At 51.8% G+C, this 57671-nt stretch carries 57 protein-coding genes (1 of these 57 running past the window's edge); 36 read left to right on the top strand and 21 right to left on the bottom strand.

Annotation, left to right across the window (positions count from 1 at the left end; genetic code table 11):
• Nucleotides 1-424, bottom strand: the beginning of a protein-coding gene (locus tag L4174_RS22215) for a LysR family transcriptional regulator (RefSeq protein WP_248143117.1). Its footprint begins 455 nt before the window's first position; 424 of the gene's 879 nt are visible here — the first part of the coding sequence; it begins with the start codon at nt 422-424; its stop codon lies off the left edge, out of view.
• 116 nt (nt 425-540) lie between these two features.
• Between L4174_RS22215 and L4174_RS22210 the strand changes: the two genes are divergently transcribed.
• The 7 genes from L4174_RS22210 (at nt 541) to L4174_RS22180 (ending at nt 8071) form a co-directional block, all read left to right on the top strand.
• Complete coding sequence (locus tag L4174_RS22210; protein ID WP_248143118.1) at nt 541-1614, top strand: alkene reductase; 1074 nt, start codon at nt 541-543, stop codon at nt 1612-1614.
• A gap of 442 nt (nt 1615-2056) precedes the next feature.
• Nucleotides 2057-2476 (top strand): D-ribose pyranase, encoded by a 420-nt coding sequence (rbsD, locus tag L4174_RS22205; RefSeq protein ID WP_248143119.1) that lies wholly within the window; start codon nt 2057-2059, stop codon nt 2474-2476.
• 25 nt (nt 2477-2501) lie between these two features.
• On the top strand, nt 2502-4007 hold the full coding sequence (rbsA, locus tag L4174_RS22200) for a ribose ABC transporter ATP-binding protein RbsA (protein ID WP_248143120.1): 1506 nt from the start codon (nt 2502-2504) through the stop codon (nt 4005-4007).
• Nucleotides 4004-4987: a ribose ABC transporter permease gene (gene rbsC / locus L4174_RS22195; RefSeq protein WP_248143121.1), complete on the top strand. Its 984-nt coding sequence runs from the start codon at nt 4004-4006 to the stop codon at nt 4985-4987. Before rbsA ends, rbsC begins: the two co-directional genes overlap by 4 nt.
• A 73-nt stretch (nt 4988-5060) precedes the next feature.
• On the top strand, nt 5061-5942 hold the full coding sequence (gene rbsB, locus L4174_RS22190; protein ID WP_248143122.1) for a ribose ABC transporter substrate-binding protein RbsB: 882 nt from the start codon (nt 5061-5063) through the stop codon (nt 5940-5942).
• 165 nt (nt 5943-6107) lie between these two features.
• Nucleotides 6108-7040 carry a ribokinase gene (gene rbsK / locus L4174_RS22185; RefSeq protein WP_248143123.1) on the top strand — a complete coding sequence of 311 codons (933 nt, stop codon included), beginning with the start codon at nt 6108-6110 and terminating at the stop codon, nt 7038-7040.
• A gap of 23 nt (nt 7041-7063) precedes the next feature.
• The gene (locus tag L4174_RS22180) at nt 7064-8071 is read left to right on the top strand and encodes a substrate-binding domain-containing protein (RefSeq protein WP_248143124.1); all 1008 of its coding nucleotides are present in this window, start codon (nt 7064-7066) and stop codon (nt 8069-8071) included.
• Between the two features lie 5 nt (nt 8072-8076).
• On the opposite strand, the gene L4174_RS22175 is transcribed toward L4174_RS22180, so the two are convergent.
• Entirely contained in the window at nt 8077-8319 is a 243-nt protein-coding gene (locus L4174_RS22175) for a PnuC protein (RefSeq protein WP_248143125.1), read from the bottom strand.
• Nucleotides 8320-8345: 26 nt separating this feature from the next.
• Here L4174_RS22175 and L4174_RS22170 point away from each other — a divergent pair, with 26 nt between their 5' ends.
• Complete coding sequence (locus tag L4174_RS22170) at nt 8346-8495, top strand: hypothetical protein (RefSeq protein WP_248143127.1); 150 nt, start codon at nt 8346-8348, stop codon at nt 8493-8495.
• An 11-nt stretch (nt 8496-8506) separates the two neighbouring features.
• Here L4174_RS22170 and L4174_RS22165 read toward each other — a convergent pair whose 3' ends face one another.
• Nucleotides 8507-8764: a hypothetical protein gene (locus tag L4174_RS22165; protein WP_248143129.1), complete on the bottom strand. Its 258-nt coding sequence runs from the start codon at nt 8762-8764 to the stop codon at nt 8507-8509.
• 738 nt (nt 8765-9502) lie between these two features.
• Between L4174_RS22165 and L4174_RS22160 the strand changes: the two genes are divergently transcribed.
• From L4174_RS22160 to L4174_RS22145, 4 genes are all read left to right on the top strand, one after another.
• Nucleotides 9503-10240, top strand: coding sequence for a response regulator transcription factor (locus L4174_RS22160; RefSeq protein ID WP_248143131.1), 738 nt, complete (start codon nt 9503-9505; stop codon nt 10238-10240).
• 15 nt (nt 10241-10255) lie between these two features.
• Nucleotides 10256-11893 (top strand): ATP-binding protein, encoded by a 1638-nt coding sequence (locus L4174_RS22155; RefSeq protein ID WP_248143132.1) that lies wholly within the window; start codon nt 10256-10258, stop codon nt 11891-11893.
• A gap of 105 nt (nt 11894-11998) precedes the next feature.
• On the top strand, nt 11999-12994 hold the full coding sequence (locus L4174_RS22150; RefSeq protein ID WP_248143134.1) for a DUF2860 family protein: 996 nt from the start codon (nt 11999-12001) through the stop codon (nt 12992-12994).
• 166 nt (nt 12995-13160) lie between these two features.
• Nucleotides 13161-14579: a S41 family peptidase gene (locus L4174_RS22145; RefSeq protein ID WP_248143135.1), complete on the top strand. Its 1419-nt coding sequence runs from the start codon at nt 13161-13163 to the stop codon at nt 14577-14579.
• Between the two features lie 72 nt (nt 14580-14651).
• Here the strand turns inward: L4174_RS22145 and bcsG are convergent, their stop codons facing one another.
• Genes bcsG through bcsE form a run of 3 tightly spaced genes read right to left on the bottom strand, consistent with a single transcriptional unit; the run spans nt 14652 to nt 17837 of the window.
• Entirely contained in the window at nt 14652-16316 is a 1665-nt protein-coding gene (bcsG, locus tag L4174_RS22140; RefSeq protein WP_248143136.1) for a cellulose biosynthesis protein BcsG, read from the bottom strand.
• A 25-nt stretch (nt 16317-16341) separates the two neighbouring features.
• On the bottom strand, nt 16342-16488 hold the full coding sequence (locus L4174_RS22135; protein WP_248143137.1) for a hypothetical protein: 147 nt from the start codon (nt 16486-16488) through the stop codon (nt 16342-16344).
• A complete protein-coding gene (bcsE, locus tag L4174_RS22130) occupies nt 16485-17837 on the bottom strand; it encodes a cellulose biosynthesis protein BcsE (protein WP_248143138.1) in 1353 nt (450 codons plus the stop codon). The genes L4174_RS22135 and bcsE overlap by 4 nt, the downstream gene beginning before the upstream one ends.
• A gap of 730 nt (nt 17838-18567) precedes the next feature.
• Between bcsE and L4174_RS22125 the strand changes: the two genes are divergently transcribed.
• From L4174_RS22125 to lepB, 8 genes are all read left to right on the top strand, one after another.
• Nucleotides 18568-18783, top strand: a complete 216-nt coding sequence (locus L4174_RS22125; protein ID WP_248143139.1) for a hypothetical protein — start codon at nt 18568-18570, stop codon at nt 18781-18783.
• Nucleotides 18780-19553: a cellulose biosynthesis protein BcsQ gene (gene bcsQ, locus L4174_RS22120; RefSeq protein ID WP_248143140.1), complete on the top strand. Its 774-nt coding sequence runs from the start codon at nt 18780-18782 to the stop codon at nt 19551-19553. Before L4174_RS22125 ends, bcsQ begins: the two co-directional genes overlap by 4 nt.
• A 15-nt stretch (nt 19554-19568) precedes the next feature.
• Nucleotides 19569-22190 carry a UDP-forming cellulose synthase catalytic subunit gene (gene bcsA / locus L4174_RS22115; RefSeq protein WP_371929420.1) on the top strand — a complete coding sequence of 874 codons (2622 nt, stop codon included), beginning with the start codon at nt 19569-19571 and terminating at the stop codon, nt 22188-22190.
• Nucleotides 22191-22194: 4 nt separating this feature from the next.
• Nucleotides 22195-24474, top strand: a complete 2280-nt coding sequence (bcsB, locus tag L4174_RS22110) for a cellulose biosynthesis cyclic di-GMP-binding regulatory protein BcsB (RefSeq protein WP_248143142.1) — start codon at nt 22195-22197, stop codon at nt 24472-24474.
• Nucleotides 24471-25580, top strand: a complete 1110-nt coding sequence (gene bcsZ / locus L4174_RS22105) for a cellulose synthase complex periplasmic endoglucanase BcsZ (protein WP_248143144.1) — start codon at nt 24471-24473, stop codon at nt 25578-25580. The genes bcsB and bcsZ overlap by 4 nt, the downstream gene beginning before the upstream one ends.
• Complete coding sequence (locus L4174_RS22100) at nt 25571-29353, top strand: cellulose synthase subunit BcsC-related outer membrane protein (RefSeq protein ID WP_248143145.1); 3783 nt, start codon at nt 25571-25573, stop codon at nt 29351-29353. The genes bcsZ and L4174_RS22100 overlap by 10 nt, the downstream gene beginning before the upstream one ends.
• A gap of 222 nt (nt 29354-29575) precedes the next feature.
• Nucleotides 29576-30544 carry a polysaccharide deacetylase family protein gene (locus L4174_RS22095; protein WP_248143146.1) on the top strand — a complete coding sequence of 323 codons (969 nt, stop codon included), beginning with the start codon at nt 29576-29578 and terminating at the stop codon, nt 30542-30544.
• Nucleotides 30545-30639: 95 nt separating this feature from the next.
• Nucleotides 30640-31467 (top strand): signal peptidase I, encoded by an 828-nt coding sequence (gene lepB, locus L4174_RS22090; RefSeq protein WP_248143147.1) that lies wholly within the window; start codon nt 30640-30642, stop codon nt 31465-31467.
• A gap of 121 nt (nt 31468-31588) precedes the next feature.
• On the opposite strand, the gene L4174_RS22085 is transcribed toward lepB, so the two are convergent.
• Nucleotides 31589-31957 carry a VOC family protein gene (locus tag L4174_RS22085; protein ID WP_248143148.1) on the bottom strand — a complete coding sequence of 123 codons (369 nt, stop codon included), beginning with the start codon at nt 31955-31957 and terminating at the stop codon, nt 31589-31591.
• 145 nt (nt 31958-32102) lie between these two features.
• Here L4174_RS22085 and L4174_RS22080 point away from each other — a divergent pair, with 145 nt between their 5' ends.
• From L4174_RS22080 to L4174_RS22055, 6 genes are all read left to right on the top strand, one after another.
• Complete coding sequence (locus tag L4174_RS22080; RefSeq protein WP_248143149.1) at nt 32103-32387, top strand: MazG nucleotide pyrophosphohydrolase domain-containing protein; 285 nt, start codon at nt 32103-32105, stop codon at nt 32385-32387.
• A gap of 48 nt (nt 32388-32435) precedes the next feature.
• Nucleotides 32436-33440 carry a S66 peptidase family protein gene (locus L4174_RS22075; protein WP_248143370.1) on the top strand — a complete coding sequence of 335 codons (1005 nt, stop codon included), beginning with the start codon at nt 32436-32438 and terminating at the stop codon, nt 33438-33440.
• 16 nt (nt 33441-33456) lie between these two features.
• Nucleotides 33457-33933, top strand: coding sequence for a GNAT family N-acetyltransferase (locus L4174_RS22070; RefSeq protein ID WP_248143150.1), 477 nt, complete (start codon nt 33457-33459; stop codon nt 33931-33933).
• A gap of 73 nt (nt 33934-34006) precedes the next feature.
• A complete protein-coding gene (gene def / locus L4174_RS22065) occupies nt 34007-34519 on the top strand; it encodes a peptide deformylase (protein ID WP_248143151.1) in 513 nt (170 codons plus the stop codon).
• A gap of 57 nt (nt 34520-34576) precedes the next feature.
• The gene (locus L4174_RS22060; RefSeq protein WP_248143152.1) at nt 34577-34990 is read left to right on the top strand and encodes a hypothetical protein; all 414 of its coding nucleotides are present in this window, start codon (nt 34577-34579) and stop codon (nt 34988-34990) included.
• A 127-nt stretch (nt 34991-35117) separates the two neighbouring features.
• Entirely contained in the window at nt 35118-35618 is a 501-nt protein-coding gene (locus L4174_RS22055; protein WP_248143153.1) for a GNAT family N-acetyltransferase, read from the top strand.
• An 89-nt stretch (nt 35619-35707) separates the two neighbouring features.
• Here L4174_RS22055 and L4174_RS22050 read toward each other — a convergent pair whose 3' ends face one another.
• Nucleotides 35708-37333 carry an FAD-dependent oxidoreductase gene (locus L4174_RS22050; RefSeq protein WP_248143155.1) on the bottom strand — a complete coding sequence of 542 codons (1626 nt, stop codon included), beginning with the start codon at nt 37331-37333 and terminating at the stop codon, nt 35708-35710.
• 32 nt (nt 37334-37365) lie between these two features.
• Entirely contained in the window at nt 37366-39315 is a 1950-nt protein-coding gene (locus tag L4174_RS22045) for a thiamine pyrophosphate-binding protein (protein WP_248143156.1), read from the bottom strand.
• Between the two features lie 440 nt (nt 39316-39755).
• Here L4174_RS22045 and L4174_RS22040 point away from each other — a divergent pair, with 440 nt between their 5' ends.
• Nucleotides 39756-40325, top strand: coding sequence for an AAA family ATPase (locus L4174_RS22040; protein ID WP_248143157.1), 570 nt, complete (start codon nt 39756-39758; stop codon nt 40323-40325).
• Nucleotides 40326-40339: 14 nt separating this feature from the next.
• Nucleotides 40340-40768 (top strand): N-acetyltransferase, encoded by a 429-nt coding sequence (locus tag L4174_RS22035; RefSeq protein ID WP_248143158.1) that lies wholly within the window; start codon nt 40340-40342, stop codon nt 40766-40768.
• A 133-nt stretch (nt 40769-40901) separates the two neighbouring features.
• Here L4174_RS22035 and L4174_RS22030 read toward each other — a convergent pair whose 3' ends face one another.
• From L4174_RS22030 to L4174_RS22005, 6 genes are all read right to left on the bottom strand, one after another.
• Complete coding sequence (locus tag L4174_RS22030) at nt 40902-41225, bottom strand: putative quinol monooxygenase (RefSeq protein ID WP_248143159.1); 324 nt, start codon at nt 41223-41225, stop codon at nt 40902-40904.
• 46 nt (nt 41226-41271) lie between these two features.
• A complete protein-coding gene (locus tag L4174_RS22025) occupies nt 41272-41634 on the bottom strand; it encodes a MerR family transcriptional regulator (protein ID WP_248143160.1) in 363 nt (120 codons plus the stop codon).
• Between the two features lie 76 nt (nt 41635-41710).
• Entirely contained in the window at nt 41711-42172 is a 462-nt protein-coding gene (locus L4174_RS22020; protein ID WP_248143161.1) for a GNAT family N-acetyltransferase, read from the bottom strand.
• Nucleotides 42173-42225: 53 nt separating this feature from the next.
• Complete coding sequence (locus tag L4174_RS22015) at nt 42226-42702, bottom strand: GNAT family N-acetyltransferase (RefSeq protein WP_248143162.1); 477 nt, start codon at nt 42700-42702, stop codon at nt 42226-42228.
• 18 nt (nt 42703-42720) lie between these two features.
• Nucleotides 42721-43164: an SgcJ/EcaC family oxidoreductase gene (locus L4174_RS22010; protein ID WP_248143163.1), complete on the bottom strand. Its 444-nt coding sequence runs from the start codon at nt 43162-43164 to the stop codon at nt 42721-42723.
• A gap of 85 nt (nt 43165-43249) precedes the next feature.
• Complete coding sequence (locus tag L4174_RS22005) at nt 43250-43660, bottom strand: GFA family protein (RefSeq protein ID WP_248143165.1); 411 nt, start codon at nt 43658-43660, stop codon at nt 43250-43252.
• A 490-nt stretch (nt 43661-44150) separates the two neighbouring features.
• Between L4174_RS22005 and L4174_RS22000 the strand changes: the two genes are divergently transcribed.
• Entirely contained in the window at nt 44151-45350 is a 1200-nt protein-coding gene (locus tag L4174_RS22000) for a type III PLP-dependent enzyme (RefSeq protein WP_371929448.1), read from the top strand.
• A gap of 37 nt (nt 45351-45387) precedes the next feature.
• Here the strand turns inward: L4174_RS22000 and L4174_RS21995 are convergent, their stop codons facing one another.
• Both L4174_RS21995 and L4174_RS21990 read right to left on the bottom strand, forming a co-directional pair.
• Complete coding sequence (locus tag L4174_RS21995) at nt 45388-46053, bottom strand: hypothetical protein (protein WP_248143168.1); 666 nt, start codon at nt 46051-46053, stop codon at nt 45388-45390.
• Between the two features lie 276 nt (nt 46054-46329).
• The gene (locus tag L4174_RS21990) at nt 46330-46761 is read right to left on the bottom strand and encodes a hypothetical protein (RefSeq protein WP_248143170.1); all 432 of its coding nucleotides are present in this window, start codon (nt 46759-46761) and stop codon (nt 46330-46332) included.
• Between the two features lie 407 nt (nt 46762-47168).
• Here L4174_RS21990 and L4174_RS21985 point away from each other — a divergent pair, with 407 nt between their 5' ends.
• From L4174_RS21985 to L4174_RS21975, 3 genes are read left to right on the top strand one after another with little or no spacing between them, the layout of a single operon-like run.
• A complete protein-coding gene (locus tag L4174_RS21985; RefSeq protein WP_248143171.1) occupies nt 47169-47867 on the top strand; it encodes an ABC transporter ATP-binding protein in 699 nt (232 codons plus the stop codon).
• Nucleotides 47861-50233, top strand: a complete 2373-nt coding sequence (locus L4174_RS21980; protein WP_254589145.1) for an ABC transporter permease — start codon at nt 47861-47863, stop codon at nt 50231-50233. The genes L4174_RS21985 and L4174_RS21980 overlap by 7 nt, the downstream gene beginning before the upstream one ends.
• Before the next feature lie 3 nt (nt 50234-50236).
• Nucleotides 50237-51439: an efflux RND transporter periplasmic adaptor subunit gene (locus tag L4174_RS21975; protein ID WP_248143173.1), complete on the top strand. Its 1203-nt coding sequence runs from the start codon at nt 50237-50239 to the stop codon at nt 51437-51439.
• A gap of 56 nt (nt 51440-51495) precedes the next feature.
• Here L4174_RS21975 and L4174_RS21970 read toward each other — a convergent pair whose 3' ends face one another.
• Entirely contained in the window at nt 51496-52011 is a 516-nt protein-coding gene (locus L4174_RS21970) for a GNAT family N-acetyltransferase (RefSeq protein ID WP_248143174.1), read from the bottom strand.
• A gap of 390 nt (nt 52012-52401) precedes the next feature.
• Here L4174_RS21970 and L4174_RS21965 point away from each other — a divergent pair, with 390 nt between their 5' ends.
• Nucleotides 52402-53478, top strand: a complete 1077-nt coding sequence (locus L4174_RS21965) for a hypothetical protein (protein WP_248143175.1) — start codon at nt 52402-52404, stop codon at nt 53476-53478.
• A gap of 192 nt (nt 53479-53670) precedes the next feature.
• On the opposite strand, the gene L4174_RS21960 is transcribed toward L4174_RS21965, so the two are convergent.
• Together L4174_RS21960 and L4174_RS21955 are read right to left on the bottom strand one after the other, a co-directional pair.
• Complete coding sequence (locus L4174_RS21960) at nt 53671-54030, bottom strand: hypothetical protein (protein ID WP_248143176.1); 360 nt, start codon at nt 54028-54030, stop codon at nt 53671-53673.
• 503 nt (nt 54031-54533) lie between these two features.
• Nucleotides 54534-55457, bottom strand: coding sequence for a LysR substrate-binding domain-containing protein (locus L4174_RS21955; RefSeq protein WP_248143178.1), 924 nt, complete (start codon nt 55455-55457; stop codon nt 54534-54536).
• A 148-nt stretch (nt 55458-55605) separates the two neighbouring features.
• Here L4174_RS21955 and L4174_RS21950 point away from each other — a divergent pair, with 148 nt between their 5' ends.
• The 3 genes from L4174_RS21950 to L4174_RS21940 are packed head-to-tail and all read left to right on the top strand — an operon-like array spanning nt 55606 to nt 56833.
• On the top strand, nt 55606-56220 hold the full coding sequence (locus tag L4174_RS21950; RefSeq protein ID WP_248143180.1) for a glutathione S-transferase family protein: 615 nt from the start codon (nt 55606-55608) through the stop codon (nt 56218-56220).
• Between the two features lie 17 nt (nt 56221-56237).
• On the top strand, nt 56238-56615 hold the full coding sequence (locus L4174_RS21945; RefSeq protein WP_248143182.1) for a nuclear transport factor 2 family protein: 378 nt from the start codon (nt 56238-56240) through the stop codon (nt 56613-56615).
• A gap of 11 nt (nt 56616-56626) precedes the next feature.
• Nucleotides 56627-56833, top strand: a complete 207-nt coding sequence (locus L4174_RS21940; RefSeq protein WP_248143183.1) for a 4-oxalocrotonate tautomerase family protein — start codon at nt 56627-56629, stop codon at nt 56831-56833.
• Between the two features lie 328 nt (nt 56834-57161).
• On the opposite strand, the gene L4174_RS21935 is transcribed toward L4174_RS21940, so the two are convergent.
• Complete coding sequence (locus tag L4174_RS21935; RefSeq protein ID WP_248143185.1) at nt 57162-57548, bottom strand: hypothetical protein; 387 nt, start codon at nt 57546-57548, stop codon at nt 57162-57164.
• Nucleotides 57549-57671 lie beyond the last annotated feature (123 nt).

Below are 57671 nucleotides of genomic sequence, written 5' to 3'. Positions count from 1 at the left end.
CATCGAAGTGCTCTGTGACCATATCCACTTTGCGGGAAGTGAGGTCAAACTCAAAGGTGATGTCCGGGTAGCGGCGCATGAATTCGGGCATCAACGGCGCCAGAAAAGTCACGGCAAAATCGACCGGGAGCGATGCCCGGATCAAACCGCTGGGGTGTTCCAGCATGTCCCCTAACTGTTCATGGGCCAGCTTGGCCTCCGCGACAATCCGTTTGCAGCGTTCGTAATAGAGTTTGCCGGCTTCTGTCAGTTCCAGCTTGCGTGTCGTCCGGTGCAGCAGACGTAAGCCGATTTCTTGTTCCAGAGTGCTGATACGTCTGGACAGCGTCGAATTCGGCACGCCTATGATCTCAGCAGCTTTGCGGAAGCTCATGACATTTGCCACTTCTACAAACAGCGCCATATCGTTCAGTAATCCCGTCATGATTGCTCCATTAATGGGTCAATGATTTCCATTTAATCATATTTATTCCATATGTGAATTGGTTAATGATGACTGGGTCGAAAATGAGTGAGCAGCATCTGCTGCGGGAGTGAACCATGAGCCAGTTATTTGCACCGATCCGTTTAGGCCGAATCACCTTATCTAACCGCCTTGTGATGGCACCGATGACCCGTTCCCGGGCGAACCTGGACGGAACGCCCGGAGCACTGACCGCCGAGTACTATACCCAGCGTGCCAGTATCGGCCTGATTGTGACTGAAGGCGTGCAGCCTTCCGATGACGGGCAGGGCTACCTCGCCACCCCCGGGATTTATACCGATGCGCAGGTGGCGGGCTGGAAACAGGTCACCGCTGGCATTCATGCGCAGGGCGGCCATGTGTTCTTTCAGCTGATGCATGCGGGCCGGATGTCGCATCCGGACAATACGTTGCATCATCGTCCGGGTGTCGCGCCATCGGCGATTTCGCCGCAGACAAAAATGTTTACGGTCTCCGGCATGCAGGACATTCCGGTTCCCCGTGCCCTGACGACAGAAGAGATTCGTCAGACCGTTGCCGACTTCCGCTTCGCTGCGCGTCGTGCCATTGAAGCCGGTGCAGACGGTGTTGAGATCCACGGGGCCAATGCGTATCTGATTCAGCAGTTTTTCGCACCCAGTGCCAACACCCGGACCGACGAATACGGGGGTTCGATAGAAAACCGTGCCCGGTTCGCGATTGAGGTCGCTGCGGCTATTGCAGAGGAAATCGGGGCCGACAGAACGGCGATCCGTCTGTCACCGGGCACCACCATCTGGGGAATTGATGAAGGCAGCGAAGGCCCGGCGCTTTACCGTTATCTGGTCGCAGAACTGAACAAACTGGGGCTGGCTTACTTGCATATCATGCATCAGGGCAATGAGCCGCTGATCCGTGACATCCGGGATATCTGGCAGCACACGCTGATCCTGAACCGTCCGGGCCGGCCGCGGGATGAGATTGGCAGTGATCTCAAAGCGGGTCTGGCTGATCTGGAATCTTACGGCATGATGATTCTGGCCAATCCGGATTTCGTTGAGCGCCTTGAAACCGGTGCCGCGCTGAATGATGCAGATCCGGCTTCTTTCTATGGCGGCAGTGCGGCAGGTTACACCGACTATCCGACGCTGACTGCCGAGGCTTCTGCGTAAGCTTAGATGTCCGGCGCTGGCCCAGATGGAGGGCTTACAGGTGAATGACCAAATTCATGATGCATAACATCCACATCAGCAGGGGCGAAAACGCCTCTGCTGCTTTTTCTTTGCAAACGTCCGTTTTCTTATCCGGCTCACCGCGATTCAGATCACCTTTTTACTTCTGCTACTGATAGATCTGACGATCCCAATCACAGTTCAACTTTTCACCTGCTGCAAAGAAATCTCAGTGGATTAGAATTCATCGAAACGTTTCGATGAGTTTTCCCAATCATAAAAAAGACAGGATACAGAAAACACATCACTGCCCGTTTGGGGCAGATAAACCGATATTTTGACGACGTTAGAAGTTTTTCCCGACGATTTCATTACGGGAAGCCTGGATTGTCTAATCAAGGTTTGAGCAAGGCCCAAACCGGGCCAAGAAAGGTGTTGAAGCATGAAAAAAAGTACCCTCCTGCATGCCGAGTTGTCCTATCTGGTGGCGACGCTGGGGCATACCGATGAAGTGACGATTTGTGATGCCGGGTTGCCGGTGCCGGATCAGGTGCAGCGGATCGATCTGGCGCTGACCCATGGTGTGCCCGGTTTCCTCGAGACCGTCCGAACGCTGTTGTCTGAGTCACAGATTGAAGGTGTGGTGATGGCTGAGGAGTTTCAGCAGGTGAGTCCGGCGCTTCATCAGTCGCTGATGGGGTTGCTTCAGGAAGAGCAGGCACGTATTGGCCGCGACATAGCTGTCACCTACCTGTCTCACGAAGCCTTCAAGCAACGGACGCACCAGAGCCGGGCTGTGGTCCGGACCGGGGAATGCACCCCGTATGCGAACGTGATTTTTCAAGCCGGTGTGGTGTTCTGACCACAGCAACCATTGAGGACGGCGTATGACGCAAGCCATTTTACAACTCAGTGAGATTGAAAAAGCCTTCCCGGGCGTGAAGGCACTGGATAAAACCAGCCTGAACGTCTATCCGGGACGGGTGATGGCGCTGATGGGGGAAAACGGCGCCGGGAAATCAACCCTGATGAAGGTGCTGACCGGCATTTACAGCAAAGACGCGGGAAGCATTCACTATCAGGGGCAAGCCGCAGCTTTCAAAGGGCCACGTGATTCTCAGCAGGCGGGCATCAGTATTATTCATCAGGAACTGAACCTGATCCCTGAACTGACGATTGCCGAGAATATCTTTCTCGGTCGTGAATTCACCGGTCCGCTGGGCCGGATTCAGTGGGGGCGGATGTACGATGAAGCCGACCGGTTGCTGACCCGGCTGAATGTGAAACACAGCTCGAAAACCTTACTGGGCGACCTGAGTCTGGGTGAACAGCAGATGGTGGAGATAGCCAAGGCGCTGTCGTTCGAGTCGAAAGTCATCATTATGGATGAGCCGACTGACGCGCTGACGGATACCGAAACCGCCTCTCTGTTCGCGGTAATCAATGAGTTGCGCGCACAAGGCTGCGGCATTGTGTATATCTCGCACCGCCTGAAAGAAATCTTCGAAATCTGTGACGACATCACCGTGCTGCGGGACGGCAAATTCATCGGGGAATGCCGGGTGGCAGACACCAATGAAGACGGTCTGATTGAAATGATGGTCGGCCGCAAACTGGAAGAGCAGTATCCGCGCATTGCGGTCAAACATGGTGAGACCTGCCTTGAAGTGATTGGCCTGACTGGTTCCGGCGTACATGAGGTGAGTTTTACCCTCAAACGCGGTGAGATTCTGGGGATTTCCGGTTTGATGGGGGCTGGCCGGACGGAGCTGATGAAGGTGATTTACGGTGCGTTGCCAAGCGAGCGGGGCGTGATCAACCTGAATGGCAAAACCATCAATCCGATCAGCCCGCAGGACGGACTGGCCAATGGCATCGCTTATATCTCGGAAGACCGCAAAGGCGATGGTCTGGTCCTGGGGTTGTCGGTGAAAGAAAACATGTCTCTGTGTGCACTGGCGCAACTGAGCAAAGGGATTCAGATTCAGCATGGCGACGAAGTGATGGCTGTGGATGACTTTATTCGTCTGTTCAACATCAAAACACCGGGCCGGGATCAGATCATCGGCAATCTGTCGGGCGGGAATCAGCAGAAAGTGGCGATAGCCAAAGGCCTGATGACCCGGCCCAAAGTTCTGATTCTGGATGAGCCGACACGGGGCGTCGATGTCGGTGCCAAGAAAGAAATTTATCAGCTGATCAATCAGTTCAAAGACGAAGGTATGAGCATCATTCTGGTGTCTTCCGAAATGCCGGAAGTCCTCGGGATGAGTGACAGGATTCTGGTGATGCATGAAGGCCGGATCAGCGGCGAATTTGATGCCAAAAATGCCGATCAGGAAAAACTGCTGGCCTGTGCTGTCGGCAAATTGATTAACGGGGAAGCAGCATGAGTACCAAAACCTTGAGTCAACCCACCGAAGCCCGCGAGAAAAAACGGTTTAGCAAAGCCTGGCTGATTGAGCAGAAATCGCTGATTGCCCTGCTGTTTCTGATTGTTGTGGTGTCCTTTCTGAATCCGAACTTTTTCACCGCGGATAACATTCTCAATATTCTGCGCCAGACCTCGGTCAACGCCATCATTGCCGTGGGCATGACACTGGTCATTCTGACCGCGGGGATCGACCTCAGTGTCGGCTCGGTGCTGGCATTGTGCGGCGCGTTTGCCGCCAGTCTGATTGCGATGGAAGTGCCGGTCCTGATTGCGGTGCCGACGGCTTTGCTTGCCGGAGCTGCGCTGGGCGCGGTCAGCGGGATCATCATTGCCAAGGGCAAGGTGCAGGCCTTTATTGCCACCTTAGTGACCATGACGCTGCTGCGCGGCGTCACTATGGTTTACACCGACGGGCGTCCGATTTCGACGGGTTTTACCGATACGGCTGATGTTTTTGCCTGGTTTGGTACCGGCTATGCGCTGGGGATTCCTGTGCCGGTCTGGCTGATGGTGGTGGTGTTCGCGGCGGCCTGGTATCTGCTCAATCACACCCGCTTTGGCCGCTATGTGTATGCGCTCGGCGGGAATGAATCGGCGACTCGTTTGTCCGGTATCAATGTGGACCGGGTGAAAATCGGTGTCTACGCCATCTGTGGTCTGCTGGCTGCGCTGGCGGGCATCATTGTGACCTCGCGTCTGTCTTCGGCACAGCCGACGGCAGGCATGGGATACGAACTGGATGCCATTGCGGCTGTGGTGCTGGGCGGCACCAGCCTGATGGGCGGTAAGGGCCGGATTATGGGCACTTTGATTGGCGCGCTGATCATCGGCTTCCTGAATAACGCCCTGAACCTGCTCGATGTGTCTTCTTACTACCAGATGATTGCCAAAGCAGTTGTGATTTTGCTGGCTGTGCTGGTGGACAATAAAAACAAGTAAATCCTCGGGATTTACCCATGAAAAGAGAGCCGGGTGACGTGTACCGGCTCCCCCTACACAAAGGATCATAACAATGAAAAAACTGGCAACCCTGATTTCTGCTGCACTGCTCACTTCGACCGTTTCTGTGTCTGCTCAGGCGCAGGACACGCTGGCGATTGTGGTCTCCACGCTGAACAACCCGTTCTTTGTGACCATGAAAGACGGTGCGGAAGCGAAGGCAAAAACGCTGGGTTACGACCTGATTGTGCTGGATTCGCAAAATGACCCGAGTAAAGAGCTGTCGAATGTGGAAGACCTGACCATTCGCGGTGTGAAGGCCATTCTGATCAACCCGACGGATTCTGATGCAGTGTCGAATGCGATTCGCATGGCGAACCGCTCCAATATCCCGGTCCTGACACTGGACCGTGGTGCCAGCCGGGGTGAGGTGGTCAGCCATATTGCTTCGGATAACGTGGCCGGTGGCGAAATGGCGGGTAAGTTCATCATGGAAAAAGTCGGTGAGCAGGCCAAAGTCATTCAGCTCGAAGGCATTGCCGGAACCTCTGCGGCCCGTGAACGCGGTGAGGGTTTCATGAAAGCGGTGAAAGGCAGTCAGATGGATCTGCTGGCGAGCCAGCCTGCGGACTTCGACCGGACCAAAGGTCTGAATGTCATGGAGAACCTGCTGGCGGCGAATCCGGATGTGCAGGCTGTGTTTGCGCAGAATGATGAAATGGCACTGGGCGCGCTGCGTGCGGTTCAGGCATCAGGCAAGCAAGTGATGATTGTCGGCTTTGACGGTACAGACGACGGCATCGCGGCGGTGAACCGTGGCAAACTGGCAGCGACCATTGCACAGCAGCCGGATCAAATCGGTGCGCTGGGCGTGGAAACGGCAGTGAAAGTCCTGAAAGGCGAGAAAGTTGAAAAGTACATTCCGGTACCACTGAAAGTCGTTGCGAAGCAGTAATCTTGCATGTGATCCCCGTGTGAGCGGGGATCCAATCCACAAAGCGCCGCTGAAGTGGCGGAGACTGCACGCGGGCAGCACGTGCGTTGAATATAACGCTTTGTCTTTTCCACAAATGGCAAAGCCTTGTGTTTGGGTCGGTACAGTATGTTCCAGGATAACTCTATGAATAAATTAGTGGTTTTAGGCAGTGTGAATGCGGACCATGTCCTTCGGGTGCCCGATTTTCCCCGTCCGGGCGAAACGTTACAGGGACGTGATTATCAGGTGATTCCTGGCGGAAAAGGTGCGAATCAGGCTGTGGCGGCTGCGCGGTTAAAGGCTGATACCGGCTTTATTGCCTGCATCGGGGACGATGCGTTCGGCATTCATATCCGGGAACGTTTTAAGTGTGACGGCATCAATACCGCCGGTGTGAAAATGCAGCCGAACTGTCCGACGGGTATCGCGATGATCCAGGTGTCTGACAGTGGTGAAAATACAATTTGTCTGTCTCCTGAAGCCAATGATTGTCTGACGGCTGAACGGATTGAACCGGATCTGGCGCGGATTCGTGAAGCCCGGTTTCTGCTGATGCAGCTGGAAACGCCACTGGACGGGATCGAAAAAGCAGCGCAGGAAGCCAAAGCGCACCAGACCAATGTGATTCTCAATCCGGCCCCGGCACGTGCGTTGCCCGACAGTCTGTTGTCGTGCGTCGATGTGATCACACCGAATGAAACAGAAGCGGAAGTGCTGACCGGGATTACGGTGACTGACCATGCCTCAGCTCAGCGTGCTGCGGACGTGTTACACCGGAAGGGCATTGAAATCGTCCTGATCACGCTGGGAGCGAAAGGGGTCTGGCTGAGCCAGAACGGTCGGGGCCAGCTGATTCCCGGATACAAAGTGGATGCGGTGGATACCACGGCGGCGGGCGACACCTTCAATGGTGCGTTCGTGACTGGTTTATTGGAAGAGATGTCTTTAGAATCAGCCATTCAGTTTGGCCATGCCGCAGCTGCACTTTCCGTGACGCGTTTTGGCGCACAAACCTCGATTCCGAACCGGGAAGAGGTCGATGTGTTTCTGTCAGAGCGTTTCGCAATCGTTGATTAATAGAAACAGGGAAGGAGATAGCCATGGCGACGATGAAAGACATCGCAAAACTTGCTGGCGTGTCGACATCGACGGTCAGCCATGTGATCAACAAATCCCGTTTTGTCAGCGATGAAATCGCAGAGCGGGTCAACAATGCTGCAAAAGCGCTGAATTATGCCCCCTCTGCGTTAGCCCGCAGTCTCAAGATTAACCGCACGCAGACCATCGGGATGCTGGTCACCACCTCGACGAATCCTTTTTTCGGCGAAGTGGTGAAAGGGGTTGAGCGCAGCTGTTACCAGAAGGGCTACAACCTGATTCTGTGTAATACCGAAGGCGACAACGAGCGTATGAAAGCCTCCATCGACACCCTGTTGCAAAAGCGGGTCGACGGACTGCTGCTGATGTGCTCGACGCTGGAAGGGGAGCGGATTGAAGTCTTCGACCGCTACCCGGATATTCCGGTCGTGGTCATGGACTGGGGACCGATGTCTTTTGCCAGCGACAAGATTCAGGATAATTCCTATCAGGGCGGCTACCTGGCCGCCAGATATCTGATTGATTGCGGGCACCGGGACATTGGCTGTATTACCGGCCCCTTAATCAAACATCAGGCACAAATTCGTTACGAAGGCTTTAAGCGGGCCATGAATGAAGCGGGTCTGGCATTTCGCAGTGACTGGGTGATTGAGTCCGACTTCGAATGCGAAGGCGGCTACGATGCTTTTCACACCATGTACGCCAGCGGGACTTTGCCCAGTGCGATTTTCGTCTGTAACGACATGATGGCGATGGGCGTGATCAACGCCGCCAATGAAAAAGGCGTCCGTATTCCGGACGATCTCTCCATTATCGGCTACGATGATATCCATATCGCGAAATTTATGACACCTTCGCTGACCACCATTCACCAACCGAAATACCGTCTCGGTCAGGCCGCCGTCGAAACGCTGCTGAAACGCATCAATAAAGAGATCACTGAACCGCAGATCGTGCAGCTCGAGCCGACACTGGTGGTCCGGCAGAGTGTGCGGGTGCTGGAAGGCTAAGCGGTTTAATCCTGCTGATGCGTTGCCCTGGACCATTTGAAGATGGCGCGCACATTCAGCAGACAGAAGATGAAGTTGGCAATGATCATCGCCATGCTGTCGGTTAAATAACCAACCGCTATCCAGCTGGCATTCCCGAAGATCATCAGAATGAAGCCGGTTTTGTTCTGATTTCCAATCTGCCAGATCGCCAGAAAAGTCAGGATCATTGCGATCCAGTCGATGCCATAGTACTGAAAATAAGGCATGCGCTCACCATTGCCAATCATCGTGGATGAGATTACAGAGTATAGACAGCTACCGCTGTTTCGCAGAAAAAGCCGAAGTCGCTGTCAGCGAGCACCACATTGCACCAAAACTGGCGGAGATGAGACGGGCAGGACAGGGCCGGGTGTCCGGGAACCTGTCCTGCTTTATTTTCTGAAGGGCGATGGTTCAGGCCATTTTTTGTTTTTGTGCTTTGTAGTAGCGAGGCAATGCCAGAATTTCTTCTATAAAGACCAAATAAAATGCAGGCATCATCAGAAACATGACGAAAACATAACTGCACTTAAACCGGAGTGGCATGATTTTCTTTATACCCTGATCAAAGATGGTTAACCCCGTCAGGAAAAAGAAAAAGACGGCATAAAGTGTCGCGACAGTTCCCAGCACCAGATATGCCCCAATGAAAAGAGAGATAAAGCTTCCCATATATCACTCCCATGATATTGACTGATTCATTATTTAAAAAAGTATATTGAAGGTTTCTTATGGATATGAATTAGATGAAAACACTAGATTCAATCCATTATGGTGGTGTATTTGTTGGCGTATATCCATATATTGCAGATACATTTGCGACACACTTTGTGGTTTTAAACTGGAATGGGTTGCTGAAGTGGCACTCTGATTCGTGATGCTGAAAACAGGGGGGGCACCTATTTTCAACCGGGATGAATCATGTTGTTGGCTTGAATGGATTGTATTTTATCTCAATTGTTTTGTTTGTAATTTGCTTTTATATCAGGTGGTTAGGTTGTAGTTGGGTGTATGGTTTTATGTTGGTCGGATATTTTGGGGTGATTGATAAATCTGATTTTAGTGAAGTTCGCTGAATTTAATTTTCTGGCTTTGTTGATTCGTATTTCATGACTTGTATTTATTCTTTTGTTTTTTATTCAGGACTTCTATTTTTTGTTTTCTATTTCTGGTCTTCTATTCCTTGCCTTCCATTTCAATGTTGTACTGATTATTGATGCTGAGTTTTATGAATGTTTGATTTCGATCCGGATGAAAACGCGTGAATTCATCACATTGGTGAATGTTTTTCATTGATGGCTGTTCGTAGCATCAATAACATCTGCAGAAGTGAGATTCACTGCAGTCATTCCGGTCACAAACTGTCACAGGGTGCGCGACAGGTCTGCGATAACATCAGGAAAGAAGAGAATGGCAAAGGGAAGAAAAATGCAGCACGTCCGCGGGGATGACAGAAAATACACCATCATGCTGGTTGAAGATGATCAGGAGTTAGCCTGTCTGATCGGTGATTTTCTTGAGACCCATGAATTCAGGGTACTGACGGTAGGAAATGGTGTGGAAGCCGTCAGCCAGATTCTGGAGAAACACCCGGATTTGGTGATCCTCGATATTATGCTGCCGGGGATGTCGGGCATGGATGTTTGCCGTCAGGTCAGAGAAGACTACAAAGGCATGATTCTGATGCAGACTGCGCTGGATGATGACATTGATCAGGTGATGGGACTGGAGCTCGGTGCCGATGATTATGTGATCAAGCAGGTTCAGCCGCGTTTACTGTTATCCAGAGTGCGGGCGCTGTTACGTCGCATGCATCGGGATACAGGTGAAGGGCGGGCGGAATCGCTGGTCGTCGGTGAGCTGAACATTGATCTCCACCGTCGTACGGTTGTGTTCAGAAATCAGCTGGTGGATCTGACGACAGCTGAATTTGAACTCCTTTACCTGCTGGCGCAGCAGTCCGGAGAAGTGGTTTCCCGGGAGGAGATCATGCAGCAGATTCGCGGTTATGAATATGACGGGCTGGATCGTTCGATCGACCGGAGAATTTCCCGGTTGCGCCGGTCACTGGATGATGATCCGGCGAACCCGCAACTGATCAAAACCATTCGCGGAATTGGCTATCAGCTCTGTATGCCCGTTTATTGAAGATGGACGATTCTGATGATTAAAGCGTTTTCGTTTCTCTGGCTGGCGATTATCCTTCCTTTACTTTTTCTCATGGTTCCGACCGGTTTTGGCCCGATCAGTTACATGAGTGAGCGAATGATGTATGAGTTTTATTCCAAGGTTTATGATGACACCTTGCTGGTGATTCATGATGACTTAGTGAACCAGCCTCAGGCGCAGTGGCAGTCCTATATTGATGATCTCAGCGAACAGTTCGGCTCTCAGTTAAAGCTGGTGCCACTGGCACAGTATGAGGGTGATGAAAAAGTGTTGAACCGGTTTCATCTGGGGGAACTGGCGATGGACTTCAGCGATCCCACGGCATTGCTGAAGCAGGTTGCGGACAGTCAGTGGGTGCTGTTTTATGCCATGAATCTGTCTGAAAATGAGTTGATTGCGATTCAGTCACAAGGTGCACTCTACATTCTGAAACGGACGGTGCTGACACTACCTCAGTCACAGTGGCAGGACTATCTGACGAAGGTTTCTGTAGAACGGCCATTTGAAGCCAGACTTGTGCCAACCGGCAGCGCTCAATTCAGTGAATCTGAGAGGCGGCGGTTACTGAGGGGGCAGGTTGTTGGCCGTACGCAGGATGACGGCAGTACGCTGTTGTATACCCAGCTCAATCACGACTATTTCATCAGTATTCACGATATGCAGAGTCAGAATGCGCAGCAATTACTCCAGCTGAGTGTCATGTCTCTGTTCGTGGTGACGATTTCCGGAGCGTTGTTGCTCTGGCTTTTTCCGCTCTGGCGTGATTTAAAACGGCTGGCAAAAACCGCAGATGATTTCGGGGAAGGCCGGTTGAGCCAGCGGGGTAAAATTTCCCGTCTGTCTGTGATTGCCCAACTGGGGAATGCTTTCAATAAAATGGCCGACAACATTGAAAAGCTGATCAACGGCCACCGGGAGCTGACTAACGCGATTGCTCATGATTTGCGTACGCCGCTGTATCGGCTGCGCTTTGCCTTTGAAATGCTCTCCGGCAGCGATATCCGAAAAGATCAGGAAGAGAATTACCGGAAAATCATTCATAAAAGCATTGATGACCTCGATCACCTGATCAATCAGACATTATTGCTGTCCCGCTACAGCGTGAACAGCCAGATGGTACAAATTGTACCGTGCCATCTGGTCCAGATGTATCAGAATGAAGTCCGCTTGCTTCAGGGTGAGTTTGCCGGTCTGGCAGTCCGTTTTTGGTTTCCGCCAGCGCTTCAGACGCAGCCCTTCTGGGTTGATCAAAGGGCCATGGTCCGCGTTCTCAATAACCTGTTAAATAATGCCGGCCGGTTTGCCGTCAGTCAGATCCGTATCGAACTGAGGCAGGATGATGATGACTGGGTCCTGACCGTGGAAGACGACGGGCCCGGTATCCCGGAATCAATGCGGGAGTCCATTTTCGATCCCTTCACCCAGGTGGATAACCAGCAGCGTGATACCCGGCAGGGGCACGGTCTGGGGCTGGCTATTGTCAGGCAAATTATGCTGCTGCACCGGGGTAGTGTGTCGCTGGGTGAGGCATCAATGGGCGGGGCCAGATTTACGCTGCGCTGGCCGATGGCTCTGAAACCAACCGCGGAGCATCCGCCCATGAAAGAATCTGAGCCGGAAAGCGTTTCCTGAGCGTTTGTCTTACTTGGTCACAATCGGTCCCAGAGTTGGTCTGTTTGTTTTTTCTCAGTCACTTAGCATGGAAATCCGACATGCTTATCAGACAAGGAAAAAACAATGAAACGCCAAACAATCGGGTTATTCGTTGCGATGCTGCTTTCCGGGAGTGTATTGGCCAACGGGCAAGCGCCGATGCGACCGGGATGGAGCGGCGAGATCAGCCTCAATGGTTTCGCCATTCACCGTCAGTCTCAATTCAACACCCATGATGACAATGCCATCACGGATGATCTGAATCATTCCGGCAAGCGAACCGAAGAAACACGAGTCGCGCCATTAGGCAGACTGCAATACACCCTTTCATCCGGCATGACCCAGGTTTTCATCGGACAAAGCAAGGAGCAGATCGTTGAAGGTCAGCTTCAGGCTGAACTGGGAGTTACTCAGGTGATTCCCGGTCTGGGGGAAATCACTCTGGCTTATTTCCCGAAACTGCCGGGCATCAATGAGACCTGGACAGACCCTTTCCTGACCCGGGTGGCACGCCAGAAAACGGATGTGACCACACAGGGGGGGCGGCTGGCCTTCACTGCTTCAGTTATCCCCCTGACGCTTCGCTACGGCTTTGTGGATTATCAGTTGGATGATGACGATCTTTCCGGTCAGAACCTGTTGCTCAGTGAGGCGCAGCATCAGCAACTGCTCCGGGAGAGTCAGTTCTATCAAAGTTCAGCCGAACTGCTGTTGCCTGTGAATCGTTTGATGGCTCTGGTGCCCCGTTTGATCTATACCGAGCGCAATGCTGACGGGGCTGCGAATGACTTCACGGCTGTAGGGTATCAGCTGGGGATCAATCTGAATGATCATCGTCAGGGGTTTTATACGACGCTCCGGTACAGCGATGAAGAATACGACACGGTGCACCCTGTTTTCGGCAAGAAAAGAGATGCAACGCTTCTGAATGCCAGCGTGTTGTATGTCTATCGCGGTTTGCTGGGGCAAGAGAATCTGGCACTGAACCTGCTGGGTTCGATTGAACACACGCAAAGCGATATCCAGTTCTATGACTCTGAATCTTATTTTGTTTCGGCCGGGGTCAGCTACCGGTTTTAGCGATGTGTTCAATGCCGGAGGGTTTGCGGGGTCACTGCGGCTGAAATGGTCACAAAGTGTCACACACGGTCTAACGATTACCACAGCCTCTTGTGATTTCAGGCATTAAGCTGCTCTCAGTCAATGAACGATCTGTATTTTCAGCGGAACGAAGAGAGATTCAGTCATGCAAAAATTCCAGATGCGCCCCTTTTTTCTGAGCAGTATGCTGCTGGTAACCACGATGCTTTTGGGCTGCGGCTCTGATGGTATCGCGAAAGATGCGGAGAAGCTGACCAAACCGACCGTGGATGCGGGCCGGGATCAGGTGCTGACTTTGCCGGTGAACAGCCTCACGCTTCAGGGCAAAGTGAAAAGCTATCTCAGTGTATACGATATCCGGAAGGTCAGCTGGAGTCTGGCGTCGGGCCCTCAGCCGGTCAATATCATCGATGGGGACCGGGAACAGGCTACCGTGATTGATATCGCCATGGCCGGCACTTACACCTTCAGATTATGGGCAGAAGATACCGGTGGCCGGGACAATTCAGATCTGGTGAAGATTGTTGTGACCTCCGGTGCTGCGGCAGACCGGGAAATGACGGTTGGCCTTCATGAGACCCAACGGGTCTGGTCTGTTCTTGAAAATAATCCGGTGCTGGCAGAGCGTATGTCGCAGTTGATTCCGGACGGTGACAGAGCTTCCCGCGCGACATCTCAGGAACCGGGACCAAATGAAGTCATTGCGATGCTGGGCGAGCTGTCGATGTTTCAGGTGCTGGTCCATCAGGATGGTGTAACCTCGCAGCCTTATCGCCGACCCTCTGCGCTGAGCCAGCATCTCGGTTTTCAGCGACAAGCCGGCAAGGACACTTTACCCGGTGAAGAGGCTTTCCCCGAGAAGGCCTGGCTGAACCCCTATTCGGCTCAGACTGGCAGCAAAAATGCGTATTTGCAGGCCGTGGAACATTACCTGCTGACGCAGTCGCTGAAATCTTCTGGCGGTGACCATCCGATGTTTTACTGGGGAGAAACACAGGACAATATCGGTGTGATGCTGGTCAGCCATCTGAGTCAGCAAAATGAAGCGGACATCAGGCAACAACTGGATCTGATTCTGGCGGAGCTGCAGCACACCCGTGCATTGATCCTGGATCTGACCGGAAATCCCGGCGGCTCTTACCTCACGGCGCAATTAGTTGCCGAACGTTTTTTTACGACTGAGATGCCCGTCTTTGGCTTTGAACGTCCGGGGGCTTCCGTGAACTTTGTGACGTTCAGGCCAGAAGGGCCGGTGCAATACAGTCAGCCGGTCTATCTGGTCACGAATCGGGATACTGCCGGGGCTGCTGAGATTCTGGCCCTGGCCGTCAAAACACAGCCCCAGGTGAAACATTTTGGCAGTGTGACGCAGGGCGCTTATGCCGAGCCATCGTATGTTGCATTGTCTGATTCACTTGGGCTTTCTGTGCCTGAATTCTGGCTGGTGGATATAAACGGAAATCGTCTGGACAGCGAGGGCATTCAACCTACGGAGAGTTCCGCAGAATTCACGCCTGCCCATGCATTCATTCCTGCTTATGAGCTGGTGTTCTACGGGTTCTGAGAGCTTAATGTCCAGTCTAAAGTGACACGCCACCTGACCGGTGGCGTGTTGTGCTGTCTGAGGAGACGGGCGTCAATGGGCCGGGTACGCCGACCAGGTGTTGCCGTCCAGCGAGATGTATGGCTTGCCATTGACATCAATGACGGTCGAGCCTTCATTTTGCGAGACCCTTGGGGTTTCCGGCAGGTTTTTGATCAGGCTGGCCGGGTCAAAATGTCCGGTTTCATACGGATTTTGTGCCAGAACGTTACTGATCAGCTGCGACAGGGCCAGATGGCTGGAGGGCGCAGTGACGTGAACCGGAGCGCCCGACCGGACCATGCCTTTGCCGAAGATTTTCAGACCGACCGGAATATGCGTGATCGATTCAGACGGTATTTCACGCATGCCGGAAATCTGCATCCGGTCTCCTTTCATTCCGGCACCATGTTCCGGGATCATGACCACCACAATGTTGCGCTCTGACTGTTTCAGGGTCTGGAAGAACGCATACAGGTCATCAAGCAGGTTCTTCAGCCGGGTTTTGTAGCTGGCCATGCTGGTCGATGTATCACCGCGGATGATCCGGTTGCCGTCATGCAGGGAAATGGTGTTGTAGAGTGTCACCACCTTTTCGCTGTGATCGGATTGCCGGTGCGTGAACCAATCTTCCAGCACCTGTCGGTCCCGGTAAACGGGCTTGCCGTCAAATGCTTTCTGATAGGGGGGAAAGCCCTGTTGTGGCATCAAATCGGCACTGACCTGCCCTTCGGTTTTGATCAACTGCAGGAAGTTATCGAAGACCCCGTCATGGTTCATGATCAGGTTCTCTTCAAAACCGAGTCTTTTCAGATTATCAAACAGGTAACACTGCTGTGAGGGTGCGCCTGAGAACAGCTGACGATGGGTTTCCTGACCACAGCTTGCGCGCAGCAGACGGATCACGGCCGGACCGCTGTAAGAGGTTGCGGCATTGTACCGATCAAAGAGGACATCGAATTCTTTGAACAATGGGTGATCGGACAGTCCGGCGATTTCGATATCATCCCAGGCAACAGAGCAGAGACTCAGGAACAGCAGATCAAAGGGTGCAGCGGTTTGGGCGCGGTTGTCAAACAACACCTGACGTTCGGATTCGGTGTCAAAAAATCCGGACAGATAAGTATTCAGTGATGCGTCATCGGTCCCGGTCGGGGACGTCACAGATGTCGCAGTTGTAACCGTCTGGCTGTCAGGCACAGTGTGGTTGTCAGGAATAGTCTTCTCGCTGAGAGTCTGCTGTTCTGGCTGGGCAACAGCAGCCGGTATTTGCGCTGCGGGCAGGCTGATGACAATCAGGGTCGCCACTACAATAACCGAGACTCGCAGCACACGGTTGAGCAGAGAATAACCGGCTGCGACAGCAAACAGTGCCGTCAGGGTCTGAAAAGAGATAACCCGGCCCGTCAGTTCCAGCAGGTAATGCCACTCAAACTGCATCAACTGGCCCATCTGAGCCCATAGCCGTTCCAGCGGCGGCAAATAAGAATCGTAATGCATCAGCCAGGCGGCTGCCGGGATCGCAATCATCAGTCTCAGGATCTGCAGCAATCTGCCTTTCAGCGGCAAGAGCAGGAAGATAACCAGCGCGAAGTTTTCGAGCGGGTGAAAGCTGAGAATGCCTTGCAGGAAGAGAGCAATTTTAATGATGAAATAGACATTCCACCAACCCAACCCTTGCAGGGGCTGAGCAGTTCGGGAAGTAAATTGGGTCGTCATGTGCGCTTACTGTTTGTCGGTTTTGTTAGTCTTGTTCAAAGTAGTGTGAACGCCTGAAATGGCTCCGGTACACCCGGATACCCTTGGCGGTGAGCTCACGTCCGAAATAGCCCAGAACCAGGCCAATCAGCAGGCTGATACCGGCTGTCAGGAGAAAGTCGTCAACGTTCATGAATCACCTTGTAACTGGATAGGTTTCGGGACAGCAAACAGTGGCACGCCCTCATGTCTGCCTGATGCGTGGCCTGATGAATGTCCGGATGATCGCCTGTAAAAGTGGTCCGGTTCCGTGGTGCCGGATGCGCTCAACCCGGAGACAGAGACCGCATCTTCGGTCACGGCTTTCAATTCACACTCTGTATCGTGATGGGTGTGAATGATCCGGATCTGGTGAAACAGATCCCGGACCGGGAAATCAAAAATATTGTTCAGCGCGGTGTGAATATCAGTCTGTCGAATCGCACTGAACAGAACATAGAGCGCGCCATGACAGGCCGTGACGACATCGCCGTTGCGCCGGATATGACACAGGCGCAGGCACTCTTCTGCTTTCATCCCGGGTAACAGGCTGAGTTGCACAAGAGCGAATCTCAGCTGAGATGGCGTCGAGCGCTGCATGATCTGATGGCAGTACTGAGCAAACACCGGGTTCTCCAGGTAACCTCTGTGTTCATAGCACAAGTCGAAAGACAGCAGTTCTTCTGTGTCTTCCGGCAGGGGACGCGTCAGCACCTGGTACTGGATGGCTTCAGCCTGACTCATCAGCCGGGTGAAAGGCAGTTGATACGGCACGATTAAATTCACGCCCGCTTTGAGAAGAAAGGCTTCATCGCTGTATCGCAGGCACTGGCGTGTTTCCCGGATGATAATTTTCAGTTTCGGGCCGGCTTGTTGCCTGATGCGGAAGCAATCAACAGCCAGCTGGCGGATCATTTCGGGCGATCCGCAGCCCAGAATAAGGGTCGCATTCCCCGGCCGCTCAGCATCGCTCAGAACAGCCTGGTTGGAAGGTATGATTTGTAACGAGTCGTTTGGCTGCTCTCTCTCATTCAGCGCTTCTCGGCTCAGAATGACGGGCGACTGATCCGTATTCGTTGCCGTTTGCGCCGGAAGGGCAGATTCAGACGGAGGGAGCACGACCAGCTCTCCGGCGGATTCCCGGCTGATCAGCCAGGTTTCGTCGGCCCGGATACCCTGACGACTGGCCCAGAAAGCAATCTGATACTGGTATTTACCGGGGCTGACGGCCGTCATGGTTGCCAGTCCGGCCAGCAGAGGGTTGAGCGCCAGTAATGCGGGCCTGACTGAGACAGCCTGCGAGCCATACAGCAAAACCTCAATGGTTAAATGCCGCTGAGTTGCATATTGTTTGAGCAATTCAAATAATTGCCCGAGGTTCTGCTGCGATAAATTGGCCAGCAGAATATCAGGAATGAGCAACGTCAAGTTTGATTGCTTCGAAATGCGAATACGAAAAATATCCTGAATGATTTTTTCAACATGAAGGGAACGTTCTGACATATTTTTTGTCAGGAAATAAATTCGATTCCCTTGACGCTTCAGAGATGATTTTAATTCAGGTAATATTTCTTCATTCAGTCCGCTGTAAAAGCTGTCTTTATCATTCAGACATGTGAACGTTATGTTTTGATTCTGTTTATTTGTCGAAATCAGGTAATCGGTTGCAACAGATTTATGTCCAAATAAATTAACATATACCGAGCGAGATTCTTTTTTTTCAACAGGCAGCCTGCCTTGATATATAGACATAAATTGTACCAAAAAATAGTCACCCAATCAGAATGTGCGTCATGAACGCACTGTGGTCGGGAATCGCAGGTGCAGGCATCAAGAAAGGTTGTGCCAAAAATACACGCAGATCATATAGAATCTGGTTAAAAAGTGAAACATATTGGCGCTATTTCTTTTATCATCGCCGTGAACGGGTTGCAGTAAACATCTATTTATATGTTTTTACAAGCATTCAAATGTTTTGGTATGTGTTTGGTTGCGAGTTGGATAAATTCTATAGATAATTATTTGGCAAATGAAGATGGCCATCCGGTCTTATTTTCATTTCTCTAATTATACAAGCTTGAAAAACAGGATTATTTTGTGGGATTTTTTTGAGCATTATGTATTACAAAAGTTAATAAAAAAACAATCTATTTTCTTATTGAATCAACGAATCATTCTCATTGGTTCCTTTGTGGTTCAAATATTTATATTTTTTAACAAGTGGTGATAATACGTGTCCGTGCCAGCCAAAGATATTGACGCTATCTATGCGTCTTACAAAATGCCGCACCATGATTATATTGAGATGACTGAAAATGAGACTTATACCAATGCAAAACGCAAATGGCTCATTTTTCGGGGAGACTCGCTAATGCCGGTTTCGTCTCAGTCCGGCGCTGAGCCGCAGCGTCGGCACAGCCGTCAGCCGGGTGTTGCGAAAGCTTTATGAAACGCGTCGCGATCGTCAGTCTTCGCGGTGGGGCGGGATCAAATACGGTGACAGCCCATCTGGCACAGTCGCTGGTTCAGGTGCAGAAAGATGTGCTGGTGGTGGATACCGATCCCGTCAATGTCCTCCGGCTGAACCTTGGCATGCCTTTTAGTCATACCGATGGCTGGGCCAGCGGTATCTGCGATTCCGGAGATTGGTTTGCGTCCGGCTTTGAAAGTCCGCACGGGGTGGCATTTTTGCCTTTCGGGCAACTGAGTCAGTCTTTCCTCAGCCGTTTTACCGCGCAACGGGCTTTGTATCTTTCTGAACTGGTGAACTCGCTGTCCCGGGTGAAACGCGACGATGAGCGGGAACACTGGCAGCTTTATCATCTGGTGGCCAGCGATCTGCAATGGCTGAATACCCTGAATGCCTCTGTACAATTTGATTTGGTGCTGGTCGTGCTGACGCCGGATGCAGCCAGCTATGCTGTGCTTCAGCACAACATGCCTCTGTTTGACGGATCCGCAGGCCCAGAGAATCAGACGACGCTGAAGTTTGTTCTGAATCAGTTTCAGCCGGAAACAGAACTCAGCCGTGATTTTATGCTGGTCATGAAAAACGAGCTGGGGCCGCTGTTATCTCCGGTTGTCCTGCACCGGGATATCGCACTCATGGACAGCGCCGCCAACCTGACCACAGTACAGCACTACTCGCCCGGCAGTCAGGCCGCCAGAGATTATCAGTCGCTGGCACTCTGGTGTATTGCGCAGCTGTCATCACACTGATTCGAACATTGAACTATGTTGAACCCCTTGAATTTCATTTTTAAAGCCTGGGTGGTCGGGCAGTTTCAGGCGCAGAAAGCAGCCTTTGAGCGTGAAGGCGGGAAACCAATGACCGGTTTGGGGCATTTGGTGCTCGGGTGCTGGCTGGTCTTTGCGTTTCTGTTGCTGAAGCCGGAAGTGGCCGGTGTACCGGCCTGGCGACTGCCCCTTGTCTATTATCCGCAGATCAACTTTGCGGCCCCTGTCTGGCTGGATCCGATCCGTTTTCTGATCCAAAGCCTGTGGCTGCTGTGTGTCAGGCAGCATGCGCCCGTGGATATTAAGGGCTGGTTGCAGACGTGGCTGGGCCGGGCCTATCGCGGGTCAGCTCAGATCTTTTACCTGCCGCTGCAACGTCTCAGCATTGCCGTGCAATGGCTGGAACAGCAGGCAACCGAATCCGATACCGAAAATTTCAGGGCGATCCTCAAAGACAGCCGGACGGGTAAGGTGGTGAACCTGATGCTGTTGTGTGTTGTGGTCTTGCTGGCCCTGATTTGTTTCACGGTGCCGTTTGGCCTGCAGGCACAGACGGTTTTCGTGTTGCTGCTCTGGGCGCTGGCGATGATGTTCCGGCGCATGCCCGGACATTTTCCGACATTGTTGCTGATTATCCTGTCGGTAACCGCTTCGTGCCGTTACCTGTGGTGGCGGTATACGTCCACCCTGAACTGGGATGAACCGCTGGCTCTGGGGCTGGGCTGCCTGCTGCTGCTCGCTGAAACTTATGCCTGGCTGGTGCTGATGCTGGGATATTTCCAGAATATCTGGCCGTTAAACCGTAAGCCTGTTGCGCTGCCGTCAGACACTGAACTCTGGCCGACGATTGACATCATGATCCCGACCTACAATGAAGATCTGGATGTGGTGCGTGCCACAGTGTACGCCTCACTGGGTGTCGACTGGCCGAAGGATAAACTGAATATCTATATTCTGGATGACGGGAAACGGGACAGCTTTCGTGACTTTGCCGATGAAGTCGGAGTTCACTATATTCGCCGTCCGACCAATGAGCATGCCAAAGCGGGCAACATCAACTATGCGCTCAGACAATCGAGCGGTGAGTATGTTGCGATATTCGACTGTGACCATATTCCGGCCCGGGCGTTCTTTCAGCTGACAATGGGACTGTTTCTCAAGGATCCGAAACTGGCGCTGATTCAGACACCGCACCATTTCTTTTCACCGGATCCCTTTGAGCGGAATCTGTCGAATTTCCGGAATATCCCGAATGAAGGCAATCTTTTTTATGGCCTGATTCAGGACGGCAATGACCTGTGGGATGCCACTTTCTTTTGCGGATCCTGTGCGGTGCTTCGTCGTGCCCCGCTGGAAGAAGTGGGCGGCATTGCGGTGGAAACCGTCACTGAAGATGCGCATACCTCGCTGCGGATGCATCGTCTGGGCTATCACTCGGCGTACCTGAAACAGCCGATTTCAGCGGGTCTGGCGACTGAAACGCTCTCTGCTCATGTGGGGCAGCGGATCCGCTGGGCACGCGGGATGGCGCAGATTTTCCGGGTCGATAATCCGCTGACCGGTAAAGGACTCAAGCTGTCCCAGCGACTCTGTTATGCCAATGCCATGCTGCATTTTCTCTCGGGTATTCCGCGGCTGGTTTTTCTGACTGCACCACTGGCGTTCCTGCTGCTGCATGAATACATCATTTATGCACCAGCGATGGCGATTGTGCTGTATGTGCTGCCGCACATGATCCACGCCAGCTTGACCAATTCGCGGATGCAGGGGGATTACCGCTACTCCTTCTGGGGAGAAGTGTATGAAACCGTGCTGGCCTGGTACATCGCCCGCCCGACAACGGTGGCGCTGTTCGCCCCGCATAAAGGCAAATTTAACGTCACCGCGAAAGGCGGCCTGGTGGAAGAATCGCATTATGACTGGGTGATCTCACGGCCTTATCTGGTGCTGGTGCTCCTGAATGTGCTGGGTCTGGGCGTGGGTGTGTACCGCTTAGGCTGGGGTCCGGATCATGAGTTCACCACCGTGCTGGTGAACCTTCTCTGGACACTTTATAACCTGCTGATCCTTGGCGCTGCCGTGGCGGTTGCGGTGGAAGCCAAGCAGGTGCGTCGGGATCACCGGGTAGAAGTGTCCATTCCGGTAGCAATCCGGCTGCATTCCGGTCATTTGCTGCAGGCTGTTCTCAAGGATTTCTCGCTGGGCGGCATGCGGATTGAACTGGCTGACGGAGACAGTGAGCGGCTGCAAGCGATGGCGACGCAGAAACTGGAAGTGGTCCTCAGCCGCGGGAACCAGTCCTTTGTGTTCCCGGCCATCATCGCCTTTGCCCGTCAGGGGATGCTCGGCCTGCAGCTGGATCGCCTGAGTACGCAACAACGGATTGATTATGTGCAGTGCACTTTTGCCCGTGCCGACACCTGGGCGAAATGGCAGCAGTCTTATGCATCGGATAAGCCGCTGTCGAGCATGCAGGCGGTTCTTCAGGTGGGACTCGACGGCTACCGGCGTCTGGTCCGGCACGGCCCAAAAATACTCGCGACTGTTGTACAGATTGTCTTATCGGTCATTGATGTGATCAGGTCTCTCAGACCCCGTTTTGTCCCAAACAGGACTTAAAAGAATGAAACTGAATCAAACAATAAAAACACTTTCAGCCATCCTTATGGGAATGGGTGTGTCTGCAGTTGCCGGCGCACAGGAAACATTGGCGGGGACGGTTCCGTCTGTTGCCCCGCAGACTTTATCCGCTGTCAGCAAACGCGAGCTGCCGTTTTCACAGTTGGGTTTTCAAGGTTCTGTTGGCATTCAGGGCAGCGAAGCGAATGCCTACATTGGTTTCGGCTCCCGGCTGGATGAAGTGATTGCGCAGGGAAACCTGTATTTTGATGTGACGCCTTCCCCGGCGCTGCTGGCGCTCGTTTCTCACATCAAGGTGTATCTGAATGACGAACTGATGGGCGTGGTGCCGATTACGGATGGTCAGCAGGGCCGGAAGGTGTCGATTTTGATGCCGCTGGATGCCCGCTATTTCAGTAACTATAACCAGATTCGGTTTGAACTGATCGGCAATACCCACAAAACCTGTTCCAATCCGAATGATGCCAGTATCTGGGCGGAAATCAGCCAGAGCAGTCACGTTGAGCTGATGGTCCAGAAAACCCGGGTTCAGAGTGATTTGAGCCTGCTGCCGGCGCCGTTTTTTGACCCGCGAGATTTCACACGTCTGAACCTGCCCGTGGTGATGGGCGATCACTATGATCTGGCCCAAATCAAAGCGGCTGGTGTGCTGGCATCCCATTTTGGCGCTTTGTCCCAGTGGCGCGGTGCCCGGTTTCCGTTGTCTTTCGACGCTTTGCCCGGGCAGCATGCGGTGGTGTTTGTGACCAACGATAACAAGCCTGATTTTCTGCGTGATTTTCCCGACACCGACGGCCCGCGCCTGCAGATGATCACCCATCCCACCAATCCTTTTGCCAAGCTGCTGCTGGTGATTGGCCGGGACAGTGAGGATCTGAATACCGCCGTTCAGGGGCTGGCGTTGGGCACCCAACTGCTCACCGGTCCGATGGCGAAAATCAATGCAGTGAAGCAGGTCAGACCCAGAGTACCTTATGATGCGCCGAACTGGGTGGATACCTCGCGACCGGTTGCGTTTTCAGAACTGGTGGCACAGCGCAATCAGCTCCAGGTGGAAGGGCGTGCTCCCGCACCAATCAACCTGAATTTACAACTGGCCCCGGATCTGTTCACCTGGCAGAGCCGGGGAATTCCGATGGATCTCAGCTATCGGTATTCACCGCCGATGACGGATAACTCGGGGTCACGGCTCAGTCTCAAAATTAACGATGAGTTCGTCGAGGCGTTTAATCTGACAACTGAAGGGAAAGGGGGCGAATCCAAACGCATCCGGGTGCCCTTGCTGGACGATGGCATTCTGAGCGGCAGTAACCGGGTTCGTATTCCGGCGTTCAAGGTCGGCAGCAAGAATCATGTTGAGTTTGAATTTGGTTTCGCATCGGTGACTGAGGGGAACTGTCAGGTCACTCAGCCCAGCAAGCAATATGCTGTGATTGATGGCAGTTCAACCATTGATTTCAGTGGTTTTCCGCATTACATCGAAATGCCGAACATGCGTGCTTTTGCCACATCCGGTTTCCCGTTTACCCGAATGGCCGATCTGGCGGACACGGCTGTGGTGGTATCGGCATCGCCGACCCGGGAAGAGCTGCAGACTTTCCTGAATGTGATGGGACGTCTGGGGGCGGATGCCGGTTACCCGGGGATCAATGTCACCCTGACCAATCAGTGGGACAGCAAAACACTGAAAGACAAAGATATCCTGAGTCTCGGTGTTGTACCTGAACTGAGCAGTGCCGCGCTTGACCGCGATCAGGTCAATCTGGTGGTGAAAGCCGGAGAGCGTCAGATCCGCTTGCCGGGCAGAAATGAGAAATCCCTGGGCATGAACTGGCTGGCTTCGCCGACAGGCAATCAGGATGCCGCGGATATGGTGTCTGTGGAAGCCGGCGGTGCGTTTGCAGCGATGACGGGGATGGAATCGCCTTTTACCAAAAAACGCAGTCTGGTCACCGTGATGGCCGCCAGTCCTCAGGCATTGAAACTGGTCGATCAGGCACTGACTGATGCCGGAAAAGTTGAGTTCATGTCGGGTTCTGTCGTGATCCTGAGAAATCAGGAAGTCGCCAGCTACAATGTGGGACAGCGTTACTATGTCGGAAAGCTGCCGGTGTGGAAACTGGTCTGGTACCACTTCTCGAACCATCCGGTGTGGGTGGCCAGTCTGGCGGCTTTGCTGGTGGTGATTGTAACCGTCTTCCTGTGGCGGATCCTGCGTAAAATTGCGGCCAGACGTTTGGCAAAAGGAGAAGGAAACGAATGAAAAAGCTGATGATTCTCCTGTGCCTCTTGTTTCAGGGAACAAGCTGGGCCGCCACGTGCGACTGGCCGGAATGGCAGCAGTTTCAGTCGATTTACATTGTAAATGGCCGGGTGGTTGACGGCAGCGACGCGCGTCAGATCACCACATCTGAAGGTCAGTCGTACGGGCTGTTTTTTGCGCTGGTCGCCAACGATCAGCGCACGTTCGCCACTTTACTGAACTGGACGCAGAACCAGCTGGCTGAAGGCGATCTGACGGCCCGGTTGCCGTCATGGCTGTGGGGACGTCAGCCGTCGGGGCAGTTTGGTGTGCTGGACGCCAATCCGGCCTCTGACTCTGACCTTTGGATTGCCTACACCCTGGCCGAAGCCGGACGTCTGTGGGACAACTACTATTACAGTTCGCTGGCCTACCTGATGGCAAACCGGATCCTGCGGGAAGAGACCGTGAAGATTGAAGGGATGGGCACGGTGTTGCTGCCCGGCTCTGAAGGATTCGGGCTCGGCGATGGCCGATACCGGGTCAATCCGAGTTATGTTCCGCTTCAGTTGATCCAGCGCATGGGCGATCTTTATCCGCACCATGCTTGGCAGTCGGTGTATCAAACCAGTCTGGCGATGATTCTGAAGACCATGCCTGCCGGTTTCAGTCCGGACTGGGCGACGCTCAGTCAGAACCAATTTTCGGTCGACCAACAGACCGGGCCCACAGGCAGCTATAACGCCATCCGGACTTATCTTTGGGCGGGGATGCTGAATGACGACTCGAACGACAAGGCCAAATTAGTGAAAGCCATGCAGCCAATGGTGGCCGCGATCGCGAAACTGTCGGCGCCACCACGTGAAGTCAATACAGAGAACGGACGTGCTCAGTCCGCGGGCAGCGCTGGTTTTTCGGCAGCATTACTGCCGTTGCTGGCAGCCTCAAGTGAGCCGTCGTTGCTGGCCGCTCAGGCCAGGCGCGCATCTGAACTGTTGGTTCGTCAAGCGGATGATCACTATTACGACAATGTACTGGCGATGTTCGGGCTGGGCTGGCATCAGCAGCGTTACCGCTTTGGGGTGAACGGGGAACTGGAGCCTGCATGGACTCATCAATGTCAGTAATCCGATTTCCGGGTCAGCGCAGGCTGGCAGTACTCAGCGTCGGGTCGCTGTTTGTCAGCCAGATAGCGCTGGCGGGCATTGTGCCGGACACCCCGTTGACGCCAGCGCAACTGAAGCAGGTTTATCAGCCGGTCACACCCGTCCGGCTTTCCGCGTCGCTGGAAGGTGTGGATTCGGTAGCGTTTCTGGTGGAGCAGATTGCACTGGCAACCGCGCTGAACCGGGACGACATTGTGGCCAGTGCGCTGGAGCGTCTGTTTACGATCGACAGCCAGCAGCCAGACGGCTTGTATTTTCAGGCGAGGCTGTTTCTGAAGCAGCATCAGACGGAACAGGCGCAGGCCATTGCGAATCAGCTGAAAGCCGGTTCTCCGCAACGGGTGGCGCTGAATGATCTGATTGCGATTCAGGGCCCTCAGAAAGCGGCCTTGCAACAGGCGCGTCTGCTGGCTCATGCCGGACGCTATCCTGAAGCGCTGAAAGCCTATCGTCAGCTATTCCCCAACGGCATGCCTTCGGCGGAACTGCAGCTGGAATATCTTCAGGTTGAAGGCAACATCAGGGAGCGCTGGGACGCCGTGAAGCAGGGGCTGGAGCAGCTGAATGCGGCCTGTCCGGGCGTGCCTGGCTTTCAATTGGCACTGGCGAATCATATCCGGCGCCGTGACCCGGCCGATCCCTGGATTCTGGACACCTACCGCCAGCTGGCGCTGCGTTCGGATATGGGGCACGTTGCGGCAGAAGCCTGGTTGCGGGCGCTGGGGCAACTGCCGATTTCTCAGGCGGTGGCTGATCAGTATGCCATCGTCGCCAGCTATTATCCGTCGGATATGGCGATTCAGCGCGCCAGTCAGGATGCTCAGACACGCTGGCAAACCGAGCAGGAATTACGGAAAGACCCGACTTATCAGGCCAAACGCCGGGGCCTGGCATTGCTGGAGCAGGCATCACTGGAGAAAGAACAATACCAAGAGGCTGAGCGCCTGCTGACCGATGCGCTGTCTGCCCGGCCGAACGATCCGGAGATTCTGGGTGGCCTCGGTATGGTGTATCTGCGCCAGGGTCAGCAGAAGAAAGCATTGCGATACTTCAGGCAGGCACAGCAGCTGGATGCGGATCCGGACAATATCCGTAAGTGGCAGTCGCTGGTGGAAACCTCGTCATACTGGGCTTTTCTGGATGACGGTGATGCCTACCAAGAGCAGGATCAGATCGTTCAGGCGGAGCGGGCCTACCGGAAAGCCATCGCAGCAGATACTAGTGCGCCTTATGCCTATAACAAACTGGCTGCGTTATTGCTGGCGCAGAAAAAGTTTGAAGCGGCTGATCAGGCGTATCAGCAGGCGCTTCAGCGTGACGGCAACAATGAAACCGCACTGCGTGGCCGGGTGAATGTCCATGAGGCTCAGGGCGGGCTGCCGGAGGCAATTGCCTTTGTGGAGGGGTTGCCTCTGTTTCAGCAACGAGTGCTGGCAGAGCGGCTGTCAGACATGAAAACTCAGTCGGCTCAGCAAAGGCTCAATCAGGCTCTGGCAAATCAGGACTTACCGGCTGCAGAACGCGCTGCGAACGATTTTCTGGCCCTGAATCCGACCTCAGCCTGGCAGCGCCGTGACATTGCCGACGCACTGGTTCTGGCCGGAAAACGAGCGCAGGCCGATGTGCTGATGCGACACTGGTCGTCCGGGACGACAGATCCGGACATGTTATTCGCTTATGCGTTGTATTTAGCGCATGCGGATCGACTTTCGGAAGCGGTGACTGTGCTCTCCCGTGTGCCGGTTTCACAGCGGACAGACGCGATGCAGCGGAATCTGACCCGGTTACAGCTGAACCAGACGCTGGCTGATGTGACTGCACGCTATCAGACGCATCCGGACACCGTGCGTTCGCAGCTGAATGCGCTGGGCCAGCAATATGCAGATCAGCCCGAGGCACTGGCCCGTCTGGCTGTTGTCTGGGCAGATTTGGGTGAGCGGCAACGGGCCCAAGCCATTTATCGCGGCATGACGCCGGATGCGCAGTGGTCTGAATCGGCTGAACTCAGCTACGGCGTGCTGATGATTACGCTGGCGAAATTCAGCGAGTTTGATCAGTGGCTGGCTGGAAAAGGTCAGCAACAGCTGAATGGTGAACTGGATCAGTCTTTGGTCGCTGCACTGGATGCACTGCATTCCCGCAGGGTGCTGGCGGAAGCCGACCTCCGGCTGGCTCAGGGACAGCACGACACAGCATTGACCTTGTATCAGCAAATTCTGGTGAAACCGGAACCTGACCAGACGGAAGCTGAGGTGGGCGTTTTACAGGCCGCTGCGCTTTCCGGTGATTCGGAGGCTTATCAGCGGGCCTCTCAACGCTTGTTTGTCAAACGAGCGTCGTTGTCGGCCCGTCAGCTGATGGCTGTCGCTCCGGTGATGAATGCACAAGGTGAGACTGCCAAAGCGGATGCCCTGAATCTGGAACTTGATTTGCGCTCAGATGCCGATGCGATGGATTATCGCAATGCCATGGCAATTGCCATGGAGAACAAGCAGTGGGTGCTTGCAGAGCAGCGGGGCTATGAAGCGCTGAATGCTGACCGGATCGAAAAAAGCCCGGATGCTGAGCAGGCCCGCAAGGCATCCCCTGAATTGCGAACGCTGTATCAGGAAGCGGATGATGACTGGCTGACCCGGAATGTGAAGGCGGATATCGATCGTCTGCGTGATCGCAGCGATGGTCACGTGATCATCGGCTGGGATTACAGTGCCAGAGACGGTGAGAACCAATCCAGTCAGATCCCGGTTCAAGCGCGAATCCCGGTGGAAGACTGGGACGGACATTTGTTGCTGCGGGCGGATTATGTCCACGTTGATTCCGGTCATCTGGACTATTTTGAGAAGCCGGCGGGCCGCTCGGTTGATTCCGATACATTCCGCAGCCAGGCATCCGGCATGGCTTTGGGCGTGGGCTGGCAGGCCGAAAATTGGGCTGCGGATATCGGTACGACACCGCTGGGTTTTGATCACAGCACCTGGGTGGGTGGCGTCACCGTTGACAGCAAGCTGGGAGATTTTGGAGTCTCGGTCACGGCATCCCGGCGTCCCGAAACCAGCACTGTGTTGTCTTATGCCGGGATGCAGGTTCCGGACGGGGTCAGCGATCCGGCGGGAACGACATGGGGCGGAGTGGTCCGCACGGGGATCAAACTCAGTTCAAGCTGGGATATCGGCGAGCCATACGGTTTCTGGAACAGCCTGCAGTATCATCAGATGACAGGCAACCATGTTGCGGATAATACCCGGCTGGCGTTGCTGGGCGGGGCTTACTACAAGCTGATGGCGACGGATGATCAGCGCCTGAGTGTCGGCACCAACCTGCTGTATTTCCATTACGATAAAAATCTGGGGGAATATACGCTGGGCAGCGGCGGGTATTACAGTCCGCAGCGCTATGTCTCCTTGTCTCTGCCTGTCAATTATTACGGGCGCTACGGCAACCGTTTGTCTTATCGGGTCAGCGGTTCCGTCTCTCATTCCTGGTCGGAAGAAGATGCGCCGGATGCATCAGCCGGAGATGTCAGTACGGGCGGTGGATTTGGTTATGCACTGGAAGGTGCCATCGAGCAGCGGATCAGCGAGCGCTGGTATTTAGGGGCATCTTTGGATCTGCAACGTTCAGATTTTTACGAACCCAACCATTTCATGCTCTACATGAAATACACCTTCAGCGATCGATGGCAGCCGATTGAATACCCGCCTGCAGTGCCGCAGCTGTACAGTGATTTTGACTGAGATGAATTAAGGAATAAAAAGAGCACGAAAGTGCTCTTTTTCGTATATATCTTTCCCTAATTATCGCTATGAGGGATGTTCGTAACATGCTGATAAGAAACCGCTTGTTCATCAAGAAATAGTCATGGTATATGCCTCTGGATTCATTTATTGGGTTGAATCGTACTTTGCTGCTTTATCAGTGCAGCCTGAGTACTGTGTTCGCTTGAAAAGGAAGTGTGCATGAAACTGAAAAAAACGGGTCTGGCCGTCGCGGTGATTGCTGTGGCAGGGATGCTGACCGGATGCGCCAGGGAAAGTCAGATGACCCGGTGTCTGGGATATCAGCCGGATGATGTGGTCTTTGTCATCAATGCCGATGATGTCGGGATGCATCCGGACATGGACAGAGCTGTGGTGGATTTATATGAACAAGGTGTGATTCAGACTTTTTCACTGATGGTGCCTGCACCAAATTTTGCTTTTTCTGCAAATTACGCCCGGCAACGGAATCTGCCGGTCGGCCTGCATCTGACGCTGACCAATGAATGGCAGGAAGCCAATGGCTGGGGGCCGGTGCTGAGCCGGAAAGAGGTGCCGTCTTTGTATAACGAAGCCGGATATATGTGGCCGGACGGCCCGACTCTGGCCGAACACGCCGATATCCGGGATGTCGTCAGGGAACTGGAAGCCCAGATTACCCGCGCACTGGCGATGGGTCTGAATGTCACCCATCTTGATTTTCATATGCTCTATTGGGACGCAAGGGATGATTTTCTGACGGAAACCCTGAACCTTGCCGATAAATACCAGCTGCCGGTGATTACCCAGCTGTTCTGGAAGAGCCAGACGGAACAAATGGAGGCTACAGCCAGCCTTCGCGAAGATAAGCTGTATGGGCCGGATGTCTTCTGGATGTATTACAACCCGGAACCGCGGGAAAAAGATCCATCGCTTAGTCAGGTTTTGTATCGCGATATGTTTGATCAGGCAAAACCGGCATTACATCACGTCGCGATTCATCCGGCTTATCTGACGGACAGCGCTGAAAAGAAAATGCTCGATGCCCGTTTCCGGGCGGATGAAATGCAGGTCTGGCACACCGGAAAACTGCAGACTGCGATTGCAAGAAATCAGATTCAGTTCACCAACTATCAAAAGCTGAGAGATATACTGTCCGGCAAAGAAAAGTGTGTTGTATCTGAAGGTTAATCACTGATGCCCAAGGGCTGATTGAAAGCGTGGCGATGATGCATGGGAGAGGAATCACATGTCATTCAGTCGCCGCATCACAAAGGAATGATCAAATGGAACGTAAGCCTCAATACTGGGTGGCAATTTTACTGGGACTGTTCACCGGCCCGCTGGGTTATCTCTATGTCAGGCGATGGAAATATGCAGCTGTATTTTTCTCGGCGGTCGTTGTCGCCGCTTTGTTTCTCTTTTACTTCAATATAAAAACGGATTATCTGGCCTTCATCAATGTTCTTTTTGCTGCCCATCTTTGTTGGCTTATCAGACAGGGCAAGACGGGCCCGGATGTCTGGTATGCCCGCTGGTGGGGGATATCCGGTATTTTTGCTGCTGCATTCGGGAGTATTTTTCTCCTGCGGACATTTGTACTCGAACCGTTCGAGATTCCGGGGCAGTCGATGTCACCGATGCTGAACCCGGGTGAAAAAATTCTGGTCAGTAAAATGGGCTACCGTGCCAAATGGTCTTATGGTCGTTTGTTGTTTACAGAAGGAGCTTCGGAACGAACACTGGTGCCCGGAGACATGTATGTTTTTGTCGTTCCTGATACGGATGTGCTTTATATCAAGCGGCTGATCGGGATACCGGGTGACAAGATTGTGATTTCAGATGGTGAAGTGCTGAGAAATGGTGAACCTTTAGCAACTCACCGGCAGCCGGTTCAGGCTGATCAAGTGCTGGTGACGGAATCGCTGGGCGAGCAGGAATATCAGATCTTGCGCAATTTTCAGCGCGCCCGCCCGAATGAGCTGACGATTCAGGTTCCGGAAGACCATTATTTTTTCCTGGGAGATAACCGGGATAACTCATACGACAGTCGCAATTTCGGGGTGATCCCGTCTGAACGCATTGTCGGAAAAGTGGTATATCACTTCGAGTGATTTCAATTCCGTCTGAAGGCGCCAAGCCGAAAAACATTGCGCCGAAAAACATTACGTTGAAAAAGATCACATTCAAAAGTATGGCCGCGGTTGCGGCCATTTTTGTATCCGGATACTGGATTTAATCATCCGGCGTACAGACCCGGATCCGGTGGCCGTCCGGGTCCAGAGCGACAAAGGTCAGACCGAAAACCGCTTCATGCAGAGGCTGTTCAATGGTCACGGATGGCTGCCATTGGTCGTAAAGCGATTTTACGGTTTCGTCATCCGGCACCATAAACGACAGTTCGCAACGATGGCCGCTTCCGCCGGAGACAAAGTTTTTCGCCTCTTCCGACCAGAGCCCCAGACTCAGGCCATTTTCAAAATCGAACGCCGCATAGGTGGGAAGGACGGCAACCGGGTCGCAGTTGAACAGTTTTTGGTAGAAAACAGCACTGGTTTCAGGGCTTTTCACATAAAGTAACAGCAGATTGGGTGTCAGCATCATTGACCTCTTTTCGGTGTTGGCTAGGAATGACCTGAGTTTAAACCGGCGGACTGTCAGAAACTGTCAGTATCCTATTGCATATCTTTTGAGTGATGTTTACAGTCACAAATTGCCAGGTCAGGTATACAATAATGAAAAGGAAGTGATGAAAATCAGTGAATTACAGGCACATATTCGGGCCGTCGATCATCATCCGGAGAACACTCCCGGGTATTTCCTCAAGCTGATCGAGGAGGTCGGGGAATTATCAGAAGCAATCCGGAAAGGGAAAGAGGGTCAGCCTGATCTTGACCATTTAAAAGGGACGATTGCCGAAGAATTGTATGATGTTCTTTATTATCTGTGTGCACTGGCCAATGTCCATGGGGTCGATTTAACGCAGACCCATCACCTGAAAGACCAGCTCAATCAGCAGAAATATCGCAGTTAGTTTGCGGCACCCATTCAACAGAGCAAGGATGTATTCGTTCTCATGAACATTATTTTACCGCCCGCCCTGAAGCTCGGGGATAAAATTGGATTTTTTTCGCCTTCTTCGCCCGCGACAGTCTTCGCGCCGAAGCGATTTGAGCGGGCGAAACACTTTCTAGAGAGCAAAGGATTTCAGCTTGTGGCAGGCAGCCTGACCGGAGGTTCCGACCATTATCGTTCCGGCTCGATTCAGGCCCGCGCGGCAGAACTGAATGCCCTAATCCGTGATCCGGAAGTACGCTGTGTGATATCGACGATTGGTGGCAATAACAGTAACGCGCTGTTGCCTTATCTCGACTTTGATGCCCTGAAACGTGACCCTAAAATTATCATCGGCTATTCCGATGTCACCGCGCTGTTGATGGGAATATACGCCCAAACCGGGCTGATTACTTTTTATGGTCCTGCGCTGGTGGCTTCTTTTGGCGAGTTGCCGCCACTGGTTGAGCAAACCTATGACTCATTTTTTGAGCTGCTCTGCCGCCCGGGAAAATCCTCGTACCAGTATCAGATGCCGCCAGCCTGGACGGATGAAATGATTGACTGGGAAACGCAGTCTGAAGCCAAACGTTTATCCCCCAACCACTGGCAGTTTATGGGTGAAGGCGTGATAAAAGGCCGGGTGATTGGCGGTAACCTGAATACCATGACCGGAATCTGGGGCAGTCCGTACATGCCAGCGATTCAGTCCGGCGATATTTTGTTGATTGAAGATTCCCTCAAAGGGATCGAAACCGTTGAGCGTTCATTGGCTCACCTGAAACTTTGTGGCGTGTTTGAGACGGTGTCTGCCGTGATTTTAGGAAAACACGAGCTGTTTAATGACAGAGGTACAGGCAGAACGCCGCTGGATGTTTTACTGGAAGTGCTGAACGGCCAGTCATTACCGATTCTGGCTGGTTTCGATAGCTGCCATACCCACCCGATGCTGGTCACACCGTTGGGAGCGACGGCAGAGATCGATTTTGATCGTGAAAGCATTCGTCTGGCAGACCCATGGCTGGCAAAGTGATTCCAAGGAGAGAAAGATGACATTTGTGATTCGAAAAGCAGTCAAAGCGGATGCAAAGGCTGCACACGAGATTCGTCAGCGGGCGATTTGGGCGAAGTGTGTTGCGGATTATCCGGAAGCGCAGTTAAAACTCTGGACGGAAGGCGGGATGTCAGAACGCTTTATCGCTGATATCGAACGGGCTTTTTACGTGGCCGAGTCTGAACAGGGGGTGATCGGGACGGCCATGCTCAACACTGAACATGGGATCGGGAAGGTGGATGCCATTTTTGTTGCGCCGGATTATATGGGCAAGGGCGTTGCCAGGGCCCTGATGGCGCATATTGAAACACTCGCCAGAGAATCGGGCGTGACCGCACTGAAACTGGACGCGACGCTGAATGCGGCCGACTTTTACCGTGCCAGGGGCTTTACGGGCGATGAGATTGCAGTCTATCGTTCGCCAAAAGGACTGGAATTGGCTTGTGTGCCCATGGTGAAAAGTTTGGACTGAAGAAGATGGACTTTGATGAAGTATCTGTGCTGTACTTCATCTTTTCCGCAACTCAGAGAAAAGTAATTTCGTTATGGCGATTTTAGACATACTGACAGCACCGGATCCGCGCTTAAAAGAGAAAGCCGTTCCGGTCACCGACATAGATTCAGTGCAAACCCTGATTGATGACCTGCTCGAAACCCTGTATGCCACCAGCAACGGCGTTGGTCTGGCGGCTACGCAAGTGGGTCGTTCTGAAGCCCTGGTGGTGATTGATATTTCAGAAACACGGGACGAACCGCTGGTGCTGATTAACCCGGAAGTTGTCAGCGGCGAAGAAAAGGTCATGGGTCAGGAAGGGTGCCTGTCTGTGCCGGATTATTATGCCGATGTTGAGCGTTACAGCTCCGTTGTCGTGAAAGCACTGGATCGTCAGGGAAATCCGATCACTCTGGAACGGGATGATTTTCTGGCGGTCGTCATGCAGCATGAAATTGATCACCTGAGCGGGAATCTGTTCATCGATTATTTGTCACCGCTGAAACGACAAATGGCGATGAAAAAAGTGAAAAAAGCCGTGAAATCCATGGCAAAAACAGCCTGACCAGATTTCATCTGATGCGGCAGTGAGTGCCTGAAAAGAAATTACAATGGACTATCAATGAAAAAAGGAATGGTATTCATTGCCGCACTCTGGCTAGCCGGGTGCGCATCCCAAAAGCAACCACCGGCGGAGGAGAAAGTCCTGTATGATATTTTCTCTCAAAAACTCTTGAACAATGGCCCCAGGGTTATTTGTGATCAACCGGTCTATCTGAAATGTTTTCAGATTTCAGAAGCAAACTGTTTATCGGAATTGACGCCGGTTTCAAAGGAATGCGGCAATTACGCGGAAAAGAAATGGCCCATTCGATCGGAAGAAGATGTAGAAAAGCATGCCATGCATTATTTCAACTGCATGATCTACCAGCACTTTACCTTTCACCGAAAAGACTGGCATGAAGCCTTTGCCTGTCTTGAAAATAGTAAAGACAGTTTTGATCCTCATCGTTCCTTATCTGTATTTTTAGAGTAAGATTTTCGGGCTCGATCCAATTCAATTCGGGCTGTCAGTTTATCCCCCAATAAACGGATATCCTCAACCACATTTCGGTTGAATGAGCAGGACTGCTCAGACAAGGTCATGGAGACACGGAGGTCAAATGGCACTTGAATTTCATCCCATCAATGTTGATGCGCATTTTGCGTTTTGTATGGCTTTTCGGCGAGATGCTTATATCTGCACATTTCATGCGGATCATGGGTTTTCGGCGTTCATTGCCGGATATGAGGCGCGCATGCGTTCCCGGTTGGTTGATCCACGCTGGTATTACATCCACATCTGGGACGATCACCGTATTATCGGACAGCTTGAATTCAAAAGTTTTTCCGATGAACCGGCCACAGGATATGTCCATCTCATGTATATCATTCCGGATTACCGTGGTTCAGGGGTTGCCGATGCTGCCCAGCGTTATATTGAAACCCGGCTGCAGGCTGACGGATGTCAGGCGGCACTCCTCACTGTGGGGCGTAAAAATGAAAGGGCGCGGCGGCATTATCGCCGTTGGGGCTGGCAGCGTGTGGGCAGTGATCATACTTTACGCGGGACCGAGATTTTCAGGCGATTGCTGCCGGTGCTGAAGGAAAGCCATCCGGCATAGTCCGGCATCGTTCGGTATAGCCTTGTTTTGAAAGACAGGCCTTGCAGGTCACCGCAAGGCCTGTTCGCTAAGACGCTGTCCAAACCGGATTATGCCTTGAGCTGAGGCACCAGCTTCGCCAGCATCAGCTGGGCGGTCTGCAGGGCACCTTCAACCCATCCCTGACTGTGTGAGTAAGCTTCACCACAGATATAGAGATGCGTCTGCGGCAGAGGCTGAACAATCTGGTTGGCAACATCGTCGCTTTGTACACCGATATTCCAGCTGTTCCAGCCGCCGCCGTACGGGTCATCCCCCCAGTCACGGAACGCTGCCTGCAGAGGCTGCGTCTGAGCCGATTCCCCGACAGACACATTGTGGATCAGGTTAACCTGCCGCGTGACTTCCTTCACCATAGACTCAGGTGCCTGGTGTGCCAGCCATTGGGCATCGGCTCCCCGTTGCTGCTGTATCAGGCCGGTAAAGGCGCGGTATTCGGGTAAAGGTAAAACTTCCATCTGTTGTTTCCAGGCCAGTCCGCGTTTCTGGCGGTAACCGTCCCAGAAGCCCACGTTGACTCCGTCGTCATAACTGGCCATCAGAATCGCAGGACCTGACAGCGCGGGCTGACCCTCATCGGTCGGCCAGTAGTAGGTCTGACGGACGGGCATGTTGGTTACACTGCGGCCAGATTCAATGCCGGATTGTTCGACCCACCAGGGAGAAGCGTAAGTGGTAAACAGCTTGAACAGGGGTCTGGGGGTGACGCTGCCGGTCAGGGATTTGACGACCGGTTGTTGCAGCAGCGGACAATTGGGCTCCAGCAAATCAATGGCGCGTCTTGGCATCGCCAGCACCACGTGCGTCGCTGTACACTGCAGCGCATCATGGGGCGTGATTTCCAGTTCTGTATTGAAATGCAGCTCAAAAGCACCATTGACCTGCGTGAACGTGGTCAGCTTATGACCCATCATCAGTTCGCCGCCGATAGCCTGAAACTCTTCTGCCAGTGCGACAGGTACTTGCTGGAATCCCTGTTTGAAGCCGAAGTATTTCACATCATCCCCGAAATCTGTCAGGAACCAGGGAATCGCATCCGCGGCATTCCAGTTGGACATGGTGGAGTTGTAACCCCCTGCGTCCTGGCAGTACAGGTAATCTTCGCTGCTCATCACCTGTTGCAGCACATTCCAGAATCCCTGTTCATACAGCATTTTGCCCTGAAACTCGGCCTTCATCGCCATTTCCCGGCGTTGTCTTTCCGTGAGATCCGGATCGGTGATACCGGGAACGATTTTATCCAGCGCCGCGATCATGACACTGCCGGGCGTTTGTGCGTAAGCATCTGTGCTGTAGTTATACGGCAAGGCGTGCGGGTTATCCTGATAGTCTTTCAGACGCAGCCTGACTTCCCGCAGGTAGGCAAAGTTGACCGGGGTATCTACCGGAAACGGATAATACTCAATCAGATTCGGCAGGGAACTGAACTGATTGATTTGATCTAGTAATGCGTGGATCAGGGGCTGCCGTGCAGCATCCAGAATGCGCATCCCCCCGAGTTCTGCGACCATATTGTCCACGCCCGGTGCCTTCACGGATAACAGGCGTCCACCAATCCGGTCGCTACCTTCAAAGACGGCAATGCTTTTTCCGGGAAAGTTCTTTTTCAATTGCCAGGCGCTGTAAACACCGGATACCCCGGCGCCGATAATCGCAACATCATAATGTTGACTCATAGGACCCTTCCTTGCAGTTTGATGAAAATGGTTTATGCCAGTGTGCTGAAATGATTGGGATTGATTTCATCCAACACGTCCTTGTGGAAATAATTTAACGACGGGCGGCGTAATCGTTTTGCCGAGGATTTCAGGTGAGTACTTTGCTGTACGGCCGCCGGATCCCGCTCCGTCCGGATATCCAGCACATAAGGTTTGTTTTCATTCAGAACAAAGTGAATGGCTTCTCTCAGCGCGGTGTTCAGGTCGCTGGTTTGTTCAACAATCTTCCCTTGGACGCCAGCGCCCATCGCATCGGCAATCTGCTGAAAATTCAGCTGCGGATGTTGCAGCGACAGATAATCCACCTCGTAATTGTGATAGCTGGCCGGATCCGCCGGGTCTGGTTCAACCGGTTTTTTCTTCGGTTCCCAGTCGTAGGAATCGATCACTTCTTCCAGTCCGTTTTGCAGCGTGTGGTATTCCCGGTTGTTGGTGATGATGTAAAGCACCGCCAGATCATATTTGGCAGCACTCCACCAGACCTGCGGGTAAAACAGCGACGACCCGTCACCGACGGCATTGATCACCAGTTTTGGCGTCACACCCTGAATCGCTGTGGGCTGAATCTTGATGCCGAGTGAGGCTGGCATCGACCAACCCAGCGAGCCGCCGGAGACGCAGTAATAACTGATTGGCCGGCTCATCTCTTTGTTCAGCGGCATCAAATACTGAAAACTGGGGCTGTCGGAAACGGCTTCATGAACATAGACAAACTGGTTGGCGAGCCCTTGCTCAGTGATGGCCTGAGATAAATAGTGCGGGATCAGCGCGGGATTAATACACGCGGCCGGGGTCTCTTCCGCCTGTTTCAAATAGGCATTCCAGTCCTGACGGCGTTGCTGACTGAGCTGCTGTAAATGCTGGTTGCGCGCATCTCTGGCCTGTTGCTGCTCCGGCGTCACCGGGAGCCCAGCCATGACGTCATTGAGTTTTTCCAGGCTGGCCCGGATGCCGCCCAGAACGGCGTGGCTGCCGTAATAGTTTTTCCCGATATCCCAGGTGTTATTCGACAGATAGAGAATATCCACTGAGGGCGGAATCAGCGGCCCATCGGCATAGTTGAAGACTGTGACCTGAGCCTGATTGCTCCAGCCGACCAGAAACGCAACATCATGCTGCTGAAACACGGCCTGCAGCATCGCCTGGTTTCCCGGTAACTCGCCTTGCCAGTGGATATCATCGTTCGGAAAGTTGGCAAGGCTGCTGAAAGTTTGCAGGGCGACGGGCGCCCCGACCGTTTGCGCCAGAATACCCAGCTGTTGTGCGGCATCATCATAACCCACGCCATCACCTGCGATGATGATGGGATTTTTGGCTTCAGAAAAACGCTGTGCCAAACGCTGAATTTCGTCTGTATCGCCCGTGAAATTGGTGGGAATACGGGTGATACCCGGCAGCTTTTGTGGCTGGTTGGGCAAGGGGCTGACCATCATGAATTCCCAGGGGATGGAAATAAAGACCGGGCCGCAAGCCGGTGCTTTGGCTTCCTTGAAGGCCCGTTGTAACACCATGGGGAATTCATAGGGTGTACGCAGTTCATGCGACCATTTGCAGTACTGTTTCGCGAGTTCAGCAATGTTGGATGACAGTAAGGGTTCTTGCGTGACCAGTTCATTTTGCTGCTGACAGCAGAGAATGACCAAAGGAGTATGAGAACGGTAGGCATTGAATAAGTTGCCGATCCCGTGGGCAATTCCGGGGGTAATGTGAACCACCAGCACACCGGGTTCTCCGGTCATGCGGGCCGCGCCCATGGCTGCCCCCATCGCAATGTTCTCATGCAAACATTCGACATATTCCACGTTGTTTTCCGGGTAGGACGTGCCATCGATAATCGGAATTTCATTGGTGCCGGGGACACCGAATATTTGACGGATACCGAGCTGGTTTAATGCATCGTATAAATAATCACGCATGATGCGTGGCGGTAGGTCAGACATGATTTTTCCTTATTGAAATCGGGGACAGCGACCTCCCAATTGGTAAATAAAATGTTAAATTTCGTTCCGGCTTATCGAACTTAGGTCAGAGGAATAGTGCATACAAATTTCATTCAGGCTGGGTACAAGTTGAAATAATGCATCTTTGATTGGTGCATTTGAGTCAGACATTTTGGGAATTGATATCAGAGAACAAGGTCACATTTTTTGTAACTGTCTGTTTTACTGATAAATGTCAGGGGGAAATGAATTGTATTGAAAAGATATCTTTTTATAATCGTCGGATTTTTAAATACTTTTTATCGGCAGCTGATCAATCAACTTTTAATTCCCTGAAGTCAGCGAATTCAGAACAAAGAATTTTTCAGATTAGAAAAAATACCGGAATTCAGAAAATGAACTGAAAATAAAATGAATGATTTCAAGTGAGGGGGAGGGAAATGCAGCGAATCAATGTCATCGGCACCAGTGGCAGCGGGAAATCGACTTTTTGCCGGAAACTGGCACATGTTCTGGGGTATCCGCATATTGAAATGGATGCTTTGTTCTGGAAACCCAACTGGGCAGAATCGACGGACGAAGCATTTTTGTTGGCCATTGAACAGGCGCTCGACCAGACGCAATGGATTCTGGACGGGAATTATCACCGAACGGCAGCCCTCAAATGGCGTCATGCGGATACTGTCATCTGGGTAGATTATTCGTTTACCCGCACGCTATTTCAGGCGGTTCAACGCGCGGTGATCCGCTGCCTGAGCAAACAGGAACTTTGGCCGGGAACGGGCAATCGGGAATCATTCCGGAAAACCTTTCTGAGCCGGGATTCCATTGTCTGGTGGACAATAAAAACCTACAGCAAAAACCGTGCGCGCTATCTGAGCATGATGTCGGATCCCAATTTTGCACATATTCAATTTGTTCAGCTACGCAGTCCGGCACAGGCAAATCAGCTGATCCAACAGCAAAAGCACATGAAAACATTGGGCACTGAACCGACATCGAATGAATGAGGAAAATCAACACCATGATCCGAACGTTTACAGCAGCAGATATGGACACTGTTTTGTCAATCTGGCTGACAGCATCACTCAAAGCACACGATTTTATTGCGTCCGATTTCTGGCAGTCTCAGGTTGAGAATATGCGCAGCCTGTATTTACCGGTTTCAGACGTTCATGTGTATGAAGACCATGGCGCAGTGAAAGGTTTTTATGCTTTGTATGAGAACCAGCTTGCCGCGATCTTTGTCACGCCGGAGGCACAGGGGCAGGGCATCGGGAAGGCTTTGCTGAACCACGCTAAAATGCAGCGCAAAATGTTGTCGCTGAATGTTTATCAACGCAACCAGGCCAGCTATCAGTTCTATTTATCTCAGGGGTTTCAGGTGACTGCAGAAAGCACCGATGAGCATACCGGTGAAGCTGAGTGGCAGATGGCGTTTTGTGCATCATAAAGTGCGACGGCAAGGATTCGATACGCAGCAACCCAGGTTGCGGTGAACTGCTGCGATCGAACCGCTTCTGCGAAATCCCTATTCTCTATTCCCTAGATCTAGCGAGATCCAGAGAGACTGTATCCGAATTGCGTTACTGGGGTGCTCCGCAGGTCGTCTTGACATTCGGGACGTTGCTGGCGAAATACTGAACAACTTCGGTCAGATCCAGCTTCAGGTACGCCAGAGTATGGGGTTGCTGAAAATGAGCATGGTAATCCGCCTCGCTGTCAAAGCGTTCCCAGAGCAGAAAACGTGAGTCATCCTGCAAGCAACGATGCACCTGAAAAATGGAGCATCCCGGTTCTTGGAGCGTTTGTGCGCATAAGCGTTGCAGTGATTCAAAAGCAGTCTGAATATTGGCTCGATCTTTCACTTTCAACTCTGCGGTAATGTAATAACCTTGACTGAACACCATAAAAACTCCTGATTGTGAATGGCGAAACAAGGCTAACTGCTAGAGTTCACTCTAGGGCAAGCAGTTTTTCCTCATAAGCGTCAACTTTATATTCGACAATGGCCAATTCCTGATTCAGTCGTTCAATTTCCCGCTTGAGTGAGACCGCGTGTTTTGCCAGTAAATCTTGTCGATCTTTCAAAGAGCAATTCCCTTGCTGGCGAAGTGCTGCAAAGACTTTAATTTCAGCAAGCGGCATACCGGTTGATTTTAATCGCTGAATCCAGGCCAGCCATTCAAGATCTGAGGCGTGATAGATTCGTTGTCCGGCAGGATTGCGGTGAATACTTCTGAGCAGTCCTTCTTTCTCGTAATATCTCAGGGTGTGAATTGAAAGATTGGTTTTCTGTGCAACTTCTGAAATGAACACAAAGGCTCCTGGTTGATCCTGTTATTCTTCGCTCATCTGACGGGATGAATCACAAGTGGTCATTTTTGCGCTGTAATTATTGTGATCCATCCAGTACGCGCGCCATGATGAACTTACTGCCTTCCCGGTCAATCACTTTAAAATGCCTCAATTCGTATAGTTTGACATTGTGAGATTCACAACGAAGACAGAGGTGAGGAATTCCGAGTTCTTTTGCTTTTTCTACGGCAAACTCAATGAGTTGTGTTGAAATGCCTTTTCCTCGGTATTGAGGCACAACATAAATGCCATCCAGCCAATACTGGTAAGCCGGATAATCGGGCAGCTCGCGAAATTTCAGTTCACCGGCCCCGGCGAGTTCTCCATTGAAATGTGCCACGAAAGCGAGCGGGACTGTTGTCCGGTTCGTCCCTTGCAGGAGTTTTTCCGTGATTGTACTTTCGGTTGCAGAAGGATGCAGGTGCAACCATTCATTCAGGTACCAGCCAGCAATGGTTGGGGCTGCTTCAGGGACATCGGCTAACAGTGAAATATTCATTTTACCTCGGGAATGAGTTGCAGTTTCTGCTTTGAGCGAATTGCTGTGGATACTCATGCATCCTCACAGAGTACTTTGGTGAGTAAGTGCTGTTTATTTCGGAATCCTGTTCTGGTGTAAAAGCTGATCGCTTCAGCATTGCCGGACCAGACATGAAGCTCGACACATGTTGCGCCTTTATCTTGCGACCAGTTTTCAAAGGTGTCCAAAAGCGCCCTTGCCAGGCCTTTACGTCTTGCCGAGGGGGCAACAACGATTTCTTCGACGTAGGCATAACATCTGGATTGCACCCAACGCTTGGACGAAACATGAACCACATGCCCGAGTAAAACGCCGGATACTGTCCCGTCGATTTCAGCGACGAGTAAGGACTGGTTGCCATCAGACAAAATGTCTTTCAGCTCCTGAACGGTGAACACATCATCCGTTTCCCGGACAACGTCCGGTGTCAGGGATGCATGATGTTTGTTTTCGATGATAAAAAGCCGGACTAAGGCTTCAAAATCCTTTTCTTGTGCTTGTCGTATCATCCATCTTTTCCTGGGTGTTCAATGGCGGTTTTCACTGGGCGTATCACGTAATATGGTTTCACCTGTTCGCGGGTTTGTGAGCGTGACATTCTCGAGAGCACGAATGCGCCATCCAGCATGGTATTTTTTCAGAACGGCGAGGATCAGGGTATCCAATTCATGAGGTCCTGACGGGTGCGCTTCGCCTGCGGACAGACGACTCCAAAAATGAATGATGGCGACATCGTCACTGATGTGGTCGATATCGATCAGCTGATTGCTCAACATTGAGTCCTGATAGATTGTTTCGTGAATAGGCGTATGAAGTGCAAGGATTTCATTGATCCCCCGAACATAGTGACCAAAGCGATTCACGAATGTAGCATCTTCAGTAAACAGATTGCCAAATGCCTGCATATCGTGAACATTCCAAGCGGTTTGGAATGCCTCAGGTATATCTTCTGGTTGGCTTACATTGGTCATTACGTTGTGTCCTGTTACTTTTGGAGGTTCGTTCAACATGATGGGGTTGTTTCGCGCCAGGTGAACCCATATGTTTGGTCGTTCGTTATCCTGACCGTCCTTCATCGAAACTTGGAATATCTGGTTGTAGGGCACACCAGTTTGCTTTGTAACGGGTATAAATCTGAGCATCAATCTGAACCGGAATATCGCCATCAAATGTTGCAATGGCTAACTCAATGGCTTCAAAGGGAGCGCCTTTGACGCGAAATCCTATGCTCGAACCACATACCATACAAAAAGTCCGGATTGTGCCATTTGGCGCTGTAAATTCATTCAGCAGGTGTTGCCCGGACAGCCAAGTCAGCCCCTGAACGCCCACGAGGGTCCCGAATGCTGCACCATGGAATTTACGGCACATCGAACAATGGCAATTCGCTGCCTGCTTGTGAAAACCTTCGACGGCAAACTGAACGCCGCCACATAAACACGATCCCTGATATTGCTGACTCATCATGATATTTCCCATTTATCCTGAGGTTGTCGCCCGGATTGGAATATGCAGTCAGAAGCGTTGCTGTTTTACACACACTTGCTGAGGACTTTGCAGGTTCAGGCGAATACATCAATTGTCTCTGACGATAATAAATCCCTCCAATGTCGGATGACAGACCTTTTGGGGTGGTTCATTGGGTCCCTTATACGCATGTAATTCAAGGATATAAAAAGCATTTGTCTTGCGCGCGGAAACCATAAACAGAGTCTATCCTGACCACAAAAAATTTTTGTGCTCACGGCCGTACTTTTTTATTGCACTGGTTACATGATGACCTTAATATCGCGCCGCTTCTTGATGATAGCCAATCCGAGTACATCACAGCTGACATGTGGCAAGGCGATAGAGCAACTATCCAAGAGTGACTTTGACTGCGCATCTGCGCTTTTTTTGACGCTCCACTTTTCATCACACTGCAATGAAAAGTGCTCATACATGTTGGAGGCTGATGATGGCTCACGCCCATTCGGTATTAGATTTTCAATCGTTCACCAATCAAACCCTGTCTGCGGAAGAAGTTCATTTAATTGAATCTTCTGTGGCGCAATTCGGTGCCCCGCTCCTGATGCTGGACTGCGATGTGGTTCGCCAGCAGTATCGTGCGCTGAAGCAGGCTTTACCGAATGTAACCCTTCACTTTGCGCTCAAACCGCTGCCGCTGCCGGCTGTGGTCAGAACGCTGCTGGATGAAGGCGCAAGCTTCGATCTGGCAACCACAGGTGAAGTTGAGCTGGTGGCGCAGGAAGGTATTCCTGCTGAACGCACTATTCATACGCACCCGATCAAACGTGATTCAGACATCCGTGACGCGCTGGCCTACGGTTGCAATGTATTTGTGGTCGATAACCTGAATGAGCTGGAGAAATTCAAGCCTTATCAGCATGACGTTGAGCTGCTGGTACGTCTGAGTTTCCGGAATTCAGAGGCTTTCGCCGATTTATCGAAAAAGTTTGGCTGCTCGCCTGAGCAGGCACTGACCATTATCGAAACGGCACAGGCGTGGAACATTCGTATCAAAGGTCTGTCATTCCATGTGGGTTCGCAAACCATGAACCCGCAGAAATACGTGAATGCGATCCGGACCTGTAAAGCGGTGATGGAGCAGGTGGTTGAACGTGGACTGCCGGCACTGAGCACACTGGATATCGGTGGCGGTTTCCCGGTCAGCTACACGCAGCAAGTGATGCCGATTGACCAGTTTTGCGTGCCGATCAACGAAGCGCTCAGTGAACTGCCGGAAACCGTGCAGGTGCTGGCTGAACCCGGACGCTTTATCGTGGCGCAGGCCGTCACCAGTGTGGCTTCCGTCATGGGGCAGGCGGAACGCGAAGGTCAGATGTGGTACTACCTGGATGACGGCATTTACGGTTCATTCAGTGGTTTGATGTTCGATGATGCCAAGTATCCGCTGGTCACCCTGAATCAGGGTGGCGAGTGTATCCCGAGCGTATTATCCGGGCCTACCTGCGACAGTATTGATGTGATTGCAGAAAATATCATGCTGCCCAAGCTGGAGAATGGTGACCTGGTGATCGGCCGGATGATGGGCGCCTACACCAGTGCGACCGCGACTGATTTTAACTTCTTCAAACGGGCACAAACTGTGGTGCTGAATGAGTTTGCTGAAAACAGTGAACGCATGACCGGCTGAAGACTGAAAAAGCGCTCAACCTTGAGCGCTTTTTTGTTTATTCGGCGGACCAGAGATCATCAAGACTGAACCGGTACTTATAGGCCAGCACGACATTGTGCTCCTGAAAGTCATCCGTTTTATCACTCAGGACCGGGCTGAAGTTATACAGCAGCAACATGTGGTTACCGACGTTGCCTTCCAGGTAAACATTGATTGCCATCCCCAGCCCGTTCTTGTTCACCTTTCTGATTTCACCGGATTCTGTCACTGAATTTGTGATCATATATTTCCCGGTTAAATCCAGATACCCCACGCCCAGCCCCGCCCCGATTTTGACATTCCAGTCTTTGGCGGCATGTCGGTTGAACTGGTAAAACACCACAGGAACGGCCGTGAGGGCATAAGCCTTGATCGAGGTGCCGAGATCGACGGTCTCTGTCCCGTCATTGATTTCCTGTCGATCGGCTTTAAAAAATGACCAGTCGACCTGAAACTGAACCCCAATGTTTGAGTTCTCAGAAAAGTAATACGGATCAGAGATTAGTGAAGCTGTCGGAAAAAGCTGGAAGCCACTGGTCATCACCGCCACTTCTTGATCTCCGTTTGAGAGATCCTCGATTTCAAGATGACTGAGTGTACTTTGAAGGCCGACCGCCAGTTCTATGGCTGAGCTTGTGAACGGAACAAGAGTCAGTGAAGCAATCAGGAAGGTGCGAAACATTCAGTGTATACGTCGGCGGCAGAAGAGGTGCGGAGTTTATCAGAGGCACTGACCCCGAGCAACGTATTGAAACTGAACAAGGAATGGGGATTTTACTTTGTCTGTCGGGCGTCTTGATGATATTCAGGGACAGCCAATGGAAACAGGGCAGGGAGATATTCCATTGGCTGTTTGAAGGCAGGCGTCTATTTTTGCGATGGTCAATTTTTGCAATGTTAGTGTCTGCGATGCTGATCTGCGCAATGCGGATGCCGTCCGAAAGTAAATTTCCCCGAACTATTTTCCGCTGTTGATGATCATTTCCAGGCGGTAATCCGCAACTTCATTTCTGCGCGCTGCGGAGCGCATCATGTAGACCCGCACTTTGTAGTCGCCGCTGGCAGGCAGCTGTCCTTCAAACTGATTTCCGTTCACCGAGCCGTTAAACATCGCGGCCTCATTTTCTCCCGGAGCCATAATGTTGAAATAGGTTGCGGTGTTTTTGGTGGCAATGCTGACATTCATGGTTTGTCCTTCCCGGGCATTGAGGACATAGTCGACGACTTCATAGCCTTGAATCGAGTCTTCGACGACTGCACTGGTTGCACCTTTCTGGAACTGTACGCGTTCTGTGCGGATATCATCAGCCGCCGCAGTCATCGTGGTCATGAGCAGAAAAAGGCCCAGGATCAGTTTGACGGGCGTCAGAACAACAAATTGAGTCTTCATGCGTTTTTCCTATGACTTGAGGGGATGAGTATGATGCATGCCCTGTCGGCCAGCAGGGGGGACTGTCTGACAGGGCATCATCATGGAAAGAAGTATGGCCGGAGTTTGAGTGAAGCCGTGTTCAAAGCGCGAGACTGGGCGGAGAAGGAATGCGATGAGATGCGTTGAAAGATAAATGACTCATTCCATTCAGAACTGTCCTGAACGCTGTGTGATTGCCTATGCTTAAAGCCATCAATGATTGCGTTTTTTTGACCTTTCATGATTGTTTTATCCGTTGTTTATTTGCGCTTGAAACAAGGCGGAACTTGCGCTTTGGGGATTGATGCAAGATGCGGATCAGAGCTTATGGATTCCAATTCTGGTGAAAGTGATGGCGGGATATGATGCATGCATCGGATCAACATATGGCTTATCAAATCAGAGGCCTGACAAAAACCTATTTCACCGGAGAGATCGAGGTCAGGGCGCTGCGGGGCGTAGACCTTGAGATCCGGAAAGGAGAAATGGTTGTTTTGCTCGGTCCTTCGGGAAGCGGGAAATCAACTTTCCTGAATCTGATTGGCGGGCTGGATACTCCGACGGGCGGACAGATCATTTTCGAAGGCAATGAACTGTCCGGACAGGATGAACGATACCTCACCCAGTACCGACGTCATTATGCCGGTTTCGTTTTTCAGTTCTACAACCTGATCCCCAGCCTCAATGCCCGGGAGAATGTGGCACTGGTTTCAGATATTGTGCGTGATCCGATGCCCGTGGACGAAGCATTGGATATGGTGGGTCTGAAAGCGCGTGCTGACCATTTTCCTTCACAACTTTCTGGCGGTGAGCAGCAGCGTGTTGCCGTGGCCCGGGCGCTGGTGAAAAAACCAAAGGTGCTTTTGTGCGATGAGCCTACCGGTGCGCTCGACAGTACAACAGGGATTAAGGTGCTGGACGCGCTTGTCGGAGTCAATGAAACGCTGGGCACCACAACGATCATCATCACGCATAATGCATCGATAGCGGCGATTGGTGACCGGGTGCTGCATTTTGCCGACGGCAGGATCGTCAAAGAAGAACGGAATGAAAAACGGCAGCCCGCTTCGGCGCTGATGTGGTAATCGCTATGCGTGCGCTGGAGAAAAAACTGATCCGCAATCTCTGGCAAATCCGGGGTCAGGTGCTGGCGATTGCCCTGGTCATTGCCGCTGCTGTTGCCATGATCGTGCTTTCCTCCGGGACTTACCGCTCCCTTGAACTGACCCGAAACCTGTATTACGAGCAATACCGTTTTGCGGATGTCTTCGCCAGCCTCAAGCGTGCTCCGGACAGTACGCTGGCCGAAATCGGACAAATTTCCGGCGTGGTCCACGCAAGCACCAGCATCCGGGAATATGCGTTGCTGGACATGCCGGGGGTCATTGAACCTGTCCGGGGCCTGTTTATTTCCCTGCCGGAAGGGGTGAACCCACTCAATCAGCTGGTGCTGCGGTCTGGTCACTGGCCCGAGGCCGATTCAACGGAACAGGTGCTGGTGCATGAAGCCTTTGCTCAGGCCCACGATTTGCATCCGGGTGATCCGATTCATGCGACAATTTACGGAAAACAGCATCATTTTACGGTCGCGGGTATCGCCTTATCCCCTGAGTTTGTCTATGCGCTCGGTCCCGGTGATTTGATTCCGGATAACAAACGTTTTGGGATTTTCTGGATGAACCGGGACGCGCTGGCGTCAGCAGGGAATCTGAAAGGTGCATTTAATGAAGTTGCGCTGAAACTCAGCCCCGCCGCCAATCCGGACGAAGTGGTTGCCGGGCTTGACCGGATCCTCAGGCGCTACGGGGGGACCGGCGCCTTCACCCGGGAAGATCAGCGATCTGATTCCTTTATCAGCAGTGAGCTGAAGGAACTGAAATCCATGACCCGCATTATGCCGCCGATTTTTTTGGGGACCGCGGTTTTTCTGCTGAACATTGCCATCGGCCGACTGGTGGAAACGGAGCGCGGACAGCTCGGTCTTCTGAAAGCCATCGGTTACAGTGATAACGCGATCGGATTTCACTATTTGCAAACGGCGCTGGTTATAGCCTGTGTCGGGATTCTGATTGGTTGGCCCTCAGGGCTGTGGATGGGGCACGGCATGGCGGAATTGTACATCGCCTATTTTAAGTTTCCCGTGCTGCGTTACCATATCACCCCCGGGGTTTTCCTCGGGGCGGCCACAATCAGTCTGGCCGCGGCTGGTCTGGGCGCCCTGGCTGCGATTCGCAAGGCGGTCCGGCTGCCACCGGCTGTTGCGATGGCACCGCCGCCCCCACCGCTGTATCAGACCGGGCTCGGCGAAAAAATAGGGCTGTTTCGCGGGATCACACCATCCGGCCGAATGGTGGTGCGGCATCTTGTGCGCTGGCCGTTCCGTTCGGGGTTAACTGTGCTTGGGGTGACACTGTCGATCGCTTTGCTTCTGTCGACGCTGAATTTTTTCGACTCGATTGATGTCATGCTTGAATCGTTTTTCCATCGCAATAACCGTCAGGACTTGACGATCAGTTTTACGGAAATCAGGCCAGACAGCGCCGCAGCAGATATCCGCCATCTGGATGGTGTGCTGAAGGTTGAGTTACAGCGCAATGTCTCTGCCCGTCTGGTGGCCGGGCATCTTTCGAAACGGACGGCCATTCAGGGGCTGGATCCGGGCGCTGAACTGAGTCAGCCACTGGACATTGACGGTCGAAAAATCTTTTTGCCTGCACAAGGCGTTGTGCTGAATGAATGGCTGGCCCGGTACCTGAATATTCGGCAGGGCGACTTGATGCGCATTGAAATACTGGAAGGCCGGATGCCGGATTTCCGGATTCCCGTAACCGGCGTCAGCAAGGAATACGTCGGGTTGTCCGCATACATCAGCCGGACGACACTCAATCGTTATCTTCGTGACGGACCGGTGGCGAATACGGCGATCGTCACGGTCGATGCCTCTAAACTAGAATCTATTTACAGGAAAATCAGAGAGATGCCTTTTGTGGCCGGTGTTACGGCGCTGGATGTGTCAGAGGCACTGTTTCGCAGGCTGATCCAGCAGAACCTGTTCACCATCGTGACATTTTATGTGCTGTTTGCATCGGTGCTGGCGTTTGGGGTCGTGTATAACAATGCGCGCCTGACCCTGATTGAACGCTCCCGGGAGTTTTCCCTGCTGCGTGTGCTTGGTTTTCATCAACGAGAAGTCGCATGGATTCTGGGCGGCGAAGTCGCGTTGCTGACTCTTCTGGCACTGCCTTTGGGATGCATTCTCGGATACGGACTGGTCCGGCTGATAGTGACTTTTTTTGCGTCCGATCTTTACCGTATTCCGTTTGCGATCGAACCATCAACTTATGGCTATGCCGTGCTTGTGATTTTGATTGCCGCCATTTTCAGCGGCCTGCTGGCGCTCTATCGTCTGGGAGAGCTTGACCTGCTCAGCGTGCTCAAGGAAAGGGAATAGCCTATGCCGTTCAGGAAATACCGCTGGACTTTACTGTTTATCTTGTTGCTGGTTGCTGGTCTGACCTTCGCGTTCTGGCCCCGAGCGATCGACGTTGAAGTCGTGATGGTGACGGAAGGGCCTATGACAGAAACCGTCGATGATGATGCCATCACCCGCGTGAAAGAGGTCTATACCCTGACCGCGCCGGTATCCGGCCGTTTGTTGCGGATTGAAAAAGATGCCGGTGATGACGTGACCACCGGTGCTGTATTGGCGGTTTTGCAGCCTGCGGTGTCACCATTGCTGGATGCCCGGACGCAACTTGAACGTGCATCGGCCATGCATGCGGCGGAAGAGTCAAGGGATGCAGCCAGGGCACAGGTGAAAAGCGCCTTAGCCCGTCTCGAATATGCCCGGATTGATTTTAAGCGGGCCGGGAAACTTGCGCAGAAGGATGCGGTGTCGATCGACAGGCAGGATCAGGCCCGGCAGGTTTTACGTGCGGCGGAAGCGGGACTGACGACGGCAGAGTCGGTTCTGTTGCAAAAAGAAGCTGAATTTCAGCAGGCGAAGGCTGCACTGCTGCAACCTGGTGAGGCAGCAGCAGTCCGGCAGTCTCAAGTCGAGATCATCGCACCGGCCGATGGAAAAATTTTGCGGATTTTTCAGGAGAGTGAAGCCGTCGTGGCGGCGGGGACACCTTTGATGGAAACCGGCGATCCGGACAATCTCGAAATCGCTGCTGACCTGTTATCGCGCGATGCCGTGCGGATTCAGCCCGGTGATCACGTGGATATCGATAACTGGGGCGGCGCAGGCGTCTTAAATGGCACCGTTCGCCGGATAGAACTGGCAGGCACCACCAAAGTTTCATCGCTTGGCATCGAGGAGCAGCGCGTGAACGTGCTCATCGATTTTTCTGATCCAAAGGACAAATGGGCGGCGCTTGGCCACGGTTTTCAGGTGGATGTGCGCATTGCAGTCTGGCATGGCGATCACGTGCTGCGTGTTCCCATTGCTGCGATTTTTCGTCATGGCCGTGACTGGGCCGTATTCAGAGATGACGATGGCCGCGCGCGTTTGCAGGCCATTCAGATCGGCCATCTTACAGGCCAGTATGCCGAAGTGCTGGCAGGGCTCTCCGTCGGCGATCAAGTGATCGCCTATCCCAGTGACCGGGTTCAGGACGGTGTGATGATACGCACGGTGATACAGACGCCATGAACCCGCGTGGGCATCAACGGTGGGATGTGGCAGAAAGCCCGTTGATATCCGCTGACTCAGGCCAGGGCTTCGGATGCTTCCCACTCCGCTTTACTCATATGAAAAAGCAAACTTGCCGGCGCATCTTTGACATCCTGAATGGTTTGTTCGTTTCGGAATCCTGATTTTTTCAGCACTTGCAGGGATGCGAGGTGGTTTGCCCGGACTCGGGCTGAAATTTGTTCAAGCTCTAAATCGACAAAACCGAATGACAGCGCCCATTTTGAAAATTCCGTCGCATACCCTTTTCCCCAAGACGCTGTGCTCAGCCGGTAGCCCAGGTTATTCATCGTTTTTCCCTCAAACTCAAAGAGACTCAGGCCACCAAAACCAATCACGCTTTCTGGTTCTTTTCGGGTTGCGATTGCCCACATACCAAAACCGTGCGCGTTCCAGTGCTCAAGCCAGCGGCACATTACAGATGCAGCATACTGGATATTCGGAAATGGCCCGGCAGGGTTGAAACGATTGGTTTCCGGGTCGCCATAGATAGCGAATAAATCTTCAACATCGGTCTGACTTACGGGACGCATTATGAGTCTTTCTGAATACAACACAATGATTTCCTTATAATTTGTGTGATATGCACAGAGGCCGTGAAAGGCATTCATCCTACTGGGTTGTTGAATATGTGTAAATTATCATTAGTTGAATGCAATCAATCGGTTAAGTGCCCTTGCAGCGCCGCTGAGCATGGCAAAACCAGAGGGGCGGTTTGAAATTGGTGCCCTGAGATTGAAGCCGAAGCACATCAATTTCGTGAAATTGGAATACAGGTTAAGAAATTGGCTTTTTATGATTTGAATCATGGCCTTATGCACTGAAGATAGGGCAATGAAAAAGGCAACTGAGACAGATTTTCATGTCGTTTCAACTGTGGCCTTTCCATTTTGTATCGTTCACCCCCGAATCGCAGGTATCGTGTGAAAAAACTCAAATTCGTTCTTCCCATGTCGCTTCTTTTGAGCCTCTCTCCGACCGTTTCCGCATCGACATTCGCACCGGCTGGTGTGTGGTCCGGTACGATCGGTAAGTCTTCCATCAAAGTGTGCTTTCAGGATTCAGGTCAGCAGGCGATTTACTATTATCAGCGCTATAAAACGCCGATTACGCTGACCCTGAAAGATGGATTCTGGATCGAACAGGGTGATACCGGCCGCTGGGAACTCACTGGTCAGCCAGGCAATCACATTTCAGGGCAGTGGTCTACCGTATCAGGGACCTCGTCTTTACCTTTGTCTCTGAAATTTGAATACCATGATCTCGATAATAATTGCGGGGAAGAGGAATTTCTTTCTGCGCTGCAAAAAACACTCAAATGGAAGAAAGGAGAGTGGAAAGACTGGTTCGGCTGGCAATACCGGGACGTCGCCTATGGGGGAGACAATTCAATTGAACTGGCTGCCAACTTTCCGAGCAGCCAGGCGATCAATGCAGCTTTAAATGCACGTGTCACCTCTGAGGAAAATGTCGAACGGCAACTGGAGACGCTGGAGAGTTTTTTGCAGGGGAATGGTTTAGCGAAGTACGACGAAACATCGGTCAGCCCCGTTTTTCTGAATGGCTTGTGGCTGGGCGTACGTTTCTACTCGTGGGCGGTAGGCACAGGATCGAGAGGCATCAGCTACCATACAAGTTACTTTTCGCTGGCGACCGGCGAGGAAATTAATCCCTGGCGTTGGTTTATGGCAATACCGGTGAATCAATCACGTTATGACAATCCATATTCGCACCCGCTTCCTGAAACGATACAGGCGAAGTATGGTCGAAAGGAATCAGAAGCCTCAGAATTTGAGGAGTGTAATCCTTCTGAGCATGGTTATTACCAAATCAGCCTAAGAAATGATGGCCTTTTGTTTTGGGAACGAGCCATTGGTGATGGTTGTGAACGGGAGTTTTTCCTGACGCCTGAAGAAGCGATGTCGTTCGCCAATGCTGAGGGGAAAAAAGCCCTCAGTGTGTTTGCAAAACTGGTTCGGCTTAATCAGAAGGGTTATTAAGTGTAATCATGATGTGATTTTTAAAGGTGTGTTGCATGTCGTTGATACTAAATCAGTGTTGCGTTGGAAAAGCGGCTGGATGCCGCTTTTCATGATCTGTTGTTTTCATTCAGCCGACATTTTTGGAACGATGCACACTGAAAAAGGAGTACAACATGCGATGTCAGGAAACAACAAGGTACTGTGAAATGCTTATTTCGTCGTTAATATAGCGAAATCCCAGGCATTTGAATTCCAGAGCGTACATTCTTCTAAATAGTACAGTTCTACTTTTTGACCGGCCGCTTTGGCCGCTAATGCTGTGCTGACAACGATATTAAATGCAGGGTGATTTGAGGTGATAGCTACTCGTTTGTATTTGCCGGGGTTATTACATGAAACAGGCAGTTCGTCCATATGGATAAAAGCGATCGCTTCACCATTGGTGGAATACGTCTCGTAGTTTTTACCCATGACCTGAACCTGATCAATTGTTCCAACGACAGACTTCATTTCAGCAGCGTATAAATTGAATGAAAGTGCTGACAGAAGTAGGGTCAAAATGTATTTCATAATTTTTCCTGTTGTTTAGATATTCACATTAAAGTGCATGAGAAGATAAGCTTGATTGCTTTCAACGTAGCACTGTATTGGTTAATTCCGCACACTATAATGTTTGATTATGGTGATTTCCAGTCTGTAAGGTCATGAAATTTTAAGACACATTTTGAAATTAATATTGATGTAAGTAAATTCAACACTAATGAATTCAAAAATTACAAATGAACTTTCCATTCAGGTGCTTTGATTTGGACGGAGTTTGATTTTTTAGGATGTAATTTCTGAATGTTCGCTCGTACTTCGTGCATTCATTTAGGGCTTATTTCCGCATGTCTTGAGGCGTGCCTGATCGGTTTTTCTGGCATCAAGATGATTCAGAAATGCATTTTCTGGTGTGATTCAGCTCAGTCACAGGCGTCTACAATCTGAAAATTCATCCGTGATATTTCCTGTGACTGAGCTTGCCCTGTAACTGAACCCAAAGGGCTTGCAGTTGTACAAAGTGTAATATTTAGTCATGGCTCTGAAAACCATTGCTCCAGAAACGCAATACATTGGATGACGGTGGCTGGAACGAAATGTCTGGCTGGGTAGAGGGCATACAGTGTGAGAGAAGGCTTTTGTACGTCTTTCAGGACTTCGACTACTTCTCCGTTTTTTAACGCGTCCCGGCACACGAAATCTGGCAGAAATCCGACGCCCTGATCGGCCTTGATCGCCTCTAACATAAATAGGGTGCTGTTTACGCGTAGTGACCCCTTGATGGGAATCCCATCTTCGATGGGCCAGACATTTTTCCCTTTGAAGTAGGCATATTCAAAGCAATTGTGGTGGAGGAGATCTTTGGGGTGCTCAATGCTGCCATAACGATCCAGATATCGACGGGATGCACAGATCCGGTACTGAAACGTTGTCAGTGGCCGGCCCACGTAACTGGAGTCAAACGGATGGCTGGCTGCGCGAAATCCGAGATCAAACCCTTGCTCAACCAAGTCGACATCTTCATCGCCAAGGTGAATGTCTAAATCAATGTCGGGGAACTGACGCATAAAATCGGCAAACATATCTGCCAGATCGGTGATCCCCAGTACCATCGGCGCATTGATCCTGAGCTTGCCCCGGGGTGTCTGTTGCAGCGATTGCACAAAGGCATCGGCTTCATTGATATCCGCCAGGATTTTCCGGGCCCGCTGTAAATACGCTTCCCCTGCATGGGTGAGCTGAACATTGCGCGTTGTTCTGTGCAGCAGGCGGACCCCAAGTTCATCCTCGAGCCGACCAATTTCTTTACTGATCATAGATTTGGACGTGTTGTTTTGCTCGGCAACCCGCGTAAAACTGCCTAAATCTGCCAGACGCACAAAGAGCGCCATTCCCCGGAGTTTATTCAAAGCTTTCGTATTCCCTGTTGATGTTGACTGTTTCCATTTTGCGAACATTCAGTTCACATTGTCACTATATATAAAGCGCTTTCATCACCATACACTTTTCTCCATCGTCCGGTTTGATGTTTAAGTGGCTGTGCGGACGAACTGAGTTCAGGGAGCTGGAATGGCTCACATCACCAAACAGAACAGGAGAAACACCATGTATACGCTTTATTTCGTGCCAGGCGCTTGCTCACTGGCCACTCAGGTTGTCCTTCGTGAACTGGGTCAGGACGTCACGCTCATTCAGAAACAACAGGTCGCCGATTTCACGGCCATCAACCCTGCGGGCACAGTGCCGGTCGTGATCGATGGTGACAGAACCTTAAGCGAAGGGGCTGCCGTGATGATTTATCTGCTTACAAAACATCAAAACCCGATGTTACCGGTGTATGACCTAACTGCAAGACAACAGGCGATTCAGGACATCATGTTTGCCAATGCAACCATGCATCCGGCCTATGGCCGATTGTTTTTTGCCTTAAATGCAATCGAAAATCAGACGCAGCGGCAAGCTTTTTTCGACAGTGCGGCGGCTGCAATTAATCAGCTCTGGCTAGTGGTTGAGAAACGGCTGGAATCGTCGCCATTTCTCGGCGGTGAACAGGTTTCTGCCGCGGATATCATGCTGGCCGTTTATTCTCGCTGGGGCGCCAGTTTTCCGGTCAGCATTGTGATTCCGGAGAAAGTACAGCGCATGCTTGACCACGTGATTGCCATGCCGAACTTCCAGAAAGCACTCCAGGCTGAACAAGCCGTTCCAGAGTTTGCATGAGCCAGAGGAGCTTGCCCTTGAATTTGCACAACATCCGTCATCGGGATCTCGATCAGGTCACGGAAATCATTCAGACCTATTTTGAAGGGATTCATCACGGCGATACCGAAAAACTCAGCAGCATTTTTCATGCGGATGCAGTTCTGAAAGCACCGGACTTAAGACGAAGCGTCGAAGTATGGCTGGAGGTTGTCCGCTCACGCGAGAAACCCCATACGCTGGGTGCTGAATTTGCTTACCGCATTTTATCGGCCGATGTGATCGGTGATCAGGCAATGGTGAAAGTGTTGTGTCCGCTGCTGGGTCACACCTACATCGACTTTCTTGGCTTGCTGAAAGAAAACGGCCAGTGGCGTATCGTCAACAAAATGTACGCTGATCTGGCATCAAACTGAGGAGAAGGCACATGCCTTATATCAACATTAAACTGACCGATGAAGGCGTTACAAAAGCCCAGAAACAGGCGCTGATTCGAGGCGCGACACAACTGGTGGTTGAGGTACTCAATAAGAATCCTGAAACCACGTTTGTGGTGATTGATGAAGTGAGTACGGACAATTGGGGTATTGGGTATGAGCAGGTGACTGAGTTGCGGAGAAGCGTGGGGCGGTAGTGTTGATTTTTTGGGGCTGTCGGCGTGTTGGGCGCCGACAGCCTAAACATTCACCCATGAATTTTTCCCAGGGGGTTGTGTGAATCTTGGTTTTTAAACTCGTGGTCAGACAAAAGTGTGTCAGGGGTTTTGTTCATTTAGTATTTCAAGCAATGTCTCAAGTATAGGAGGATGCGATAGGTAAAAAGCAATCCCTGCCTCCTTGAACAGTGCCTAATTTAAAACCGCAGAAACAAAAAAGCGTTAGCAAACCCTACTCTGCTAACGCTTTGAATCAACAGAACATCATGTTACTTATGACGAACATGTTTAAGTTGAACGATTACGCTTAGTTTGACTCTTCATCAATGTCGCAATCAGTACAACTTTGGAGTGCGATTTCGTGTTCAAAGACTGCTGAATCGTTACCTTCTGCCAGTAGCTCTGCTATTTCATCCGCGACTTCTTGCTCATCTTCCGCTTCAACTTGATCCGCGAGTTCTTCTTCTGAGTAACCATAGAAATTCAGCAATAAGTAATCACGCGCTTCCTCTTTCGTACAAGTCACGTTCACCGAAAGATCTGGCTCAACGTTGCCTTGCGCGATAATCGCAGCCACTTGTGCTAGGACATCATCTTTCATCGCAACCGTTAACCAACCCAGATCAGTGCTTACTGTGGTTTTTTTACAGTTAAAACAAGGCAATTGATGAAAGTAATATTGAAAAGCAGTCATAGATAATTTCTTCATTGAGTGTTGTATAGCAAGATTATGCGCGTTTTCTAGCAAAATACTATCTCTATTGACATTGAAGAGTGGATTGCCCTGGATGATGTGGGGCAGGGTGCAGATCGGGGA

This window comes from Photobacterium sp. CCB-ST2H9 (genome assembly GCF_023151555.2).
Lineage (GTDB): Bacteria > Pseudomonadota > Gammaproteobacteria > Enterobacterales > Vibrionaceae > Photobacterium.
Note: the sequence above shows the minus strand (reverse complement) of the source record. Positions and strands in the feature narration are given on the sequence as shown.

Coding starts and splice junctions, on each gene's coding strand:
- L4174_RS22210 (WP_248143118.1), top strand. CDS start 541: ATGAGCCAGTTATTTGCACCGATCCGTTTAGGCCGAATCACCTTATCT.
- rbsD (WP_248143119.1), top strand. CDS start 2,057: ATGAAAAAAAGTACCCTCCTGCATGCCGAGTTGTCCTATCTGGTGGCG.
- rbsA (WP_248143120.1), top strand. CDS start 2,502: ATGACGCAAGCCATTTTACAACTCAGTGAGATTGAAAAAGCCTTCCCG.
- rbsC (WP_248143121.1), top strand. CDS start 4,004: ATGAGTACCAAAACCTTGAGTCAACCCACCGAAGCCCGCGAGAAAAAA.
- rbsB (WP_248143122.1), top strand. CDS start 5,061: ATGAAAAAACTGGCAACCCTGATTTCTGCTGCACTGCTCACTTCGACC.
- rbsK (WP_248143123.1), top strand. CDS start 6,108: ATGAATAAATTAGTGGTTTTAGGCAGTGTGAATGCGGACCATGTCCTT.
- L4174_RS22180 (WP_248143124.1), top strand. CDS start 7,064: ATGGCGACGATGAAAGACATCGCAAAACTTGCTGGCGTGTCGACATCG.
- L4174_RS22175 (WP_248143125.1), bottom strand. CDS start 8,319: ATGCCTTATTTTCAGTACTATGGCATCGACTGGATCGCAATGATCCTG.
- L4174_RS22170 (WP_248143127.1), top strand. CDS start 8,346: ATGAGATTACAGAGTATAGACAGCTACCGCTGTTTCGCAGAAAAAGCC.
- L4174_RS22165 (WP_248143129.1), bottom strand. CDS start 8,764: ATGGGAAGCTTTATCTCTCTTTTCATTGGGGCATATCTGGTGCTGGGA.
- L4174_RS22160 (WP_248143131.1), top strand. CDS start 9,503: ATGGCAAAGGGAAGAAAAATGCAGCACGTCCGCGGGGATGACAGAAAA.
- L4174_RS22155 (WP_248143132.1), top strand. CDS start 10,256: ATGATTAAAGCGTTTTCGTTTCTCTGGCTGGCGATTATCCTTCCTTTA.
- L4174_RS22150 (WP_248143134.1), top strand. CDS start 11,999: ATGAAACGCCAAACAATCGGGTTATTCGTTGCGATGCTGCTTTCCGGG.
- L4174_RS22145 (WP_248143135.1), top strand. CDS start 13,161: ATGCAAAAATTCCAGATGCGCCCCTTTTTTCTGAGCAGTATGCTGCTG.
- bcsG (WP_248143136.1), bottom strand. CDS start 16,316: ATGACGACCCAATTTACTTCCCGAACTGCTCAGCCCCTGCAAGGGTTG.
- L4174_RS22135 (WP_248143137.1), bottom strand. CDS start 16,488: ATGAACGTTGACGACTTTCTCCTGACAGCCGGTATCAGCCTGCTGATT.
- bcsE (WP_248143138.1), bottom strand. CDS start 17,837: ATGTCAGAACGTTCCCTTCATGTTGAAAAAATCATTCAGGATATTTTT.
- bcsQ (WP_248143140.1), top strand. CDS start 18,780: ATGAAACGCGTCGCGATCGTCAGTCTTCGCGGTGGGGCGGGATCAAAT.
- bcsA (WP_371929420.1), top strand. CDS start 19,569: ATGTTGAACCCCTTGAATTTCATTTTTAAAGCCTGGGTGGTCGGGCAG.
- bcsB (WP_248143142.1), top strand. CDS start 22,195: ATGAAACTGAATCAAACAATAAAAACACTTTCAGCCATCCTTATGGGA.
- bcsZ (WP_248143144.1), top strand. CDS start 24,471: ATGAAAAAGCTGATGATTCTCCTGTGCCTCTTGTTTCAGGGAACAAGC.
- L4174_RS22100 (WP_248143145.1), top strand. CDS start 25,571: ATGTCAGTAATCCGATTTCCGGGTCAGCGCAGGCTGGCAGTACTCAGC.
- L4174_RS22095 (WP_248143146.1), top strand. CDS start 29,576: ATGAAACTGAAAAAAACGGGTCTGGCCGTCGCGGTGATTGCTGTGGCA.
- lepB (WP_248143147.1), top strand. CDS start 30,640: ATGGAACGTAAGCCTCAATACTGGGTGGCAATTTTACTGGGACTGTTC.
- L4174_RS22085 (WP_248143148.1), bottom strand. CDS start 31,957: ATGATGCTGACACCCAATCTGCTGTTACTTTATGTGAAAAGCCCTGAA.
- L4174_RS22080 (WP_248143149.1), top strand. CDS start 32,103: ATGAAAATCAGTGAATTACAGGCACATATTCGGGCCGTCGATCATCAT.
- L4174_RS22070 (WP_248143150.1), top strand. CDS start 33,457: ATGACATTTGTGATTCGAAAAGCAGTCAAAGCGGATGCAAAGGCTGCA.
- def (WP_248143151.1), top strand. CDS start 34,007: ATGGCGATTTTAGACATACTGACAGCACCGGATCCGCGCTTAAAAGAG.
- L4174_RS22060 (WP_248143152.1), top strand. CDS start 34,577: ATGAAAAAAGGAATGGTATTCATTGCCGCACTCTGGCTAGCCGGGTGC.
- L4174_RS22055 (WP_248143153.1), top strand. CDS start 35,118: ATGGCACTTGAATTTCATCCCATCAATGTTGATGCGCATTTTGCGTTT.
- L4174_RS22050 (WP_248143155.1), bottom strand. CDS start 37,333: ATGAGTCAACATTATGATGTTGCGATTATCGGCGCCGGGGTATCCGGT.
- L4174_RS22045 (WP_248143156.1), bottom strand. CDS start 39,315: ATGTCTGACCTACCGCCACGCATCATGCGTGATTATTTATACGATGCA.
- L4174_RS22040 (WP_248143157.1), top strand. CDS start 39,756: ATGCAGCGAATCAATGTCATCGGCACCAGTGGCAGCGGGAAATCGACT.
- L4174_RS22035 (WP_248143158.1), top strand. CDS start 40,340: ATGATCCGAACGTTTACAGCAGCAGATATGGACACTGTTTTGTCAATC.
- L4174_RS22030 (WP_248143159.1), bottom strand. CDS start 41,225: ATGGTGTTCAGTCAAGGTTATTACATTACCGCAGAGTTGAAAGTGAAA.
- L4174_RS22020 (WP_248143161.1), bottom strand. CDS start 42,172: ATGAATATTTCACTGTTAGCCGATGTCCCTGAAGCAGCCCCAACCATT.
- L4174_RS22015 (WP_248143162.1), bottom strand. CDS start 42,702: ATGATACGACAAGCACAAGAAAAGGATTTTGAAGCCTTAGTCCGGCTT.
- L4174_RS22010 (WP_248143163.1), bottom strand. CDS start 43,164: ATGACCAATGTAAGCCAACCAGAAGATATACCTGAGGCATTCCAAACC.
- L4174_RS22005 (WP_248143165.1), bottom strand. CDS start 43,660: ATGATGAGTCAGCAATATCAGGGATCGTGTTTATGTGGCGGCGTTCAG.
- L4174_RS22000 (WP_371929448.1), top strand. CDS start 44,151: ATGGCTCACGCCCATTCGGTATTAGATTTTCAATCGTTCACCAATCAA.
- L4174_RS21995 (WP_248143168.1), bottom strand. CDS start 46,053: ATGTTTCGCACCTTCCTGATTGCTTCACTGACTCTTGTTCCGTTCACA.
- L4174_RS21990 (WP_248143170.1), bottom strand. CDS start 46,761: ATGAAGACTCAATTTGTTGTTCTGACGCCCGTCAAACTGATCCTGGGC.
- L4174_RS21985 (WP_248143171.1), top strand. CDS start 47,169: ATGGCTTATCAAATCAGAGGCCTGACAAAAACCTATTTCACCGGAGAG.
- L4174_RS21975 (WP_248143173.1), top strand. CDS start 50,237: ATGCCGTTCAGGAAATACCGCTGGACTTTACTGTTTATCTTGTTGCTG.
- L4174_RS21970 (WP_248143174.1), bottom strand. CDS start 52,011: ATGCGTCCCGTAAGTCAGACCGATGTTGAAGATTTATTCGCTATCTAT.
- L4174_RS21960 (WP_248143176.1), bottom strand. CDS start 54,030: ATGAAATACATTTTGACCCTACTTCTGTCAGCACTTTCATTCAATTTA.
- L4174_RS21955 (WP_248143178.1), bottom strand. CDS start 55,457: ATGTTCGCAAAATGGAAACAGTCAACATCAACAGGGAATACGAAAGCT.
- L4174_RS21950 (WP_248143180.1), top strand. CDS start 55,606: ATGTATACGCTTTATTTCGTGCCAGGCGCTTGCTCACTGGCCACTCAG.
- L4174_RS21940 (WP_248143183.1), top strand. CDS start 56,627: ATGCCTTATATCAACATTAAACTGACCGATGAAGGCGTTACAAAAGCC.
- L4174_RS21935 (WP_248143185.1), bottom strand. CDS start 57,548: ATGACTGCTTTTCAATATTACTTTCATCAATTGCCTTGTTTTAACTGT.